The following is a 57,671-nucleotide window of genomic DNA, read 5'->3' as shown; positions in this document are numbered from 1 at the left end:
ATATTTTCTAAATCTATTTTTTCGCTTTGAAAAAATAATTGTTGCGCACTATTAGAAAGAGGATATACTTCATAATCAAGCGAATTAAAAACATTATCAAGTTTAGAACATTTTAAATGCCCGAAGATTCCTGTTGAATCTCTCAAGTCGGTAATAATTCCAATAAGGAATATTTTGCCGTTTTTTACATCAAACACACCACTTCCTGATAAACCACTTGACGTTTGATCTATAGCTTTACTAAATGTGATGTCTTTAATCTCATCTGACTTTATATAAAATGAATCATTATCATTCTCTTCAATTTGGCAATGAAAGGTTTTAGCTTGATTTTTTTCAGACAGCCATTTAGGATAACCTCTAAAAGCTAATTTTGAGCAATCAGATTCATTTAAAATACTAGAATAAACTATGCTATCTAAATCAATATCATCTATTTCGACGGATAATACACTAATATCTTCTTCTCCATCTTTAGAATAAACTACTTCAGAAATTTTCAATTCTTTTAAATAATCTCCATTTTGTTTTTTATACTCTATTTTAATATTAGAAATTCCAATGTTAGAAAGCCTTGCATCTTTCTTTCCGTAAATACAATGTTCTGCTGTTATTACGTAATAAACATTCTCTTTATTGCGGGTAATTATTCCACTACCTACAGTTTTGGTCTTCCCATCATCTACTGATATTCTAACAGTAATATTTTTTAAAAACTCAAAACTCATATAATAATTTGATTTTGTTCGGAATATTCAAATAATTTAATTTCATCGTCTTTAAATAACTTTCCTGTTTTTTCTTCAATTGTTTTAATTGGATAATTAAAATAAAATTTAACTTTTTCTTCTTTCATGTTTTTATGGCAAATAACCTTTGCTATTGTTTCTCTATCGGGATGCTTTGACCGTCCAGCTCCTCCATTTGTTGAAATGATATAATTGAAGCATATTATTTGATCTAAAAAAGCATTAGAAATATTATATTTACTTCCGTGATGAGATAATTTAATATAGTCAAAAACTACAGGTACATCATCAGGATAAAATTTAGTTAAACTCTCTGTAATAATGGATGAATGGGCATCTCCCATAAATAAACCATGAAAATTGTTTACTCTAATAGAAAAGGCTATTGATGATGCGTTAACAAAATCAGTTTTAATAGATTTTTCTTTATCCTTTTTTGATGCTAATTCATGAAAACTAACATCAAATTCTCTTGCTTTTATAATTTCTTCTATTGAAATTTGAGTATTACTTTCTTCCTTTTTAGGCCAATTTAAATATAGTTCTTTCAAAGCAATATTGTTTGGGGATAATATCTTAATATTAATACCTTCGGGAAGAAATTTATCTAAAATAGTTTCTGTAGTAACGTTTCCTATAACTTTTATTTCTGGTCGTTTTTCTTTTAATACTTTTTCAAATTTGAGACCTTCATTCATACTTATTTGAGTTCCTTCATTATTAACTGTTAATAAATTAGGTGCGTTTATTATTATTTTATCAAATTCATGCTTATCAGCAATAGAGCTACCAAGATACTCTAGTAAACCACCTATATGATCATGATCAATATGTGTAAGAATTATTAAATCTATTTTTTTATATTTATCTAAATCATGGACCAGTGATGTTCTAAAATTTTCTCTCGGCCCTCCATCAATAAGAATAATGTATGGTTCTCCATTTGTATTATTCAATTCAATTATACAACAATCCCCGTGATGAGCTTTTAATATATTTAATTGCTTTACTTTCATTAAATTTTAGCTATAAATGTAAGGATTTCTATATTTATTTTTTACGAGAATTCGTAATTAATCAAAAAATAAATACCATGTTCATAAACACTGCTACTTCGCTCCTATCGTCGTTTCGGGTAAAGCGTATTCCATTACATTTATAAAGAAAATTTGAATAGAAAAATGAAATAATTATTAAGGTAAAAACTTCGCGTTTTACCAAAGCAAAGTGTACATAACGTAGAACATTATAGAGCAATGTTATAAAATAAGAATAAAACAGCGAATATTGTATATTTTAAATATTTGTGACTTACTTCTTTTTAGGCTTCTTCTTCATAGAAACTTTAAAATCATCCACTGTACCGTGTAATTTTAAGTTTAAGTATTTTACTTTTTTATTAGGATCAACTTCTACAATTTCATCCTCTTCTTCTTTAGTTCCACTATTTTTTTTGTTCTTAAATAGTTTATACCAAACAGCTTTTTTAACGGTTTTCCATGGAATTCTTATGTAATATTCAATATTATTATTCAAATCTTGTGTTCCAGACAATTCCATGTGTCCTAATGTGGATTCAATCGTCATATTGGGAATAGTTATACGACCGTTTTTTATATCAATATGATTTTGAATCGTATCAAATTTGATCTTATTTAAATTTTTGTCTCCCATGTAACTCGATAACATTTTCATAGGTTCATAATTCAATAATTTACCGTTAAGAACCTTTACATCCATATGAACTTCAGATTGATCTAAATCTGGTACTAAATCAGGATATACTCTAATTTTTCCATCTATTGTAGTAGAAACATGTCCTTTTAAATTGTCTGAAACCAAATGATCTTGTCCGAAATTTTCAAACTTGAATAAGAACTTATCCATATCAATATTAGTAGCTTCTATATTGGGTTTCATATAAATTTTCTTCGGATTGCTACCGTTAAAGTAACCAGACATTTTTAAATTTCCACCAGCGGCATTCATATGTAAAGTATCTACATAAATGTAATGATTTTGAGTTGTACGCAAACTTGCTTTTATATCTTCTAAATGAATTCTTTGATACATAAAATAATCTACATCAACATCAAATTTCATATCTGTAAATGGTAGTTCATACAAATTAAAAGCATCTGCATGTGCTGCAACATCTGCTGTTTTTGACTTTATAGTTATGGTCGCTTTTTCTGATGTTTCATCAGGAGGAAATAGCTGGTCATAGTCAACATAATTTGCCTTGAAACTAAGGTAATTGTCTCTTTTTCTAATTTCTTCATTATCTCCTAAATAATAGTTTAAGCCAATATTAAAAGAAGTTCTTCCAATTTTGCCTATAAAATCTTTCACTACAAGATGATCATCTTCATAATGGAAATCACCTGTAAAGCGTTCAAATCGTAATGGATGTACATGCATTTTGGTATTTAGCTTGTCCAATTCTAAATCTATGGAATGCAATTTAGATGCTTTATAATGCATACTAGAATTTACATGTAATGCTAATTTTTCAAATTCTTCATGCCTATATTCTTCAGGAACATAATTTTCACCTTGATAAGAGAAAATGTCTTCCAAACGCAACAAATCAGAAGTTAAAGTAATATCTAAATCCACATCCCCATTCAATTCTTTTTGCAACCAAAAACCATAGTTGTGTGCAAGTCCGTTAAAATGAAAATCAGAATCATCAATAAAACCTGTAAAATCTTTGATTTTAAGATCTTCATCATCGATTAATACATCTACATGAAAATCGTGTAATTTATGTGGATAATGCTTTAATTGTGCATTTAAACTATCTACAAAAAACTCTCCTTTAGGTAAATATTTACTTTCAGTAAAAGCTTTTGCTGAGGATTTAAATGAAAATCCAGCAGTTAAGTCTTTAATTTGTTCATCGATACCTCTTTTTATACTATCAGTAGCAGAAAACTGTGTCAATTCAGCAATATCTAACAGCTTCGATTGAATATCCAAATGAGTAACAACTAGTGTATCTGTATGATGAACAATAGCAGGAAGATCTGATACATATCCAGTTACTGAAATATCTGATTTTCCTAAAAGCATATCAAACTGGTTTATTGTCGCTTTTTTTCCATTCATTACAATATGCGCATTCAGCTTTTTTAGAGGTGCAGGAAGATCTTCGGAAGATAAACTTAGGCTATCAATTTTTAACTCACTATAATACGCTTGATTCAACTTACTTAGTGCTTGTTCTGGGTTATCAAGGTCTACAATATCATGAAAATTCATTTTTAATGAAACCTTTCCTGATGTAATATCTGCTTGATTTAAATTCAAGAAATCCGTTACAAATTTAAGATTAAAGTCTGCATTTAATCGCATATCTATTTCTGGTTCATCAAAATTATTGATCACAACATTTCCTAAAAATTTTCCTTTCCCTAATTTCGCCGTCATATCTTCTAATGAAAATGTTGTTGTGCGAGAACTTCGTTCATTTCCATTCGTAAAATGCCCTTTAAACCCAATGTTTTTAACTCGCTTACCTTTGTTAGGATTTTCTAAAAAAGCTTCACTTACACCGAAATTTACATCAAAAAAAGGTACTTGCTGATTCAATGTAGGTCCTTGAACTATTGCGTTAAAATAGATTTTCCCTGCATTTTTATAACGTTCTAAAACAGGTATCAAATCCTCTGGAGCAAAAGCAATAAGCATATCAAAATTAGGCTTGGCTCCTTTTATTTTAAGATCAAGATCAAAATCGTTTTTTGTGTCTACTATTCCTTCTAACTCAAAATCACCATGTTCCATAGTAACTCCAGAAGGTTCAATGGTAAGCAATCCTGTATTTTTATCAAGACTAATATCTGTATGAAGATCAAAGTGTTTGTGTTTTACATACGTAGTATCTCCATTACTAATTAAATTCATTTCAAACTTCGTATCAATATGTCCTGAAATAACTTCATTATCAATATTGAAACCACCATCAGCATCATAAATAAATGTTTCTAAATCTGTATTTTGACCTTCATCTTTTTTGTGGATATCTAAATTGTGTAATTTGACTTTTTGAAGTTTAAAATCTATTGGTTCTTCGTTTTCTGTTTCATCAAAAGATTGTAATGCGTTTAAAAGATTTAGACTTTTATCTTCATGAATTACAATATCAAAAAAACCATCTTCTACAACTAATGATTTAATGGTATAATCCCCTTGTAAAATATCCCACAAATTAAACCCTACGTAGATATCTTTAACATCCAAAATAACCGGAGAGTTATCCTCTTTTGTTTCATTTATTTTTAGATCGTCTACTTTAAAAGAAATATTTGGAAAATTACTAAACAGTGATAAGTGTGTGTCTCCTATAGCTATAAAGCCTTTATGAGTTTTATTAAGGTCAGCGATATGATCTTTAATAATACTGTTGTGTTTTGTGTTAATATATAATACCGTAGCACTCAGCAATAATACAGGTAAAAGTATTACACAAGCAATAAATCGCAACCAAAATTTTCTTTTTTTAAAGACTTCAAATTTCATAATACTTATGGTTATTATAGTAGTACAAGCTTGTTAATAAATATCTGTTGTCATTTGTAGTAAAATTATATCAATTCGAGTGATTTTTCGAAATAAAATGGATAAAAATTGTATCGAGAATAAGAATTTTAGTTCTGAATTAGTTTTCGATACGCTTTTTCGTATCTCAAAAGCAATCGAATTGACATTTTAGCTTTGTTTGAGTTTCTACACCCAAAGGATTGATAAATATTTAAACTAAAAATTTATGTATTTATTTTTTAAATATTCTTTGTGAATTATATCTGATATTATAACGTTATTCCGAATTTATTTCGGAATCTCATAATATTAATAAACAAGGAATTGCGATGAGAACCTGAAACAAGTTCAGATTGACGTTTGTTTATTATTGTATACTACAGATACGCGTAATAGACTTAAAGATATTGAAAAATTTTAGGGTGAAAACTTCTTAAAGACAGTTAAGTATAATAGTTATAAAATATGGATTATTCTTCCCTCCTACGTTGATCTGTATTGTTAAACAACATATATTCTTACTCTTTTCTTTTTTAAACGAGAATTATTTAATTTTTCAGCTAAGTCTTGAGCAATAGTTAAAGGAACAGAAATAAAAGCACAGTCTTGTTTTAATTCTATAACACCTAATTGATCTTTATTTAAATTTCCTTGTTTAAAGAAAAGTCCAGCAATATCTCCTTTTGATATTTTATCTTTTCGTCCACCTGAAATAAATAAAGTTGTCCAAAATTGAGGTTTCCATACAGCTTTTTTAGAAATATCTATCCCTTCTGTTTTCTTTATGAATTCTGGTAAAAATTCTTTTTCCGATTGTAATACATAAGCTACGCCTTCAGCATTTACTCTAGCTGTTCTACCATTTCTATGTGTAAATTCTTCTATTGCTCTTGGAAGTTCGTAATGAATAATAAACTTCAGTTCAGGAATATCAATACCTCTGGCGGCCAAATCAGTAGCAACTAGTAATTGAGAAGTTCCGTTTCTAAATTTAATTAAAGAGCGCTCACGATCTCTTTGTTCCATTCCCCCAGAAAAACAAGTATGACTAATCTTATTTTTCTTTAAAATATCACTAACCTTTGCAATACTATCTTTGAAATTACAGAAAATGATTCCTGGTTTATTTCCTATGTGAAATAGTAAATCAACCAAGGTTTGTGTTTTGTCTTCTTTAGGAGAAACAACTGTTTTTATTTCTAATTTTGAAGCTTTCTTTTGCTGCAAGTAATTAATGATTTCAGGTTTATCTAAACCTACAAAATCAGGAATTTCAACACCTTGAGTAGCAGAAGTTAGTATTCGTTTATTAAGATTAGGAATTTGATTTATAATTCCTCTCATTTCATACTCAAACCCAACCTCTAAAGATTTATCAAATTCATCTAAAACAATGGTTTTTATACTATCCTTATCAAAACGTTCACTACTAAAATGATCAGCAACTCTTCCAGGTGTTCCTATTAAAATAGCCGGTGAATGTTTTAATTCTGCTTTATCTTTAGCTATTGGTCTACCTCCATAAACGGCGTTTATTTTGAATCCAGATCCCATATTTCTAGCCACTTGTTCTATTTGTATGGCTAATTCGCGTGAAGGAACTAAAACTAAAGCTTGTATATTTGAATTATTAGGATCTAATGTTTTTAATAACGGTAATAAAAAAGCCAATGTTTTTCCTGTTCCTGTTGGAGAAAGTAGAATCGTATTGGTTGCTTTTTCGATAACAGTTACAGCTTCTTTTTGCATCGGATTTAACTCATTGATATTCAATTTAGCTAAAATATCCTGCTGATTTTTAATGCTACTTGCCATAACTATTTTTTATTTTTTTGAGCATCTTGCTTCAATTTATCCTTGTTCACTTCTGCTAGATGATGTGCTAAAATCTTTTCCACTAGTTCATCTTTAGTTAAATGATGAAACACTGTTCTTACTTTTTCTTTAAATTCTTCTGAAACAGTTCTATTCGGTTTCGTTTTGAATATTTTTTTAGCCCATAACAACGTATTGTTTTCTTCTATACTTTGTGCATCTGCTTTTTTAAACTGACGAAAAGTAATCCCTAATTCTTCTTCAAAATCAGGAATTTCTTCAATTTCTTCTTCTTGTATAACACTTAACGAAAGGCCCTTTGCTCCTGCTCTCGCTGTTCGTCCGCTTCTATGCACGTAAGCTTCATAAGTATCTGGTAAATGATAGTTTACAACGTAAGAAACATCTTTTACATCAATACCACGAGCAGCTAAATCAGTGGCTACTAAAATATCAATATGACCAGCTCTAAATTGTTCCATTATTCGATCACGAATTCCTTGTGTTAAACTTCCATGAATTGCACCTGAAGAGAATTTATTAATAGCTAATTTTTTCGCTAATTTATTTACAGCAGCTTTAGTTTTACAAAAAATAATACCTCTTTCTCCTTCTTTAGAAGCTAGAAAATGTAGTAATACTTCTAGTTTTTCTATTGGTTTTACTACTACATATTGATGTTTTATTCCTTGATGACCAACAGTTTTCATGTCTGCTTCAATGTGAACTACATCTTTAGACATATAATTGTTCACTAACTGTTTTATAGCACCAGATAATGTTGCAGTAAATAGTAAAGTTCTTCTTTTTTTAGGAATCTCTTTAATAATACTATCTAAACCATCTTTTAAAGCACTTACCATTTCATCGGCTTCATCTAAGATAAAATAAGAGATATTTTTGATGTCAATTGCTTCGCGTTTAACTAAATCCGCTAAACGTCCAGGTGTGGCAACAACGATATGTGTTTCAGTTTTTAAACGCTCAATTTGTGGTTTTATAGGAATTCCTCCACAAATAGCAGCTATAGATATTGAAGGATTATGAGATGAAAAAGCTGTTAAATTTGCATGAATTTGTTGCCCTAATTCTCGTGTTGGAGCCAAAATTACTGCTTGAATATTAGGATTATTCGTATCTATTAACTGTAATAATGGCAATCCAAAAGCAGCGGTTTTACCTGTTCCTGTTTTTGCTAACGCAACTACATCTTGATTTTTATTCAAGATAATAGGAATCGTTTTTTCTTGTATATCTGTTGGTACAGAAATTTTTAAGTTGGTTAAACTTTGTTGAAATTCAGGATGTATTCCTAAGTCGGTAAAACTTTTTGACATGAAAGTATTTTTTGCAAAGGTAAGCAGTGTGATCTTAGCAATAGGAGTTTATTAGCGAATAACTTGAAACTAATATGAAGGCTAGAAATTTATATCCACTAAGTTTTTAAAATGAGTAATAAATGAAGTTTACTCCGATGTAAAAAAAATAGTAGTACAATCTAAAATCTAGCACTTCATATTATTTGTTAATTATTTAAATTACTAGTTTTGATGAGCTTATGTAATTTCGTTAAAAGAATTAACTCTGATTTATTTTTACCATGATCTGCATTACAAATTTTATGACATGCTTCTAATAATTCTTGTTTAACATCTTTGCTGAATAATTCTTTATTAGCTATAAAAAATACTTTGAATTTTTCAAAAGCTTGATCTGCATTTTGTTTTTCTTTAATTAAGCTTCTCATAGTTTCATAAATAAGTTCTTCGCTATCAAAACCATATTCATTTGTTGCCCACTCTTGTTTAACAGCCCAAACTATTTCTTTTTTTTCTTGTACAGACATTGTTTTATCTATCATTGAAAATGAATAAAATAAATTAGAAATGGCTCTATAAAAATCTTTGGTAAAGGATACACTTTTCATTATACTTCTGGTAAAATTAATAATGGAATATGACTTGTAAACGTAATTTTCTTTATCACATTTTCATCTAACAGTTGATTGAAAAAGTTATAATGATGATTGATAAACGCTAGTAATTGTCCGTTAGATTCTTCAACATACTTTTGAATCGTATACGTTTCAGATTCTTCCCAATCTAATTTTTTAAAAGAGGTATTAACATCTTGCAATAATTCTCTCAATTTGACTTTATGTGTTCTTTGTTTATTTGTTAGTGCTTCTTCAACAGAAAGGTTTACTATTTCTATATCACACTGTCTCATTTTACTGAATTTCAATAAAGCATGAAGTTCTACTTTGTTAAAATTTCTTTTATAGTTTGTAGAAAATATAATCCTATCAATTTTTTTGTATTTGTAATTTGTAGGAACTACTAATATTGGTGTATGATCTACTGCATTAATTATTTTAATTGTATTGGTACCAATAAAAGTTTGTGCTAAACTTTTAGCTCCTTTAGTTCCACATATGATAAGATCAATTTTTTCTTCTACTATAGTTTCTTTAACTGCATTAGTAAGTGAGTTTGTATCTATAATGGAATGGTATGTAAATCCTTTATTTTCTCTATTAAGAATATCAACTAAATACTTTAATTCATTTTCAATCTCATCATCCATTTGATTAAACCACTTTTCGTTGTGTTCTTTACTTAATAGATAAGATCTTTCACCTATGTAAACATCTAGTAAAAAAAAATTTATAAGCTCACCTTCAAAAAACTTCTTTGTATAGTTAAGTGCATTAAGAGCTGCTTCAGAAAAATCATAAGGAATTAAAATGTTTTTCATAATTATTGATTTTATTTGGATTCTTATTTTGTTAAAAGAGCTCGTTAAAGAGCCTATATGAATATCTCATCAGGCTCCTTAAACGTTTTAAACTCTATAAAATAACCATTTGGATCTTGTACAAAGAATGAATTTTGTTCTCCGTTTTTGTCTTCAAAAAAAGTCTTCTTTACAATGGTATCCATAGACCATCTATTAATTTTATCATGAAGCATTTCCCATTCATCACTATCTAAAATAACTCCAAAATGAAAAGATGGTAATTTTTCATTTTCTAATTGATAATGAGGATATTCAAAATTGAAATTATCTACACTAACAAAAGTTAATTGACATCCATATAAGTTAAAATCTACCCATTCTCTGTTACTTCTACCCTCTTCTATTCCTAAATCTTGAGTATAAAACTTTATAGTTTCTTTTAAGTTTTTACAAGGTAATGATATGTGAAAATTACTATTCATTTATAAAATTTTTAATTTGTTAAGCTTTAGAATTACAAAATCTTCATCATCTAAATCATCAATAATTTCTAAATATTCAATTTGGAACTTTTTTCCAATATGAATTTTAGATTTTAAGTCATATAAATTTAAGATATTATTATTAATCTGTTCAAATTTGATGAGCTCACCATTATTTAGTTGAAACGATAGATACCCATTCTCATAACTTTTGAAAATTCCTTCTTCAAAAATTAATTCTTCTGTACTGTAATACTTCATGATATCTCAAAGTTTTCTTCCACGAAATTGTCACTATCATAATTAAAATCATCATCAGAATAATCTTCCATTTTTTTCTCTAATTGTGAACTAATTTTAACTAAATATGTGGTATCATTAGCAATAACTTCAACAGCTTTTACAGTTTCTCCTTTTGCATTTTTAAAAGAGATAATATCGTCAAAATCGTATCCGTAAGGATATTTTTCTACTAATAAATCTAAAATATTAGTAGTCAATTTTTCATAAGTAACAATAACTCGTTTCATAACATTACATTTTAAGTAAATAGGCAAAAATTAAAGGTGCAACAATTGTTGCATCACTTTCTATAATAAATTTAGGTGTATCTATATCTAATTTTCCCCAAGTAATTTTTTCATTAGGAACTGCACCAGAATATGATCCGTAACTTGTTGTTGAGTCTGAAATTTGACAGAAATAACTCCAAAAAGGAGTGTTTTCACGTTCTAAATCTTGATACAACATTGGAACAACGCATATAGGGAAGTCTCCTGCAATACCACCTCCTATTTGAAAAAAACCAATTCCATTATCAGAATTATTTGTATACCAATCTGCTAAAAACGTCATATATTCAATTCCCGATTTCATAGTTGAAGCTTTTAATTCTCCTTTTAAAACATAAGAAGCGAATATATTTCCCATAGTAGAATCTTCCCATCCAGGTACAACCATTGGAAGGTTTTTCTCTGCAGCAGCATACATCCAAGAATTTTTAATATCTATTTCATAATGCTCTTCTAAAACTCCAGATAATAAAAGTTTATACATAAATTCATGTGGAAAAAAGCGTTCGTTGTTTTCTTCAGCATCTTTCCAAATTTTGAAAATATGTTTTTGTAGTCTTCTGAAAGCTTCTTCTTCTGGAATACAGGTATCTGTAACTCGATTTAATCCTTTTAATAAAAGATCCCATTCATCTTGGGGAGTTAAATCTCTGTAGTTGGGCACTCTCTTGTAATGAGAATGTGCAACTAAATTCATAATATCTTCTTCTAAGTTGGCTCCAGTACATGAAATGATGTGTACTTTTTCTTGTCGAATCATTTCAGCGAAAATTTTTCCAATTTCTGCTGTACTCATAGCTCCGGCTAATGAAACTAACATTTTAGAACCATCTTCGATTTGTTTTTCGTAAGCTTTTGCAGCATCAACAAGAGATGCGGCGTTAAAATGTAGAAAGTACTTTTCTAAAAATTCTGATATTGGGTGTGTATTTGTATTCATTTTTATTGTAATCTTTTTAGCTTGTTTATTGTGTGTTTTTTTGTTTAAAAGAACATTTTAATCACTTCTAGTAGAATTAATATGATGATAATCCATTCTAACATACTACTGTATTGGTGGTTTAAAATATCTCTAAATAAATCTAGATTCTCTTTTATAACATTTAAACTATTTACTACTCCGTTGTGTCTTTTTACAACATCTAATTCATCTCTAAGTTTGTAATTTAATAAAGAAAGATTTTTATCATTCCAAGCAACTTCAGGAGCTTCAAAAACAAATAAATCTTCAGCTATGTTATTTTTTAAATTCATTGTTTTACCAATGAATTTCCTCATTTTTTTTCTTGATAAATTAAAATTTCCTTTATCCTCTAATTGCTTAGAATACACGAGAGTTTTTTCGTGTAAATCAGAAGCTTTATTAACATAATTCATTAGTGCTACAGATTGAGCCAAATTCAGACAAATGATATGTGCTACATCAGAGTTTATTTGTTGAACTTCAATTGTACCAAAATCAACATTATTTGTCTGAGATATAGATAAATTAAAACACTCATATGGTAATTTTTTAATGTTAATTTCGTTATCTAAAATTTTATGAATAACTCTAATGATATATAATTCGTTACAATTGAAAAACACAATACTTCCATAATCTTTAATGTATATGAAGACGTTATTTTCCTTCTCATATAATATAAAAGTATGCTCTCTCTTTTGTATTGAAAGTTTAGGGAAAAGACCTCTAATTGTAGAGAGGTCTAATCGTTTCTCTAAATGATATGCTATAACAGTTATGCTCATTTAAAATTCTTCATCATAATCTTCGTCTTCTCTTACCTTTTTAACTAAATGAAGTTCTTTTTCTTTATAATCTTCATCTATTTCTTCTTCAGAATTAAACTTATAGCTTAACATTTTGTAAAATAATTTTGCAGCTAAAAAATCTGATGATTTATCTATTTCATTCGGACAAAGTTCTACTAAATCAAATCCTACTACGTTTTTTTGTTCAAATACTAATTTTAAAAACTCTAAAGTTTCATACCATAACAAACCTCCAGGTTCTGGAGTACCAGTACTCGGCATAATTGAAGGATCTAAAGCATCTAAATCAAAAGAAATAAATACATTTTGAGTTAATTGATCTAACACATCATCCATCCAATAATCATTAACAGCCATGTCGTGAGCGAAAAATACTTTATCAAGATTCATGGCGTTTTTCTCTGATTTATCCATGCTTCTAATTCCAACTTGTACGAGATTGGTATTTAAACTAGCTTCATACATAGCACAAGCATGATTGTATGGTGAACCATCATATTCTTTACGTAAATCTGCATGCGCATCTATATGAAGTATAGTTAAATTGTTAAAGCATTCATCAAAAGCTCTAACTGTACCTATTGAAATTGAGTGTTCTCCTCCTATTACGGTAACAAACTTATTTTTATTAATGTACTTTTTAGTTACTTGATGTACCGCTTCAATCATTGCTCCAGGTGATCTATTTTCTTGAATTGCTTCAGCTAAATAAATACCTTCTTTATATACTTCACTATCAGTTTCTATATCGTATAACTCCATGTTCTCAGAAGCATCTAAAAAAGCTTCTGGACCTTTATCTGCACCTTTTTGCCAAGTACTGGTGTTATCATAAGGAACAGGTAGAATGACGATATTAGCATTTTCTAATTTTGCATATTGATCTGGAATTCCAGCATAATTTCTTTTTTCCATGGTATTATTTTTTAGTAGCCAAGAATTGACAAGAATTCTTCACTTTTTTGTTGTTCTTTAAATAGTTTTGTTGTTAAATCTCCGTTTTCGTTTTTACTTATTAAGATGTGTTTTGGGTTTGGAATCAAACAGTGTTGTAATCCTCCAAAACCTCCTATTGATTCTTGATAAGCACCTGTGTTAAAAAAGCCTATATATAATGTTTTCTTCTTGTCGTACTTTGGTAAATAGATCGCATTTATATGTTGTTCAGAATTATAATAATCATCGCTATCACATGTTAAACCACCTAATAAAACACGCTCATATTCTTCGTTCCATCTATTTACTGGAAGCATGATGAATCTTTTATTAATTGCCCAACTATCTGGCAATGTTGTTATAAAAGAAGAGTTTATCATGTTCCATTTTTCACGGTCGTTTTGCTTTTTTTGATATAAAACTTCATATATAGCACCACCTGCTTCTCCAACAGTATAACTTCCAAATTCTGTGAAAATATCGGGTGTATCAACTTCCGCTTCATCACAAGCAATTTTTATCTGAGAAATAATTTCTTCAATCATGTATTGATAATCATACTCAAAAGCCAGTGAATTTTTAATAGGAAATCCTCCTCCAATATTTAAGCTATTTAGTGTCGGACAAATTTTCTTTAACTCTATGTATACTTTCAAGCATTTGGTTAATTCATTCCAGTAATAAGCTGTGTCTTTTATTCCTGTATTTATGAAGAAATGAAGCATTTTTAAATCTACTTGAGGATTTTGAGCTATTTCTTTTTTATAAAAGTTTACAATGTTTTTATAACCAATACCAAGTCTACTTGTATAAAACTCAAACTTAGGTTCTTCTTCTGAAGCTATTCGAATACCAATATTGAATTTGCTACTTGTTTCATCTAAAATGAGATCTAATTCTTCGTAATTATCAATTATTGGAATACAGTTTTTATGACCTCCGTCTATTAAACTTACAATATTTGCTATGTATTGATCTCTTTTAAAACCATTACATAATACGTAAGCATTATCACTTAATTTACCAGACTTTTTTAATGATTTTACGATATCTATGTCAAAAGCAGAAGAAGTTTCAATATGGATATTGTTTTTTAAAGCTTCATCTAAAATGTATTTAAAGTGTGAGCTTTTAGTACAATAGCAATAATGATAATTTCCTTTGTAATTAACTTTTTTGATAGCGTTATTAAACCAGTCTTTGGCATTAATAATATTTTCAGATATTTTAGGTAAATATGTAAACTTTAATGGAGCTCCATACATTTTTACCAATTGCATTAAATCAATATCATGAAATTGTAGTTTGTTGTTTTTTACCTTAAATTCCTGTTGCGGAAAATTAAAAGTTTGATCTATTAAATCTATATATTTTATGTTCATTTTTTATTTGAAATTAGGGTGTTGAATTCTATTCCAAAAAAGTGGATAAACCGTTTTTTTGAATACAATCAAAAGAGTATCTCATCGCTATATTTCAGCGATTAAATAACTATGTCAATAAAAAAATGAATATTTAGACTCGTAAAGCCAAACAATCTCCGCTCTGTCTATAAAAGTTTAGCGGCAGTGAATTATTAAGTAAAAAGGAAGACACCTTAATTTTTTCGCTGCGTTTCCAAAACGCAAAGTAACTCTGAGTCTTCAAACAAAAGTTACTAACGAAATAAGTAAAACGTAACATTCGACTTATCCATAAGATGCGGTAAATATATTCTTTTTTTTAATATGAAAAACTTTTTTTAGTTTTTTTTGATCTTTTTAATAAGAGTTTAAAAATCAGTGCTTTAATTTTTGTTTTTTAATTCGATTTCATCGTAGCCACTAGTATACTTAGAGTTATAGTATGTTTTTTATTTCTTGGCTGATGATAAAATGTAATAATATATTTGATTTCTATTGTTAAGCTTAAAATATGACTAATAATACAATCTAAAATCTAGCATTTTACATAACTTATAATGCTTTTGGTGTAGTTTTTCTACAACCTCAAACATATTGTCATCTTCTTTAAATAAATTAAAAAATACTTTATCTAAATTGGAACTAGCAATTCCATTAAACTCGTATCCATAACCGGAAATAGCTTTTGCTCCTGTAATATCTAAGAAATATTGAGCTTCATCTTCTTCTAAATCTAAAACTTTTGAGTTAGCAAAATGTAATATTTTGTCATTCAATCGTCCTTCAAATATTTCTGCAATTTCTTGTAAATTATATAAATAACCATTTAAACAAATACTATTCGATTCGCCAGTCATGACTAGATAAATAATTTCATAGTTTTTAAAATTATGATCATCTAAAACCAAAGCATTTAAACTTTCTTCCAATCCTTCAATAGTATCACAAGTTTGATAAATACTAGTAATACCAAAATCTATCGTTAACTCTTCTAATTTCTGTTGCGTTGGAGTAACTTTAGTTATTTCTATATCCTGTACTGCTTCTAAACAAAATATAAAGTAATCTGGTTCTGTTATTTGGAATTGAGGTAATTGTTGTCTTTTTTGTAACAAGTTTCTATATTTATGTGTACATCACAAAAATAATATTTTACAATTTTAGATGGACAAAAATTCATCTATCAAATCATAGATTTTTGTTTTTTAAAGTGAGTCTATTTTAATATCATTTGTCACTTTTTAAGGTGATTAAATTTAATTTTTTCCTTTAAGTTCAATTCCTTTATACAGCATTACTATGTTAGGTATGGTAATGTGTCTTTTAGTTTCAGGAATGTAAAGAAGTACATAAAAACCTGTAATATCTTTTATTTCACCAGTCAAATCGTATTCTTTATCTAAGATTTTAACTGTATTTCCTATTCGCATCGGATGATAAAAAAACAGTATCACACTAGCTGTTAAATTTGATAACATTGACCATTGTGCAAAAAAGCCTACTCCTAATACTGCTAATATTGAGGAAGCAAAAACTCCAAACTGCTTAAATTCTATTCCTAGTATTAATAGAAGAACAAAGAACGCAGATAAAAAATAAACTAAATAAAAAAGATTCAAGATTAGCTTTCTTCTATGTGGTTCTATAGCATTTTTAGTAATGTAGGTTTTTGTTAATCTTTTTGTGATATTAATCGCTATAATTAATAATACTACTAGAAATGATATTTTTATAATTATTGTATGCATCCTAATCTTTTAAGCTTTGTAATTAATTGTCTTTTAAAAATATTATTAAAAGTTCAAAGATACCTTAATAGACATCTATTTTAAATAGATTATTACATATAAAATTGAAGAACAATGTTTGGTTAAAAGTATTTTGTAAATGGTAAGAATTTTAACAATGTAATGATTAGAAAATAAAATGCCTTTTGTTTGTTGACAAAAGGCATTTTAGGTTTAAGTAAAATTGCGGGGGAATCAATTCTAATTATAATAAATATAATCTTTTCGTTTATAATCAATTGTAATATAGGTATTTAATATGAATTATAAATAATATAAATTATTAAAAAAGTTTATTGTTATAATATAGCTAATTAATGATTAAATAAGAGCGGAAAAGCCTACGATATAATTTCGTAGGCTTTTTGATCAAATAATCATTATTTCCCCCAACGATCATTGATCTGATATATAGTTAAAATTGTTTAATCTTAATGGGTTTTTTGTTAAACAAACATAATAAATTTAATTAATGTTATCCATATAATATATTGATATACCGTGTTTTTCCTGTTTTTAAAGTATTGAAAAATATGGTTTTATTTCAAAAATAAATAATTCCTAATAAATTTCAAAGATCAAATTAACTACTTCAACAAAAACTTCATTAATTCAAAATTATTCATAGAAGAACATGTTTTTTGCTTTTTTAATTTGATTGTCAAAAGAATTATTCTTTTTATTTTTATGCTTTTTGAAAAATATCAATCAAATATCTTTTTTAAACATGAATTTTAGGATTATTATTTTATTAATCTCTTTTCCAATATTGATAATGGCACAAGAAGCTAATCAATATTTTTCTTCAATGAAATATAGAAATATTGGACCTTTTAGAGGTGGACGTTCTGTGAGTGCTACTGGTGTTGTAAATAACCCACTTACGTATTATATGGGAACTACAGGAGGTGGACTTTGGAAAACAGAAGACGCAGGACAACATTGGAAGAATATAAGTGATGTTTTTTTTAAAACAGGTTCTGTCGGAGCTGTTGCTGCATCAGAAAGTAATCCAAATATTATTTATGTTGGAATGGGAGAACATGCTATTCGTGGAGTTATGACTTCTTACGGTGATGGTGTTTATAAATCAACAGATGCTGGTAAAACTTGGAAACATATTGGATTAACCAAAACAGAACAAATTTCAAGAATTGTAATACATCCAACCAATCCTGATATTGTTTATGTAGCCGCACAAGGAAAATACTCTTCTCCTACTTCAGAAAGAGGTGTTTATAAATCTATTGATGGAGGTAAAACTTGGAAAAAAACTTTATTTGTAAATGATTTTTCTGGAGCTTCAGAACTATCAATAGATGTTAATAATCCACAAATTTTATATGCAGCCTTATGGCATCACCAAAGAACGCCATGGAAAATGATAAGTGGTGGCGAAGGAAGTGGAATTTATAAGTCTGACGACGCAGGTGAAACATGGAAAAAAATTCATAAAGGATTACCAAAAGAACTTGGAAAACTAGCTGTTGCTGTTTCTAGAAGTAATAGCAATAAAGTATATGCTTTAGTAGAAAGTGATACACAAAAAGACAATAGTGGATTATATGTTTCTAACAACGCAGGAAAAAGTTGGTCTTTAGTAAGCGGAGATAATAGATTAACACAACGTGCATGGTATTATACTGAAGTTTTTATTGATCCTAATGATGATGAAACTATATATGTGTTAAGTGCTCCTGCATTACGCTCTAAAAATGGTGGAAAAAGTTGGGAAAGAATTACCGGAACTCACGGAGATTATCATGATTTATGGATTAATCCAAACAATTCAAAAAATATGGTGATTGCAAATGACGGTGGTGCTGCAATCTCTTTTAACTTCGGAAAAAGTTGGTCTACTCAAAACATTATGCCAACATCTCAGTTTTATAGAATTAATGTAGATAATTTATTTCCATATAACATTTATGCTGGTCAACAAGACAATTCTTCTATCAGAATCGCCAGTATGAATATGACTGGTTATAGTATTTCTGAACGTAATTGGACAAGATCTGCAGGTGGAGAAAGTGCTTTTTTGGCTTTTGATAAAAACAATCCAAAAATTGTTGTTGGAGGTAGTTATTTAGGAACTATTGAAGTTTTGGATATGGAAAATATGATTAGTACTAATATTATGGCAGCTCCGCTTCAATATTTAGGAAAAGCTGCTAGAGATATGAAATATTTGTACAATTGGAATGCTCCAATTATTTGGTCTCAACATGAACCAAACACAATTTTTCATGGAGCTCAATTAGTGTTAAAATCAACAGATTTAGGTAAAAACTGGACACATTTTTCTCCTGATTTAACCAGAAATATTGATAAAAAACAAGGAAAAGGTGGTGGACCTTATACTAATGAAGCCGTTGGAGCAGAAAATTATGGTACTATTAGTTATTTAATAGAATCACCACATGAAAAAGGAGTTTTTTATTCAGGAAGTGACGATGGTCTGGTCCATATTACTAAAGATAATGGAAAAACTTGGCAAAATATTACACCTAAAAATCTTGGAGAAACGTTGGTAAACGCAATTGAAGTATCTCCACACAATCCTGCAGTTGTTTACATTGCAACAACTAAATATAAATTGGGTGATTATACTCCTGCCCTATTTAAGAGTTCAAATTATGGAAAAACATGGAAATCTATCAATACAGGAATTCCTTACGGTGCGCACACAAGAGTTATTAGAGAAGATAAAACTAAAAAAGGTTTATTATATGCTGGTACTGAATTAGGTGTTTATATCTCATTTAATGATGGAGCAAATTGGGAATCATTTCAAAGAAACCTTCCCGTAACTCCAATTTTAGATTTAAAAGTGCATCAGAATGATTTAATTGTAGGTACTTCTGGTAGAGCTTTCTGGATTTTAGATAATTTGTCATTATTATCTCAGTATAAAAAGAAAAATAAATCAGTAAAAGTATATACTCCTGAACCTATTTACTATGGAAATTGGGGAAGTAGAATGAGTGGTAATATTTCTAGTTTTAATGGTATGCAAAACTTTGTAGGTGTAAATCCTGCAAATGGAATTGAATTGTATTACGATTTACCTTCAATTGATAAATCTAAACCTGTAACCCTTACTGTTCTTGATGATAAAGGTAAAACTATAAATACCTATACTTCAGAAAGTGATAAAAACTATATTCCTCACAATGGAGGTGGTGCACCTAGAGCTCCAAGATTATCAAAGAAAAAAGGATTAAATCGTTTTGTATGGAATATGCAGCATAAAATTGTTCCAGGTATTCCTAAAGTTTATATTGAAGCTAATTTCAGAGGTCATAGAGTTGCTCCTGGCACTTATACTATGAAATTATCTTATGATGGAAAAACATACACAACAACTGCTATTATAAAAGAAAATCCAAATTATAATATTACTAAGGCTGAATTTGAAGAATATGATCAAATTATGAGTCAGATGGAAGCTAATGTTACAGATATGCATACTAAGGTAAATTTATTGAGTAACATCTCTAAAGACATCAAGAAGTCTATTCAACAAATGAAAAAGGGAAATAACAATGAATCTTTAATTGCAGAAGGAAAAAAGCTTTTGAAAGAAATAAAAGCTTGGGATGAATTGATGGTTCAACGTAGATCTCAAGCTTATGATGATGTTGAAAATTTTGAAAATAAATTTTCTGCTGAGTATTTGTTCCTTATGAATCAAACTAGTGGAAGCTTACCAAAAGTTACTCAGGCTTCAATTGACACTAAAGCAGAATTAGATAAACAATGGAGTACTTTAAAAAAGACAGCGGAAGATTTAATTAATAATACAATTCCTGCATTTAATGAAAAATTATGGAAAGCAGGTATTGGAGCTATTAAAATGAAATAAAAATAACTGATATTATAAATAAAAAGTCTCTTGATTTTAACTTCAAGAGACTTTTTAGGTTAAAAAACCTTGGGGGACTTAAAATAAGGCTATTACCTTATCAATTTATTATTTAAATTTAATAATTATTAATGTAAAAACAAAATAAATTAATCATTAAATACTCTTTTAAGTAAATCCTGTAAACTATTCCAAGATTTTTTATCAGCTTCTGCATTATACGCCAAAGGTAAATTGAATTTTTTACCATTTTCATCAGCAGTTTTAGAAGTAAAACTATGTTTAGCACCAGGATAAGAAAAATACTGATACTTTGCTCCTATTGAATCTAAAGCAGATTTAAAAGTTGTTACAGATTCAGGACTTACAAAAGGATCATCTGCTCCATTACAAACTAAAACTTGAGCTTTTAAATCTTTATTTGGCATTACTGGTAATGCAACTCCACTATGAAAAGCAGCAACAGCATCTAAATCAAATCCGCTGTTAGCCATAGTTAATGCTACACTTCCTCCAAAGCAATATCCGATAGCAGCAATTTTTTCTCCATTTACTGATTCATGATTTTTTAATAATTCTACAGCAGCATTAAAACGCTTTTTTGCTACAGGTAAGTTTTTCATTACATTTCCAGCAAATTTACCTGCATCACTTGGGTGATTTGCTTGTTTTCCATCTCCGTACATATCAACAGCAATGGCAGTATATCCTAATTCTGCTAACATATCTGCACGTTCTCTTACGTAATTGTTATGTCCCCACCATTCGTGAACAATAAGTATACCTGGACGTTTCCCTTTGTTATTTTCATCAAAAGCAATGTAACCTTTCAAATTTGTAGAATCAGAAACATAAGTAACTTCTTCTCCTTTAATTTTTATTGTCTTTTCTGCTACAGGAGTTTCAGCCTTAGGTTTAGCCTCAGTCTTTTCCTTACAAGAGATTACAAAAGATAAGGTAATTAATACTAGAATAGAGTTTAGTGATTTCATTAGTGATCGTATTTTATTTGGTGTTATAAATATAGTCATTGTTCTTTAAAAGAGAATTTTATCAGAAGGTCATGTTACTCTAATGCTTTCTTTATCTTTTAAAAACATTATATCAAACAATAACTTTAACTTTGTCTAACAATTAAACCAATAATTACATTAATTTTTATTTCATGATTAAAAAGTTATTTCTTGTTGTACTACTAGTAGTTTCTGGCTATGTTGGTTTTGCTCAAGATAAAATTCAATCGGGACCAATGGTAGGATATTCAACGATGCGTGAAGTTTTATTATGGGTCCAAACCACTAAAGCTTCTGAAGTTCATTTTGAATATTTTGATCAATTAAATCCTAAAGAACGCTTTAAAACAGATATGTATACAACCAATAAAAAAGATGGTTTTGTAGCTCAATTAGTGGCGGATAAAGTACTACCAGGAAAAAAATATACATATGAGGTGTATGTAAATGGTAAAAAAGTAAAAAGAAATTACCCAATGGAATTTCAATCGCAAACACTTTGGCAGTGGAGAACAGATCCTCCTGAAATTAATTTCGCGATAGGGAGTTGTGCTTATGTTAATGAAACTCGTTTTGATAGACCAGGAAAACCTTATGGTAGTAGTTATGAAATTTTTACAACCATTCACTCTAAAAGACCAGATTTTATGCTTTGGTTAGGTGACAATACATATTTAAGAGAAGCCGATTGGAGTTCTCGTACTGGTTTTTTACATAGATATACGCATACAAGATCTTTAAAAGAATTACAACCTTTATTGGCTTCTACACATAATTATGCAATTTGGGATGATCATGATTTTGGTCCGAATGATTCTGATGGAAGTTTTCCTTTAAAAAATACTGCTGTAGAAATGTTCAAACTTTTCTGGGGAAATCCTAATTATGATGCTTTAGGAACTGGCGGAATTACAGGTTCTTTTCAATGGGGAGATTTAGACTTCTTCATGTTAGATAACCGTTATTACAGAACGGCAAATAGGAATTTCACAGGTGAACGTCAAATGTTAGGTGAAGAACAAATCGATTGGTTAATTAATGCATTATCATCTAGTAGAGCTCCTTTTAAATTTATTGCTATCGGAGGTCAAGTATTAAGTTCTGAAGCCATGCATGAAAACTATGCTATTTTTCCAAAGGAAAGAGCTTATTTAATTCGTAAAATTAGAGAAGCAAAAATTGAAGGTGTTATTTTTTTAGATGGAGATCGTCATCACACAGCATTAAGTGTAATGAAAGAAAGTAGTAGTGTTTACCCTTTATATGATTTAACTTGTTCTCCTTTAACTTCTGGAGCGCATGCAAGTAAAGAAGAATTCAATAATTATAAACTGGAAGAAACCTTAGTAGGTGAACATAATTTTGGGTTACTAAAAGTTAGTGGTCCTCGTACTGATCGAGTTTTAACTATTCAAATTTTGAATAAAGATGGAAAAGAAATGTGGACTAAAAACATTAAAGCTAGAGATTTAAAATACAAATCTAGAAGAAGATAATTGTAAACTAGAAAAGCTATCCTAAACAATAAATGATAACGTCATTTCGAATTTATTTTGGAATCTCATCATACAGATTTCCAATTTGATGAGAAACTGAAACAAGTTCAGTTTGACGTTAACTATTGCTTTTAGGGTAGCTTTTACTTTATATCAATTTGTATTTAAAAGCTTTAATCTTTGTATCCTCTTCCAGGAGTATATGGTGCTCCTAAATTGATTAACTTCTTTTCTAAAGCTTTTAAATCTTCATTATATACTTTTTCAGCTATCCTTTTTACTGCAGTGATTTGCTCTTTAGCAATAGCATAACTTTCTCTATGTGTATTTGTTGGCGTTGCTGTAGAATACTTTTGTTCGTATCCGATAGAGCCTAAACGACTAGCAGGCGATAATGGTTGATCGATATCTAATCTACGTTTGATAGGATCTCCATATAATTCTAATTGCACTTTCTCTAATTGTTCTTCTATCGCTTTTACTTCAGCTAATAAACTTCCTAATGGTTGTTCAGCTTGTTTAATAGCTACTTTTATGTAACGTATTTTATTTCTTGAATCAGATAATAGATTACGAGTAATTCCCATATCTGCCTGTAATTTTGCCAATTGCTTTTGGAAAGCTACTTTTTCTAAACGATCCTTAGCTGGCATTTCAACATTATTCAACGCTTTTACAACAAAAGATACTGGAGTAGTTAATATTTCTAAAACTCCATCTTTTAATAAAGCCATTTCTACAGTATAATTTCCTGGAGAAACTAATGTTCCTTCTCTACTCCCGCTAAATGGATTATAAAAACCAGGTCTACTTAAATTTACAGGATCTTGAGGTGTATATCTTAAATTCCAGTGGAAACGTTGAACTCCTTTACGAACTGATTTAAATTCTTTTTTAACTACACTTCCGCTATTATCTTTAATAATGAAAACTAATTCTTCTTTAGCTTGATCAGATTCAGCTTTTAAATCATCATAACTTGGATAAGGAGTATCTGAACCAGATTTGATTAATTTTTTCTCCTTTTTTTGTCTTTCACTTTTTAAAGATTTATAACTTGAATCGTAATAATATGTGATCAGCGCTTCAGGTCCTAAGTTTTTAGCAGTATAATGATTATCTCCTTGAAAAGCTTTGCCTGGTAATCCTAAAGGACTACTTTTTTCCCACATCAAAGCTGTACGAATTGGATAAATTTTAGCTTTTTCAGTAGGTTTTGCATTTTCAATAGTTCTTAACACAGAATAATCATCTAAAACATAAAAACCACGTCCGAATGTTCCTAAAACTAAATCATTTTCACGTTCTTGAATTGCTATATCTCTTACAGCAATTGTAGGTAATCCGCTTTTTAATTGCTTCCAATTTTGTCCCTGATTTGGTGTAAAGAAAGCTCCGAATTCAGTTCCTACAAACAACAGGTTTTTATCTACATGATCTTCTTCGATTGCATAAACACTACCTCTTTCAGGTAGATTAGAAGCAATAGAAGTCCAGCTTGCTCCTTTATTTGTTGATTTAAAAATATACGGCTTAAAATCTCCATATTTATGATGATTGAAAGCTACATAAATTACATTTTCATTGTGTCTCGATAAATATACACTATTCACATACGATTGATTTGGGGCTCCTGGAACGTTTGAAATCTTACGCCAAGATTGTCCACCATTTTCAGAAATATGAATTAAACCATCATCTGTACCAGCAGCTAAAAGATTCTTATTTATTGGAGATTCTGAAAAAGCAACAACACTTCCATAAAGTGAAGTAGAACCGTTTTTCATTACCGCATCAATACTCACTACTCTATCGTAAACTTTTAATGTATTACGATCTATTTGCTGTGATAAATCATCACTTATCACTTCCCAAGTATTTCCGTAATCATTAGATCTAAATACTTTATTTGCTGCAAAATATAATCTTCCAGGCGCATGCTTACTTACAACTAAAGGAGCATCCCAATTAAAACGATATGCATTTTCACCTTTTCTAGCTTTTGGTTTAATTCCTACTTTTTCTCCACTCTTTTTATCGAAACGAACTAAACCTCCATATTGAGATTGCGCATACACAATATTCGGATTATTAGGATCGATTTGAGATTCGAAACCGTCTCCTCCATTTGTGATAAACCATTCTGAATTACGAATTCCATGGTTTGTTAATACTCTTGAAGGTCCTCCTAAACTAAAATTATCTTGAGTTCCTCCATAAATATTATAAAAAGGATAATCGTTATCTAATGCAACTTTATAAAACTGTGTAACAGGTAAATTCTCTTTGAAGTCCCAAGTTTTTGCAGCATCGAAAGTTTCGTAAATACCACCGTCACAACCTACAACCCAATGTTTGTTGTTGTTTGGATTAATCCACATACAATGATTATCTACGTGTTTTGTGTTTTCTCCTACTAACTTAAAAGATTTTCCTCCGTTATGAGTTACAGACATCCAAGTATCCATTGAATACACAGTATTTTCATCTACAGGATCAGCAATAATTTCTTGATAGTAATTTCCACTCGTTACATGAGAACTTTGTTTTTTCCAGCTTGCTCCTCTATTTGTTGATACATAAAAACCACCTTTTCTATTCGCAGCTTCTACAATTGCATATATTTTTTCTGGATTTGCAGGGGAGATAGCTAAACCAATACGACCTAATTCAACATTTGGTAAACCTTTGTTGATCTTTGTCCAAGTTTCACCTCCGTCAGTACTTTTGTGCATTGCAGAACCTGGTCCGCCTCCAACATAAGTATACACATGACGTCTTCTTTGTAAAGTTGATGCATATAAAACATTTGGATCTTTTGGGTCCATAACTACATCATTAACACCAGTATGTTCATCAACTTTAATTACAGATTTCCAAGTTTTTCCACCATCTTCAGTTTTATATAAACCTCTATCTCCACCTTTACTCCATAAAGGTCCGATAGCGGCTACATAAACAATATCAGAATTTTCAGGGTGAACTATAATCTTTCCAATATGTTCAGAGTTTTTTAACCCCATGTGTTGCCAAGATTTTCCTCCGTCTAAAGATTTATATATTCCATCTCCATAAGAAACTGAACGCTGATTATTATTTTCTCCTGTTCCAACCCAAATTACATTTGAATTGTTTGGATCCATAGTAATACAACCAATAGAATATGAGCCTTGTGAATCGAAAATTGGTTCGTAAGTAACACCTGAATTTACAGTTTTCCAAACTCCACCTGCTGCGGTGGCTACATAATATTCATATGGATTTTTAGGATTGAAAGCAAAGTCTGAAATTCTACCAGAAGTTAATGCTGGACCTACGTTTCTCCACTTAAGGCCAGAAATACTGATGGATGCTAAAGGTGCTTTCGAAGAGGATTTCCTTTTTTTTCTCTTTTGTGCATCACAAACTTGGCTAAAACTAAGTAATACCCCAAGTGCTATGACTAGTGATTTTTTCATTTATTATAAATTTCTTGATTGATATTTGTCCAAATTACAAAAGATAAATCGTAAGTAAATTAATTATTAAAATTTCAAACAAATTATTTGTTTTTGTAGTTAGAAGTCTTCTTTTAAACAAAAAAAAGTGACTGTATTATTACAGTCACTTTTTAGTTTTATGTATGGTTAAGACTAATTTCCAATTAACCCTTGACCTTCTATCCAAGGAGCTCCAGCTTGTTTAAGACGTTGCTCAATTCCTGGCATTGTTGTATTTAGCGCAGTGCTTAATTTAGTTTTTACTTTTTGTAGTTGACTCTTAACTCTTCTTAAAAAACCTTTATGAGTTCCAGTTGGTCCGTATGTACTGGTAAAAGCCCTCCACGAAATACTAGTTCCTTCACCCGCATTTGGGTTTGATTTTTCTCCGATTAAATCTTTTACAGGATCGCCTCCTAATTCTTTTTGAATCGCCAGTAAGTCTAATCTAACCTTATTTATATCTTTTAATAAAGCATCATTTGGAGCTGTTGTTTTATGTGCAGCACGTTTCATTGCTGCGACTTTTTGTAATAACTTCCTCATTTCAATGTTAGTAGCTGTTAAATCTTGTCTGAAAGCAAATACTTCCTCTCTAAACGTATTCATTTCATCATATGATTTTCTAGGTAAAGCTCCATCATACATAGGAACTACTTTAAATTCTTTTGGCGCTTCAAGTACAGTAGTTACACCATCAACACGTTTAACAAGTGTCACTGTATATGTGCCAGGAGTTACTAAAGGTCCTCCACCTAAAAATCGATTACCACCTCGTACGTTTAGTCGTTCTCCGTTTTTACTTGGATAATTCAATCTCCAGTTCACTCGGTTAAATCCTTTTTTATTTGTTCCTTTAACTGTATTTACCAACTTACCTGAAGTATCTTTAATTAACAATTCTATACTTGGTTTTTCTTGATTTGTTTCTTTTTCAATAGCTCCCCATCCAGGGAAATCAGTATTATTTTTCTCTCTGGCTTTACGTTCATCTTTTAAAGACTTTACTTTATCTGACATGTAGTATGTAAAACGAGCTCCGTAAGCTGGGTTTGGCGCTTTATATTCAGCATCACCTTGGCTTCCAACTCTACTTGCTTGTACATACCAATATGCATCTTTTATAGGAAATAATGTTGCTTCTTTTGATAGCATAGATTTGTTGAAGTTACGTAATGGTGTAATATCATCTAACACGAAAAATCCTCTACCGAAAGATGCTCCAACTAAATCATTTTCTCTACGTTGAATTGTAATATCTCTAAAAGAAATTGTTGGAACTCCTCCTTTTAATTGTATCCAATTAGTTCCGCCGTTGTACGTAAAGTAAATACCATATTCGGTAGCTGCAAAAATTAAATCTTTATTTACATGATCTTGTACTAACCTCCAAACTAATAATCGTTCTGGTAAATCTCCACTGATGATCGACCAACTTTTTCCTTTATTTGTACTCTTAAGAATATAAGGTTTATAATCTCCATATTTATGATTGTCAACAGCTGCATATACTACATTTGCATCAAATAAATCTGCGCGAACATCATTAACAAAAGGAACAAAACCTAATCCTTTTACAGTGTTTAATGAGAATTTTCTCCAAGTATTTCCACCATTTTCAGTAGTTTGGATGATTCCGTCATCTGTTCCAGCATATAATAAACCTTCTTGTTTAGGAGACTCAGCTAAAGATGTAATCGTATTATAGTTAGACATTGCATAAACATCCCAAGCGTTATCCCAACTTTGTTGTTTTCCGTAATATGGTAATGTAATACGTTCTTGATTTAAAGTTAAATCTTTAGAAATTGGAGTCCAATCATCTCCTCTATTTTCTGAACGCCAAACACGTTGAGAAGCAAAGTATAAACGTTTTGGATTATGTGGACTTACTAAAATTGGTGCATCCCAATTAAAACGTTCGAAAGGGTCACCTTCTAAAGCTTGTGGTTGAATAAAAACAGTTTCCTTTGTTGTTTGATCAATTCTCCAAAGTGCTCCTTGTTGAAATTCACCATAAGTGATATTCGGGTTACCTGGCTCAATAGCAGATTGATGTCCGTCAGCTCCTAAAGTTTTCCACCAATCACCATTTGTAATTCCATCTGAATAAATGGTTTGTGACGGTCCACCATGTGATCCATTATCTTGAGTTCCACCATAAATTTTATAAAATGGCTTAGAATCATCAACAGCTAATTTAAAGTATTGAGTAATTGGTAAATTTCTAATGAATTTCCAGCTTTTAGTTAAATCAAAACTTTCATATAAACCTCCGTCAGTTCCAAATAAAACATAATTAGGGTCTGAAGCTTTAAAGGCCATAGCATGACTATCTACGTGCTTATTACGCTCATTCATAGTATAAAAAGTCTTACCATGATCATCTGAAATTTGCACATAATTATTCATTAAAAACAATTTTCCTTCATGATGAGGAGACGCATACAATTCTTGATAATAATGTGGACCAGTACCACCAGAAACTGCGTTAGATTGTTTTTTCCAAGATTCACCTCTGTTTGTAGACATAAAAAGTCCTCCTTTTCTTCTATCTAACTCAATTGCAGCATAAATAATATCTGGATTAAAAGGAGAAATAGCTAAACCAATTTTCCCTAAGTTAGAACCAGGAATTCCTTTTTTTAATTTTGTCCAAGTTTCACCTCCGTCAGTACTTTTGTGAATTCCAGAACCTGGTCCTCCACCTAAATATCCTGCAACAATACGCTGGCGTTGCCAAGTAGCTGCATATAAAACATCAGCATTTCTAGGATCCATAACTAAATCGGTAGCTCCAACCCATTTGTTATCTCCTAAAGTTCTTTTCCATGTTTTTCCTCCATCTATTGATTTATAAACTCCACGCTCACCACCTGAAGTCCATAACGGACCTTGAGAAACAGCCCAAATAATATTAGAATCTTCTGGATGAACTACTATTTTTGATAGATGTTCTGAGTTTTTTAATCCCATATTTTTCCAGCTCGCTCCATCATCATGACTTACATAAATACCATCTCCGAAAGCCACATGGCGACCACCAACATTTTCTCCAGTTCCAACCCAAATTGTATGTGGATTATTTGGATCGATAGTTATAGCACCAATTGAATATGATTTTTGCTGATCAAAAATTGGTTTCCAAGTAGTTCCTGAGTTTGTAGTTTTCCAAACACCACCAGAACCAACAGCTACATACCAAACGTTTTCATTCTTAGGATGAATGGCAATATCTGCAATTCTTCCAGAAGTAAAGGCAGGTCCGATATTTCTAAGCGGCAAACCACTAAAGGTTTTACTACTTATTTTTTGGGCTTGTAATGGAATTATTAAAAGCATAAGCCCGAATGCAATTAATAATTTTGAAATTGAATTCATTGTTTTAGATTTATATGATTAGGCTGGTTTAATTTTCTTTAACTATGTATTTTCTATTTCGCTGCAAACAATCTCTTTTTCTTAGTCTATTTTTATTTGAAAGTTTCAGAAGATAATTCCTGAACTAGTTTTTCTATCATTTCAATTCCTTTTTCTAATTGTTCTTTTGCTATAAATTCATTAGCTCTATGTGCTTGTGCTATAGATCCTGGTCCACAGATTACAGATTGAAAACCTTCGTTTGCAAACTGACCAGCTTCCGAAGCATAAGCCACAGTATTTAATTTAGATTTACCACATATATTTTTAATTAAATTAACAACATCTGCATCATCTTTTGTGTCTAAATGTGGAACAGACGGATGATTTTCAATAGTTTTTATAGAAAAATCTGGAAATACTTTTTTCAATTCTGATTCTCTTTCTCTACAATATGCTTCAAATTCAGCAACAATTTCATATACATCATCCATAGGAACAGTACGTAAATCCCAATAAAAATGTGCTTTATCTGCAATAATATTCGGTGCAATTCCACCACTTACTTGACCAATATGAATTGTAGAATGTGGAGGATGAAAACGATCATCAAATTGTTTATCAGCAATTAATTGATTCATTTTATTCTCTAACCAAAGAATTAAACGCATCGATTCGTGAATCGCGCTAACTTCTTGTTTTATTCGACTGCTGTGACCTTCTGAACCACTAACGTATGTCTCTAGAATATAAATTCCTTTTTGACCAACAATAGGTTCCATTAAAGAAGGTTCGCCAATGATTGCGTATTTTGGAGTTTCTTTATAAAAGTTTTTTATTGTATTCGCCAATTCAGTTCCCGCTAAACAACCAATTTCTTCATCATAAGAAAAAGCAAAATAGATTGGTTTTTTTAAGTCAGCTTTAATCATTTCAGGTAATACAGCTAAACAACAAGCTACAAAACCTTTCATATCACAAGATCCTCTACCGTAAAGTTTACCATCTCCTTTATCTATTAATGTAAAAGGATCTGTTTCCCATTTTTGACCAGCTACAGGAACAACATCAGTATGACCAGATAGAATTACGCCACCATCAACAGCAGGACCAATTCTACAATGTAAAGAAGCTTTATTTCCTTCTTCATTAGGTACCAAATGTGTATCTACTCCAAAAGACTCGATATATTCTTTAATCCAATGAATAATATTTAAATTACTTTCACCTCCAAGTACTGGAAATGATACTAGTTTTGCTAGAATTTTTTCTATGGTCATATTAGCTATAATTTATTGCTACTGCTATAATTAATGTTAAAAAGGCGATTGCTATTAAACTGATTAATACTGGAAATATAAAACGAATCCATCGATCTATAGGAACTCTACACATACTCAACATTGCTATGAGTCCGCCTAAAGTCGGATTAATTAAATTTGATAATCCGTCTCCTATTTGAAATGCCAAAATTGTTACTTGTCGTGTTAAACCTAATGATTCTCCAAGAGGAAGCATAACCTGTAAAGTCGCTAATGCTTGTCCGCTTCCTGAAGGAATAAAAAAGTTAATAACTGATTGTGAAATTGCCATACAAACAGCTGATAAGTGTAATGGTAAACCTTCTAGAATTGTAGAAAGTTGATAAGATATGGTGTCACCAATATTTCCCATTTCCATTAATACTTTTATAGAAGTTGCAAAACCTACCATAAAAGCACCTGGTGCAGCAATACTTACTGATTTTAAAACCGTTTCACTCATTTTTGTTGCATTCATTTTTGAGACTAAACCGCTTAAAAGTGCAATCATTAGAAATACAGCCGAGAGTTCGTTGATATACCAATTCAAGTTAAAAACTCCATATAAAATAATGGATAAACCGATAAAAAAGACAGAAATGACTAACCAATTATTAGTCGTTAACTTGTATTGATTTATTGGTTTGGATAAAGATAGTTCATTTGTATCAAGATCTTTTCCAAGGCTTTTATTTGGATCTGAAGTAATCTTTTTAAAATATCGAACATTATAATACGCCATTATTGATAATGCTGTAAAACAAAGCATACTTCGTAATAAAGCTCCAGAAAACATTGGTAATTCAGCAATTTTATGTCCAGTTCCTACAGTATAAGCGTTGATTGGCGATAAACCGAAACCTACAGTCATTGCACCAACTGAAATACCTGCAGCTAGAATTAAATCGCCACCTAAAGCTAAGCTTAGCACAGCTGCAATAGGCACCATTGCAATATTATTCTCGTAACCTATGGCAATACCAAGTAAGCCATAGATAAATGTCATAATTACAATAATTAAATATTTATTTTTTAAACCTAATTTTTTCACTAAAGTTCCTACAACATTTTCTACAGCTTTAGTTTTATCCATAAAACCAAACATAATTCCACCTGCAAGCACAATGAAAATAATTTCTACAGCAGCTTTAAACCCTAGAGGAATTGCTTTAAACATATCTAAAATTCCAATTGGTGTAGATGTAATCGTTTTATAAGAATTAGGTACGACTGTACTTCTTCCATCAACTATAACTCGTTCATACATTCCTGCTGGAAGCACATAAGTTAACAATGTAATAAAAACGATAATACCAAATAACATTGTTATCGCGTGAGGTATTCTACTAAATAAAGATGATCGGGATTTATTACTCATTGTTTGGTTTTAATACTAGGTCAATAAATTTAACACAAATCAGTAATTAGTTTTTCAATTTTATTAATTGAAGTTACCTAAAAATATCTAATCGAGCGGGGTTGAGAATTTTTATAATAAAAATTAATCTCTACTCCGCTCGAACTGATAACGTAAATTACGTTGATAACTATTTTAAATCAGTAAGTTATACTCATTTATTAAACTTTGTTTGATTGCTGACTTCTGTAATTTGAAATTGAACGACTACTAATTTAATTTTTTTGAAGTGAGTATAGAAACTAATGTTATGTTTAATATCCAGCTGCTTGTCCGTCTTTGCGACTTTCTGAAGCTCCGTGATAGACTTTGTTTATATTATCCCATAAAATTGCTTGATAACCTCCGTAAATACCTCTAGCAGTACCTATTCTGTGACCACGATCCATTAATCCTCGAATTGTGGTGTAAGGAATTCCTGATTCTGTTCTAATCGTTCCAGTATTAGTAGTGATTGCTCCCATTGGACTAGCACCACCGGTGTGATCAAATCTTGGAGCATCACCAGCTTCTTGAAGATTCATTCCGAAATCAATTAAATTCATCACAATTTGTGTATGTCCCATAGGTTGAAAATCTCCACCCATAACTCCAAAGCTTACAAAAGGTTTATTATCTTTCGTAATAAAAGCAGGAATAATTGTATGAAAAGGACGTTTACCTGGTTCATAAGTATTCGCTTGTCCTCTTTTTAAACTAAATAGCTCTCCTCTATCTTGTAACATAAATCCTAATTTTGGAGGAACCATTCCTGAACCCATACCACGATAATTACTCTGGATTAATGAAATCATTGTTCCGTTTTTATCAGCAACAGTCATATAAATTGTTTCTCCAGCAGAAATTTTACCGGCAGAATATTTCCCTGCTCGTTTTCCTATTTCTTTTCTTCTCTTATCCGCATAAGCGTCTGATAATAATTCTTCAACAGGAACTTTAAAAAAGTCCATGTCAGCATAATATTTTGCACGATCTTCAAAAGCTATTTTTTTTGCCTCAGTAAATAAATGCAAATGCTCTGCACTTCCAAATTCAATATTTGAAAAATCATAACCTTTTAAAATTTGAAGCATTTGTAAAGCCGCAATTCCTTGTCCGTTCGGAGGTAATTCCCAAACATCATAACCTCTGTAGTTTACAGAAACAGGTTGAACCCATTCTGATTTATGAGCTGCTAAATCTTTTTCAGACAGAAAACCACCTTGTTCTTTTATAAATTTTCCTATAGTTTTTGCAATATCACCTTTGTAAAAAGCATCTCTTCCTCCTTTTGCTATTTTTCTATACGTATTTGCTAAAAACGGATTTTTATAAATTTCTCCCTCATTTGGTAATTTCCCACCATTTTGGTTTATATACGTTTCTTTTAAATTCGGAAAGTTTTTTGACTGATAAAAAGGAATACTTCTATTTAGGTACCAAGCAATTAATTCTGTTAATGGAAATCCTTTTTCCGCATAATCAATTGCAGGAGCTAAAATTTCTGTCATTGGTTTAGAACCAAATTTTTTGTGCAATTCAAACCAACCATCTACAGCACCAGGAACACTTACTGGTAAAGCTCCATGAGATGGTATTTTTTTCATGCCTTGGTTTTCGAAATATTCAAGTGTAAGTTCTTTAGGTGAACGTCCGCTAGCATTTAAACCATAAACTTTCTTAGTTTTTCCATCCCAAACAATAGCGAAAAGGTCTCCTCCAATTCCACAACCAGTTGGTTCCATTAGTCCAAGTGCAGCATTAGCTGCAATAGCAGCATCAATTGCGTTACCGCCTTTCTTTAATATGTCTAAGCCGATTTGAGTAGCTAAAGGATGACTAGTTGCGACCATCCCATTCTGTCCTAATACTTCAGAACGTGTTGCAAAAGCTTCTCCTGTAATACGATCTTGGGCAGTTATATTGTAAGTTAGAAGTGTTAAGAACAATAAACAATAAATATTGTTTTTCATTGAGTTTAGATTTAGTGATTGATATCCCCTAAATTACATAAGATTACATAGATTCTTTAAAACTTATCAAAATATTAACAAACTCATTAAAATTGTTATATGTGTAACTGTAAAGACTTGAAATAAAAAAAGTCCCTCAGTGTGTTCGAGAGACTTTCTGATCTTACTTTAAGATCCGGGGGAAAGAAAGTTATGTAAATTTAATACAAATTAAAGAGTTAACTATCAGGAAAAACACTGTAAAAATTTATGAAATGGATTATCTTTAAATATATAGAGCCTTCTTAAAAAGAAGGCCCCCGTAAGGTTTTATCTAGCTGTAGAGATATTTCCCCCGAAACATCATAGTTAGTGTCTAAGCTGATTAAACCTACATAAATTAACGTTTGTTTTATTTTAATATTATCAAACCTATACAAATTAATAGGATAATTATTTAGGTAAAACACTATGTTTATTATGTGATAATAACTGTTTCACTATTAAAAAGTCATCTCGGGGGAAATGCGACTTGGATGCAAAATAGTAAAAAAATAGTCTAAATAAAGATTATTTTTTAATTAATTCTTCCATTGGCACAACTTATAAATGACTTAACTTTTCTGGAAATGGAATTTTTGTCATTTTCTTCTGGATAGCCAAGGTCACATAAAGTTTTGGTTACTAAATGGATATCTTCTTCATTAGTATAATTAAAGCTTACTGTTGAATTTTCTACATTAACTTCAACATCTGATATATTATTTAATAAGGATATTTTTTTTGTTATTGTATTAGAACAACCTCCACATTTTAAATTCTGTATTGTTACTGTATTTCTCATCCTATAAAAATACAACTTATTATTTTCAATAATCTTAGATAGTATGTAATTTTTTACCTGCTTTAATCAATGTTTCATCTGTTTTTGCAAAACAAAACCTTAATATTTTTTTATCAGTAGCATCTTTATAAAAAACCGAAACAGGTATACTGGCTATTCCGTGTTCTATGATCAATTCTTTTGCAAAATCTATATCATTTTTAGAACTAATTTCACTGTAATTTACAAGTTGAAAATATGTTCCTTCAGAGGGAAGAATTTTAAATCGAGTGTGCTCCAATTGTTGTTGAAATAAAGCTTTCTTTTTTTCATACATTTCTGCTACTTCTTTAAAATCTACAACATCTAAATATTCAGAAATTACATGTTGGGCTATACTATTTACACTGAAAACTAAAAATTGATGTATTTTCTTTATTTCTTTCATCAAATGCTCTGGAGCAATTAAGTACCCAACTTTCCAGCCTGTTACGTGTAATGATTTTCCAAATGATGAAGCGATGATAGATTTTTCAATCAATTTTGGTCTAGTATTTATAGAAATATGAGCATGCTTAAACGAAATATATTCATAAACTTCATCACTCAATACATAAATATCAGGATGTTTTTCTAAAATCAATTCTAAATCTTCAAAATCCTTTTCTTCCCAAATTTTCCCAGTTGGATTGTGAGGATTATTAATAATAATCAACTTAGTTTTTGTTGTAATTGAACTTGCAATTCGGTTAAAATTTGGAGAATAGTCGTCATTTAAAGAAACTCTAACTGGCTTCCCTCCTGCTACTAAAACTGAAGGCTCATAACTATCATAACTTGGATCTAAAATAATAACTTCATCTCCTTTATTAACTATAGCATTTATTGCTGTATAAATTCCTTGTGTAGCACCAGAAGTTACTAGCATTTCTGTTTTAATATCAACCTTTCTTTTGTAATTTGTTTTTGTTAATAAAGCTATTTTTTCAAGTAAAGTTGGAAGACCTGCCATAGGTGTATATTGATGAATATTAGCTGATAATAATTGTTCAGAAATTTTAAGTAGCTTTTCATCAACCGGAAAATTTGGAAAACCTTGTGATAAATTGATTGCTTGATATTTATTCGCTAATTGCGACATCACAGAAAATATACTAGCTGTTACATTTGGAAGTTTAGACATAAAAGTTGATCTATTTACACGAAAATACTACAATATATCAAATCACAACATTTATTTTGTTTAACTCTTATAAAATTAAAAAGAGCCTTCAAAAAGAAGGCTCTAATTTATGTTAAGGCTTATGTTATACTATTGATTATTTCCCCCAAAACAAGCAATAGTAGTATAATTTGGTTAAACCTTAGTAGCATATTAGAATGAAGTTTATGCTACTTATCTCACGATACAAACAAATTTAGTTAAAGATTTTTCAACTTTTAGTTAAACAAAACAGGAAAAACACTGTTTTTTAATTTCATTGAAACTGAAGGACAATATTTTAAATAAAAAAAGTCTCATAAAATGAGACTTTCTTCACTAGTGTTTGCTATACCTATCCCCCAATAGTAATCAAAACACATTAGTTTTGACAATAAAAATTTTAAAAAGTCACATTTAATTCAGCGATTATTTAATATTTAAAGAAGTTATTTCATTATCAGTTTTTTAATAATTTTCTTGCTTGTTTTGCTATTTTTCCGTTTTTATCCATAGCGATTACTTTTTCTAAAACTTGTCTTCCTTCCTTTTTAGAGCCTATTTTTAAATAATTTTCGCCTAAACCTTTTAACGCTATGATTGAATTTGGAAACAAATGTGTTACAAAGGAAAAAATTTGAACTGAAGCTTGAGGGTTATAATTAGAAACTTGATTTCCAGATTTTATTAGCTCTGATTCAAAATCAAAAAATGAATATTTCGGATCTTGTATCATTTTGGGAATTTCAGTAGCTAATTTTTCTAATTGATTTGTATCGTATAAACTTCTGATATAATCCATTGGCTTATGAATAAAGTTTTCTGCTTTAAAAGTTAATGCTGCTTGTAACACAGGATCTTGATTCGTAATATATTCTTTAAAACTCATTGTAACTGGAATTTGAGGAGCAATCCATTCTGCGTTTTCCCAAGCTGGCTTATCTTGCCACCAAGCAAACGATAAATACACAGGTATTTTACTGTTTGGAAGTACTTCTGGACGTGCATCTCCCCAAAAATTCACATTTTCAGCAGTTGGTTCACCTACAAAAATTACATTTGTATAATTATCCAATTCGTTCACTAAATTCTGACATGCAGAAAATGTTCTTCTACCAATAATTACATATAAATTTCCAACTTTATTAATTACGTTAGATCTTATAATTTCTTTAATAATTGGTTTGTTTAAATAGTTGTTCCCTCCCCCATTTAATCGTAAATCGATAACCAATTTTTCTACTTCATTATGTTCTATAAAATCAAAAACTCCTCTGTAAAAGTTTTCTGTATTTACAGATTTGTCGTCTCTAATTTTACTGTGCCTTACGTATACAGCTTTATGTTTTGGTAAGTATTCCTGAAAATAAACTTTATCTAATTGTTTTAAATATAAAGGTGTTGAATTTTGATCTCTTGCAGTTAACCAATCTTCATTTTGCTGTATGCGACTATATTTTTTAGGTACAGATTCTCCTTTTGGAAGTACATTAAACTCCATTTGGAATATTTTCTCATCTTTTTCTAAAGTAAGTTCTATAGTTTTTTGAAGTGTATTTGTAATTCTTTTTGCATGTAAAACTTCTGCTATTGTTAAATAGTTAATTCCGTAAGCTTTAAAATATTGACTATTCTCTGAATTTACAACAGTTTTGACCTTCTCTAAAGCTTCTGATATATCAATATTGTTGATTTTTAAAACTTTAGAACCCAATGCTTTTTCATACACTTTAGAAACTCCTTCAATAAAAATTCCGTCATTATATTCATACAGGTTGAAAGGAAAAGAATGAAATTTCATGGGATTTAATCCAAAATATATTCCTGTATGTCCGTATTCAAAAGAAGCGATAATTTCAGTCATCCTGACAATAATTTCATGCTCTTGTAGATTTGGAATATCTTGGTGTAATTTTTCAATCTTTGCATCAAAGTCTGTCTTCGTGGTTTTAACAAATAAAGAGGCATAATCTTTATGAATTTTATGTTGCAAAAATTTAAGATCATTTCTCCAATCTTCAGTAGTTAAAATCTTTTGAGCCGATAGTTGTACTACAATAAATAGTGAAAGTATATAGAATATTTTTTTCATGGTAATAATTTTTAAAGAGATAATTACACCACAAATATTCTCTAATTTTGAACTGTATAATATTAGTTTCTATTGAATTGTAGTTTTTTATACTTGAAATGTCACAGTTACATAAGATTCTAAAATAGATTCATAACTTTACATTGAAGAAATGTTTTCATTTATCAAACCAATATATCATGAATCTATCTACATTAAACTTAAAACAGCTAATAGCTGCAACTAGTGTCACACTAATTTTGTTTTCTTGTAAACAAGAACAAAAAGAAAAAGAAGTTGTAAAAAAAGATACCACTAAAACAGATTTAAAAGCCGCTCTAACTTTTTATAGTTCTTTTGATAATGGCATTGAGGCTGATTTTGCACTTGGAGACAAGAAAATGTACACTGTACCGAATAGAAAAGCTGTAGATTCTGCGAAAGTTGGGTTGCATAAACCTGATATAACAAGACAAGATGGAAAGGGGAAATATGGAGCCGGTTTAGTATTCACAGAACGTAGTTCTGGTAATATTTATTACCCGAGTGAAAAGAATATTAATTATAATACTGAAAATTGGAATGGAGCTGTTTCTTTTTGGTTAAGTTTAGATCCTGCTACTGATTTAAAACCAGGTTATTGTGATCCTATTCAAATTACTGATGTTAGTTATAATGATGCTGCTATTTGGGTTGATTTCACTAAGGAAAATCCGCGTGATTTTAGATTAGGAGTTATTGGTGATCGAGAGGTTTGGAATCCAAATCCTGAAGGACCAGATAACGAAAATCCTATTTTCAATAAAAGATTAACTGGAGTAAAAAATCCGCCTTTTGGAACTGGTAAATGGACTCATATTTTGATCAACTTTTCTGGTTTGAATACAAAAGAAGGAAAAGCTTCTCTATACATGAATGGTGAACTTAAAGGAACACGTGAACAAATTGATACTCCTTTTACTTGGGATTTATCTAAATCGAATATTTACTTAGGATTAGGTTATATCGGTCTTTTTGATGAACTATCTATTTTCAATAGAAATTTAACCGATAAAGAAATCAAAACGTTGTATAACTTAGAAAATGGAGTTCAAACCATTTTGAACTAAGTGAATTAAGAATTCATCCAAGATTTAAAATCACTTGTTTTTTGTCTGCTTACAATAAATTCCTGATCTCTAGGATTAGACAAAACCAATTTTACACGGTGATTGAAATAAGGATCTATCTTTTGAATTGAAAATTTTGAGACTATTTGTCCTCTATTTATCTTATAAAATTTAGTTTGATCTAAAGAGTTAAATAGTTGATCGATAGTCTCATCTATAATATATCGTTTTGTATTAGTTACACCAAACGTTATACTATCTTGCGAATACACATACAAAAGTTCTGATATTCTAATTTGTACAAAACTATTTCCTTCTTTGACTAAAATTCCGGCTCTTTCCTGCGGAGTTTGCAGGCTTCCTAATAACTCTTTCAAAACATCAGAAGATAAATTATTAGAGTTTGTATTAGACTTTTGGAATTTGTTTAATGCCGTTTCTAAATCTTCTTGTTGTACTGGTTTCAAAAGATAATCTACACTATTTACTTTAAATGCTTGAATAGCATACTGATCGAAAGCTGTTGTGAAAATTATAGGAGCTTCAATTTCTATTTTCTGAAAAATTTCAAAACTCAAACCATCGGCCAATTGAATATCCATAAATACTAAATCTGGATCTGAGTTTTCTTTAAACCAAATTACGGTATCTTCAACAGTATCAATAACATCTAACAATTCGTAATTGAAAGATGTTTTGTGTAATAAATTCTCCAATTGTCTTGCAGCACGTGGTTCGTCTTCAATAATTAATATTTTCATAGCTTTATTTTTGATCTTGTATTTTTAATAAAGGAAGAATTACGGTAAAAAATTCTCCATCATTATTAATCTCTATAGCTTTATCAGATACTAAACTGTAACGTCTTGTGATATTCTTTAATCCGATTTTGGTTGAAGGTAATTGTGTAGATTTTTTTTGAATTTTATTACTCACAATTAACTGATTTCCTTCAGTTTTTACAGAAACGATTAAAGGTTTAGCTTTTGAAACTACATTGTGTTTTATTGCATTTTCAATTAAAAGCTGCAAACTCATAGGAATAATCATAGTAGATAATTTATCTTCTGAAATGTCCCAATCTATAAGAAAGTTGTCTCCAAATCGTTCTTTCTGAATATGAATGTAAGACTTTACAAACTTGAGTTCTTCATGAAGTTGTAATAAATTAGAATTCCCTGACTCTAAAATAAAACGGTATACATCAGAAAGTTTATCAACAAATACTTTTGCATCTTCTTTGTCTTCAACATCAATTATATCTCGTAATGTATTCAAACTATTGAACAAAAAATGCGGTTTAGCTTGATTTGTTAAAGTATCTAACTGTGCTTGAATCATTACTTGTTTTGTTTGTTCTTCTTCACGTATCGATTTTTTTAAACGTACGTAATAATATATAGCTTCATAAATTGCCATATCCATAACAACTATAATTATAATTGGTAAAAGAACTTTAAAATTCATGGAATAAGTTGAAACCATTCCGAAAAGACTAAAGAAAAAAGTTAAAAAGTTTCCTCCTGAAAAATCTACAAGTAAAATTACAGCAATTATAGCTATAAAGAGTGCTGTAATTCGTTTAGTATCATCTTTGAAATCAGGAAATTGTCGTCTTAAAAATATTAAGATTGCTCTAATGATTAGCCAATCTAAAATTGTAAAAAACAAGGATGAACTCCATCGTATAAATAGGATGATAAATGGATTATCCATCGACATATCATTGAAAAGAAAGCTGGTAACAAAACTAATTACAATAATACCGATTGTACTGAACCAAAAGTCATTAAAACCTAAATACTGTATACGTTTTTCTTTATCGAACAATTTCATAATTTATAATCGTATAAATGGTAATCCTTGTTTTGCTTGATAAAATGTAAAAGCAATCCACAAAGCATATAACAATCCGAAAACAGTAACAACAATAATTTTATTACGATCTGTTGTTTTCCATTTTTTAGAAAGCAAGAATGCGAATAAAGGAATTATTTGTAAGCCATGCAAACCAAAAAAATGTGCTACTCTTAAATCTCCAGCAATTGTACTCCAATTTACTAATGGTAAACCTTCTCCTCCATCTGCTACTCCAACATTATGTGCTAATTGACTAATCATTTGTCCACCAACCCAACTTCCAGCAACAATAATAATCCATCCCATTAAAATTGCCCATTGAACTGATTTTTCTACTTTAAGTTTCAATCTAATCGTTTCAAAAATAAAAAGTATCATAATTAAAACATTAATAGCAACTAAAATTCCCATTGCAGCAAATAGTAAACCATCTAACAAAGAAGACTGATTATAATGTGATTTAACACCTCTAATTCCTTGCGTTACAATAATTCCAGTTTCAATTAGTAAAGTCCACGAAACGATATTATTAATTATATTTTTCTTTGTTTTAGAAAAAGGATATAAGGTCATGAAATATCCAAGAGTTAGAATGTAAATTGCTCCAGAAATCAGGAACTTTAAAGGTTTTATCCAAACATTTACTCCCGTTAAAACTCTGTCATCAACAAAAACTCCAATAATGGCAACAATAGCGAAGATTAAATGTGCTAAAACAATACTATAAAGTATAGGACTTTCTTTTTTTACTTTACTGAATACGTGTGTGATATACTTTTTCATGACTATGCTTTTTTTATTGATTTGATGATCATGAATAAAAGAAAACCAATTGGTCCGAACATAAATGTTCCAAATAAACATGGAGCCATTACTACAGGATGAATTTTAAGTTCTTTGTTTTGATCTAACATCCACATTCCAACAATAAGATCGAAAGCTAAATAATGAACCCAACCAGCCAATACTGCATTTTCTACAGTAAATAATTGCATTACAGAAGCTAAACTTCCAAAATCCATCATTCCTACTTGTTGTATTGAAATAAAAATATAAATCGCATAGATTATTGATAACAATAAAGGAATGATTTTAAAATCGATTAAAAATCGAGTTATCTTCCATTTTGGTAAAAAGATCATTAAAATCCACATCGGCATAGCTAGCATACCAGCAATAGAAAAAACTTGAGATGGTGTCATATTGAATTGTTTTTTTAATTATGCTCAAATATCTCATCTTAATATAAGAAACAGAACTTCAATATTTTGAAATGTCGTCTTTTAAAGTTGAATTGTCACCCAAAAGAAAAAATATCAAAAATGTTACATCTGAGTATTTACATATTCAGGATGAGGCTTAGGAATTTCATTTTTATCATCACCAATCATTTCTCTAATATCAATTTCAATTCCTCTAGAAATAGTAGTTATAGGAACATCATTAGCAATTCCTTCAAAAGGATTTTCTGAAACATCTCCAATACGTTCCATTGTGAAAAATATCCAAGAAATAATAATACTAAATGGAATAGTCAACCAAATGAAATTATCTGCCATAAAACTAAATAATAATCCAGTACTTTCTGTTTTTAGTAACGTCTGCCCTATTTTTTCAAACTCAGTCATTAAACCAAATGGTAGTAATGTTACGAAAATCCATGCAAAAAATAAATTTAATGTAGCAAATTGTCTTGGATAAGGAAAGTTCTTAATTCGCTCAGCTTTACCTTGTAAAGTAAACAACTCACCAATCATATCTTTAAATTCCATATGACGAAAATTATCAATTAAACCTTGGAATTTTAATTCTTTTATATGTTTTGATTGAAGATTTAATACAGAAGTTTGTTTGTTCGTCATACTCAAAACAATTTGTTTTTCTTCTTCAGATAAGTATCCTTGTAATTCATCTTCCAACGAGTAAGCATACTCTTGAATATGCATCTTTTTCATAACTTCTTTATCTGACCTATTACTTGAAGTTGTTTCCCAAGCTTTTTTTACTCTCAAAGCGTGTCTTAGAGCAGTCATCCAAGCGACATGACGTAAAATCAATTCTTTTTTAATTTTAAAAAACTCTTCATCTGTTTTGTCTTTTACAGCATACTCATTTGTGATAAAATCATTAACCATAGTAGCAAAAAGTCGAGAAGCATTTACAATACCACCATAAATTTTTCTAGCTTCCCAAAGACGTCCATAAGAAGCATTGTTTTTAAAACCAATTATAAATGCTAAAGCAGTACCAATTAAGCCAATTGGTAACCATGGCAAATGCAACCATTTCCAATTTAATACTTCATATAAAATAACAGGAATAGTTGCTAACAAGGCGAAAATATAAATGTAACGCCTAGTCCAACTTAACATTCTTCTTATAGAATAATTCTTTTTAGTATACATAATGTTTTAAATTAAAGTAAGTAGATTTTATATTAAGCTTTTTCTTTTAAAGATAGAAAGATTTATACGTGAATAAAATTGAAAAAGAGACAAGTAAGATTTCTTCTTTTTTGCCTCTTTAACTAATAATTAGGGATATTTTTTCTTAGTTAATTTCTTGAATATCCATTAACATACCTTCCCAATTTTTCTGATTGTTGTGATCAAATTGTGCTCCGTTTTCATCAGCTACAGTAAAACGTTTAATTGCAGGAGTTTTACTAGTTGCTTGATATAATTGATAAGCTTCTTCTTGTAAAGCATCTGCAATTGGTAAATCGATAGAAGCATATACAGCTCTTTTACAAGCTTCAATAGATTCTGCTGGGAATTTAGAGATACGCTCTGCTAAAGCATCAACATACGGTCCGATTTCATCTGCATTTAAAGCTTTATTAATTGTTCCAAATTTTTCAGCTTCATCTGCATCCCAATCTCTAGCACCTAAAATAATTTCTAAAGCTTTACCTAAACCAGCTTGTCTAGCCATACGTGAAGCTCCACCGCCACAAGGTAAAATTCCCATACCAACTTCCATTTGCATGAATTTAGCTTTTCCTCTGGCTGCAAAACGCATATCTAATGCTAAAGCCATTTCATGTCCACCACCACGAGCAAAACCTTCTATTTTAGCAATTGTTGCTTGAGGTACATTGCTCAGCCTTTCTAAAACAGCTTGAAGATCTAATAATTTTACTTCGTTTCTTGGAACAGCTTCTTCAGACATGTCTCTTAATAAGTTTGTATCGTAGTGACAAACCCAATATCCATCGTTTGAAGATTGAAAAACTACTACTTTAACACTTCTGTCTCTTTCTAATCGAAGACATAAGCTGCTTAAATCTGCTAACATTTCCTGACCTTGAACATTAACTGGTCCGAAATTGATTGTTACATAAAGGATTCCTCCTTTTTGTTCTGCTGTAAACGTTTGAAAATTTTTGTATTCCATGATTTATTATTTAATTGTTAATTGATGATTCCTGCGAAAGTGTGTTGCTTAATTTTTCCGTTTTCAGTGATATAAGTATCTGTGGCTAATTGAACCGCGATATGTTCATTCTTACCGTGCCAAACGAAATACACAATGTTATCGTGAACTTCTTGCTTTAGGGTTATAAAATCGAAGTCTTTAAAATTTGGAAGAAACTCTTGATAAAATTGAAAGATTTCATCTTTTCCTTTATATGTTTTATCTGGAGTAATAAATATTGCATCAGAAGTATAATCCTGTATAACTAGCTCTGGATTTAATGTTGCAACTGCATCCATATGACTATCAAATACTGTTTGAGGATTGTTCATAATTAGCTTTGTTTATGAGTTACAATGTAAAATTATGATGGTGACAGTCTTTAGTTTTGGTAAGAAAAAGTGAGCTTTTAGTAAAAAAAAAGGAAGTAATGTAAATAGAAGTTATCTAGCTATTATTCTTCTTGAATGTATTGGCAGTAACTCCTTTAATATTTAAAAATGTTTTATCTAAATGACTACTATCTGTAAAACCTAATTCTTGGGCAATCTCAGTAATTGTTAAGTTCGTGTACTTTAATCTAGTCTCTGCCAACTTTATTTTATAAGTAATCATATATTTTTTTAATCCAATATTCATTTTGTTTTTAAAGTATTCACTGATATAATTTTCAGAAATATTAAATTGAGTTGCCAAATGCCTTTTGCTTAGTTTTTCTGGATTATGGATATGAAAATGGATATAATTGAGAATATCTTGGATTTTCGACTTTTTGTTTTTTGCTTTTACAACAATTACATTTCTAGAAATAATATGAAGAATTGCATGAAGTACAGATTCTAGAACAATTTCACTCTTTAAATTATCGTTAGTATACTCATTGCAAAGCACAGTAAAAAGTGCTAGTAAACTTGTTTCTTCTACCTTTGAATTTAGTTGTATTTGTGAAGTTCTATTGGCGCCTTGGAAAATAACTTCAATTTTCTTAAACCATTCATTTACTTTAATTTGATCTTCTTTAGATGAATAGTCACTAAAAAAACTATTTAAAAATTTAATTGCTGAAACTGTTGTAGGTTTTTCAATTTCTAAATTGTACTTATCATCAGGAATTAATATGAAAATTTGTTTATCAGAATAGCTTACTTTATGATCATTAATAATGATATTACCTTCTCCTTTTTCGATAAAAAGGATTTCAAAAAAACGAATAGATGTGTATTTACAAAACTCTAAAGAATTTACACTTTCAAACTTTTGTATTACAATATTTTCAAAAATGGCTCTAGGCATAAGAAACGATTTATCTACATAAAATTAGATATCGTATTTATAAAAAGCAATAACGGTCTAAAATGATAGTACAGTATGATATTATGTTTTTATCTTTCTTAAGTCATATATATTAACTATTTTGGTAAATTGAAATCATATATTATCGCTAAATTAGAGTTTTCCCCGATGAATAATTGGTTAGTGCGCCAGATACATTTCAAATATGCTTATCTAGCTATAATAGCTTTACTTTATTTTAATTGCACTGGTGGATACGCTCAGTTGGACAATTCTAATGGAATTGATTTAACAAATATTTCTTTTGAGAATACTAATGAAGTAAATTTAAATTCTGGTTGGGAATTTTACTGGAAACAACTAATTACACCAAATAATTTTGCTGAATACACACCTCAGAAAATAGATCAATTACACAGTTGGACTAACTTCAAAGGAAAAAATGGAGAAAAATTACCTTCTTTTGGTTATGCTACTTATAGATTGAATTTATCTATTTCTACTAAAAACACATCTAATCTTTCGTTATATTTTCCTGCTGCTTATGCTTCATCTAAACTATGGATAAATGGTAAATTTATTTCTGAGATTGGTAAAGTAGGTAAAACTAAAAAAGAAGTTTTACATAGGAGATTCAACCAAATAATTCCTTTAAATACTCACGAAACCAATTTTGAAATTATAATCCAAGTTGCAAATTTCTACCATAGTAAAGCTGGTTTAGACAAAACTCTAAAAATAGGAACCAGTCAACATTTTAATACTGTAAAATCAAAGCGTATTGTAGCAGATATGATATTTATTGGCTGCTTAGGTTTTATAGGTACTTTTTTTATTGTTTTCTTTCTACTCTATTGGAATAAAGATAAAGCTATTCTGTATTTAGGAATTGCTTGTATTGGATTAGCATATATGGCTTTGAGTGATCGTTATGCTCCTTTTGCCCAAATTTTAGATAAGTTAAGTTGGGTATTATTAACTAAAATAGAATACTCTTCTTTGTTTTTAGCAGGAACTTGTGCAAGTTTGTTCTTTTCGGTAATTTTTGAACGTTATGTGCATAAATTTTATGAATATATATTAAAATATAGCTGTTTACTTTTATCTATTCTAGTAATAATCTTACCATCACCATATTTTACAAAGCTTATTGTACCTTTTTTAATCTTAATGATTATCAACTTAATTTATGTAACATATGTGATTATTAGAGCTATGATAACTGGTAAACTACACGATTCTATTTTAATGTTAGCGAGCACATTGTTAGGTTCGATAGTTTTTTATATCCATATTTTTATTTTCTTAGGGAAAAACGATAACGCTATTGTGTACGTAAATTTTGGGTATGTTTCTGTATTCTTACTCTTATCTATGTTATTAATGGTTAGATTTTCATCTTCTTTTAAACAGTTAGAAACATCTACAAAGTTAGCAGTAAAGCAAAAGAATGAAATTACTGAAAAGTCAAATCAACTAACAGAAATTAATCAAGAACTAAAAGAAAATCTTAGACAGTTAGAGAGTTTTAATGCTGAGTTAGATAGTTTTAATCATATTGTTTCTCATGATTTAAAAGCTCCACTTGTTGCAATGCACTCTTTGGTAACTTTTATTGAAGAAGACTTAGAATCTGATTTAGATGATAATGCTAAAAATTATTTTGATCTACTAAAAGGTCGTATTTCAAAAATGAATGCGCTAATTAATGGTTTACTTGAATACTCTAAAGTAGCTAGAGGTAGTAAAGAGAAAGAAATTTTTAGTTTTAATGAATTATTACAGGAGATTATAGCAATTGTAAATTACAAAAGCGATAGTATAATCAATATTCCTGATGAGGATACAACTATTCATTGTAGTCGAATAGAACTAGAGCATGTTATACAAAATTTAGTTAGTAATTCAATAAAATATAACGATAAACAAAAAGCGATAATAGATATCACTGTTGCAAAATACCAAGACGAGTATTTGTTTTCAGTTTCAGATAATGGTCCAGGAATTGCTCCGCAGTATCACCAAAAAATATTTGAAATTTTTAGTAAACTAGATACAAATGATGAAATAGAAAGTACAGGTGTAGGTTTATCTATTGTAAAGAAATTAGTATCCGAAAATCATGGTACAATTACTGTAGAATCTGACCTTGGAAAAGGAACTAAAATTAATTTTACTTGGAAAAGAGAAGATTAATCTGACTATATAGTAGTAGATAATCTAGTCAAGATTAATCTTCAATTTTTTACTACTATTTTTTATAAAGTTTAAATTTTAAAATTGAATTTATAAAATTATAGTTAATACTTTCCTTTGATTTTATTTTCGCAGGAAGCACTATAATACGTTTAAACGCTTGTAAACAGCCATCTATTTCTTGTGCATCATTTTTTTTGTCTTTATCTCCACAAATAACAAGCATATTGTCTTCCCAATATACTCTAAATCTCCACTTACATGCACCAGAAAGTTTCAATCTAATATCATAGAATTCTTCTCTTTCATCGATAGTTAATGGAGATAAATAATCATTATTTCTCAAAAAATAATGGTTAAATTTTACAAAGTCGTTGGTGACCCAGGGGGTTAAATCTTGGTTAAACTTAGTAGTATACATAAATTAAAAAGTGTTTTTTAATTTAATAATTTAGAAGCGAAGCTAATATATATATCTACTTTGTAATAATTTGTAATTGTTAGATGAATGTACTGTTTCGATCGTTAATTGGTTATTAATAAATGAAAAAGCTTTACTTTTTAAGTGTAACTCCAACTGAATTCTTTAAAAAGAGTTCTCCAGTTTTTTGGTAAACTTGACTTTAAGTATAATTTCTCTTCTGTAAACGGATGAACAAATTCTAAAGAAATTGCATGTAGAAATAAATTACTCCAATCAAAATTATTTTCAAACATTGCATTATGATTTTTGTCGCCATATTTTCCGTCTCCTAAAAGTGGATGACTAATTTTATTCATATGAATTCTTAATTGGTGTAATCGCCCGGTTTTAGGTGACAATTCTACTAAGCTATACCTTGAAGTATCGTAAGGTTTTACAGGAATATTTAAAGTTATATTCTGTAGTGTTTTTAAATGAGTTTCTGCTTCTTTATGCACGTTACTATCTTTTCCTTTTACAGGAGAATCAATAACTCTTGTTTCAGGAGCAAAACCTCTAACTACACCTAAATACTTTTTCTGAATTTGATTATCTGTAAATAACTGCTGAAACTTGGCAACATACTGTGTTTCTTTTGTGAGAATTATAATTCCTGAAGTTCGTCTATCTAATCTATGAACTGGATAAAATTTTTGTTGAAATTGTTGATCTAATAATTGTAATAAAGAATCTTCTTCTCTCACATTTCTTGAATGATATGCATGATGAACAACTACATCATTAGGTTTTGTGACTACCAAACAAAAATCATCTTCATAAATTATTTCTACAGACATAATTAGGTTTTAAAATAAAAGTTGACAAATTTACAATATTCGGAAAACAAAAACCGCCTAAATAAAAATTTAGACGGTTGTATACTATTTGAAAGTTTTATTCTATTTAAAAGTCTTGGAAAATAGCGTGCATCATACGCTTTTTATCGTTAATGCTTTCTTCTAAAGAAATCATTGTTTCCGTTCTATTTACACCATGAATTTCATCAATCTTATAGATAATGTCTTTAGCGTCATTAGTGTCTTTAGCTCTAACTTTACAGAAAATATTATACTTTCCTGCAGTAACATAGGCTACAGTTACATTTGGTATTAAACGTAAATTATCAATAACATGCTGAGTCATTGAAGTTTTTTCTAAGAAAATACCAACGTGAGCTATAAATGCATAACCCATTTTCTCGTAATCTAATGTTAAAGTAGACCCTTGTATAATTCCTTCATCTTCCATTTTCTTAACACGCACGTGAATAGTACCTGCAGATACTAATAATTTCTTAGCGATATCAGTAAATGGAGTTCTAGCATTTTCGATTAAAATATCTAATATTTGATGATCGATTTCGTCTAATACAAATTTCTTCATTTTTTAATTTTATTCATAGTATTGGGCAAAAATATGAATTATTTTTAATAAACAACAACAGTTATGCTTGAAAAATTAAACATTTAATAAAAAATTAATACTCGAAAACGATTTCGTTGTGTCCAATATGCCCTTTTAAATTTCCTTCTTGATGTTTTTTTAACGTAGAAACGAATTGGTTATCTATTATCTTATCTTCATACTGATATGCTATATCTTCTTTATCATTATATCGATGAATTACATCAAAAAATTGTTTGTTATTATTTGGAATCTCGAAATAAGCTTCATATTCAGAAAAGTCTTCCGTTGAAGAAATATAATATAATCCTTCTAGCAAAGCATAAAAGTTAAATTTTCGTACTTCTTCCCTATTGTAATCATCTTTGTAATGACCTGCTTCAATAAGGATAGTGTTATGACCTAATTTTTGGAAATTATCACCAGTTGCAGTTGGATAAAATTCGTCTGTATATCTTCCTATTTGATTTGGAATAATGGTTTGTAATAATTCATTCATTGCTATGATTACGTTCATAGTCTCTTTTCTACCCGTAGTAATTTTTCTTGTTTCTTCTTCAGAAGGTGCTAAAAAAGAAATTGTAGCAGGTTGATTTTTACCTTCTACTCCGAATATGGTTCTTTGGTCGTGTAAATTGAAGCAAAATTTAGGGTTGAATTCATCTAATGTGTTTCTTAACAATATACTTTCACAGGCTTCTAAATCTACTGCATCACGATTTAAATCAACTTCTTTAGCGTTAACTCTTGTATAGGCTAAAGATCCATCTGGATTTAACATCGGTATAATTGTTAGTGTACAATTACTTAATATTGTTCTTGTAATATGATGATCTGGGTAGGTTTCGAAAAATTTAAATAAATCAAAAAGTGCTTTTGTACCAGTACTTTCATTACCATGCATTTGACTCCAAATCATGATTTTTTTAGTTCCTGTTCCTAATTTTAATTTATAAATGTTTCTTTTCTCTTCAGATTCACCTAACAATTCAACTTGAAATATATCTTTATTAAGTAATTGTATTAATGGTTCTACATCTGAAAGAGTTATCCACTTTCCAAATAACTTATCTTCTTTAATTTTTGGATATAGTTCTTGTAAAAAAGATGTTGTAATGTTTGTGTTCATATTTAAATTGAAAACCAATTTTTAACTAATTCTTTCTCTATCGGAGTAACAGAATTGTGTACATAATCATTTTTAATTGGATCGTAAGTGTAGTCATTAGACCAATCTTCAATATTATTTGCTAATTCTTCTAATGAATTACAGATAAATTCTAATTCTTCTGTTGTAATTGTAGGATGAATAGACAAACGTATCCAACCTGGCTTTTCGATATTACAACCTTCTAAAATCTGATTCTCTATAGATTTAGAAGTTTCTCGATCTACATTTAACAAGAAATGACCATAGGTTCCAGCACAAGAACACCCACCTCTTGTTTGAATTCCAAAGCGATCATTTAATAATTTTACAACGAGATTAAAGTGGTATCTTTCAAAATAAAAAGAAAAAATGCTTAACCGGTCTTTATGATTAGGCGCTAAAATATGCACACCATCTAAAGATTCTAAACAAGAAAATAGAATTTCATTAATTTCATTTTCTCTAGCTTTTATATTAGCAGTTCCCATTTGATCTTTCAATTGAATAGATAAAGCTATACGAATAGTTTGTAAAAAAGCAGGAGTACCTCCATCTTCCCTAGTTTCAACATCATCTATATAGTCATGTTCTCCCCAAGGGTTTGTATAAGTTACAGTTCCTCCTCCTGGATTATCAGGAATAACGTTCTTGTATAATTTTTTATTAAATATTAATACTCCAGAGCTTCCTGGACCTCCTAAAAATTTATGTGGTGAAAAGAAAATTGCATCTAAATATTCATTTTCATTTTCAGGATGCATATTAATATCAACATAAGGAGCACAACAAGCAAAGTCTACAAAACATAATCCGTTATATTTATGAATTAAAGCGGCTACTTTATGATAATCTGTTTTTATACCAGTAACGTTTGAACCTCCAATAATTGAAGCAATTTTAATAGGTCTGTCTTTATACTTCTGAATGACTTTTTCAAACATTTCTAAGCAAACTAAGCCTTCATTATTACAAGGTACAACTTCAACATCTGCTATAGTCTCAATCCATGATGTTTGATTTGAGTGATGTTCCATATGACTTACAAAAACTATTGGTCTCTTTTCATCTGGAATTGTGGTATGTTCTTTTAGGTTTTCTGAAACTTTTAAGCCTAAAATTCTTTGAAACTTATTTACAACTCCTGTCATACCGGAACCTTCAGTAATTAAAACGTCTTCTGATGAAGCATTTACGTGACGTTTTATAATATTACGAGCTTCATGATAAGCCAATGTCATAGCCGCACCAGTAGTCGATGTTTCTGTATGTGTATTAGCTACGAAGGGACCAAAATCGTTGATCAACTTATCTTCAATAGGTCGATATAAACGTCCACTAGCAGTCCAATCGGTATACAATAGTTTTTTTTCACCATAAGGTGTTGTAAACTTTTGATCTATACCTATAATATTATCTCTAAATTTTTGAAAATACTGCTCTAAAGTCAAAGTTTCATTACTCTTCATATTACGAATTTCTATAAAAAATTTCGATTCTTAAATTTCTTATTGAATATTTAACAATCCTACTAAATTTGTATGGTAATAAAAAATCCCGCGTTTATGCAGGATTCAGATTAAATTATTTCTTTTATTTCTTTTATAAATCGTTCAGCTAAATTGTCTGCTTTTTCTTGAGACATAGCCTCTGTATAAATCCTAATTATTGGCTCTGTATTTGATTTTCTTAAATGTATCCATTCTTTAGGAAAATCAATTTTTACACCATCGATAGTATTCACATCTTCATTTTTATATTTCTCAGCCATAGCCGCTAAGATTTTATCAACATCAATTTCTGGAGTTAACTGAATTTTGTTTTTACTCATGAAATAACTCGGGTAACTGTCACGTAAAGCTCTACAAGAAGTTTTCTTGTGTGCTAAATGAGATAAAAATAAAGCTACACCAACTAAAGAATCTCTACCATAATGAGAATCAGGATATATAATTCCACCATTTCCTTCACCTCCAATAACTGTATTGGTATCTTTCATCATTTGAACAACATTAACTTCACCTACTGCACTTGCTGTGTAAGTTCCACCATGAATTTCAGTAACATCTCTTAAAGCTCTTGATGATGATAAATTAGAAACAGTGTTTCCTCCTTTATTTTTACTTAAAACATAGTCTGCACAAGCTACTAAAGTATATTCTTCTCCAAACATAGAACCATCTTCACAAATTAAAGCTAAACGATCTACATCTGGATCAACAACAATACCTAAATCTGCTTTCTTTTTTACCACCAATTCAGAAATATCTGTTAGATGTTCTTTTAAAGGTTCTGGATTATGTGGAAATTGCCCATTAGGTTCACAATATAATTCGACACATTTAACTCCTAATTCTTTTAATAAAGCAGGAATAGCTATACCTCCAGTAGAGTTTACACCATCAACAACAACTTTGAATTTAGCTTTTTTAATAGCCTTTTTATCAACTAAAGGAAGTTTTAGAACTTCTTTAATATGTTTTTTAATGTAATTTTTCTTTTTCTTGTAAACACCTAAATCGTCTACTTCAGCAAAATCAAAATCATCATTATCTGCTATTTCTAATATTTGTTTACCATCTTCACTATTAAGGAATTCTCCTTTCTCGTTTAATAATTTTAAAGCATTCCACTGTTTTGGGTTATGTGAAGCCGTTAAAATAATTCCTCCATCAGCTTTTTCAATAGGTACAGCAACTTCTACAGTTGGTGTAGTAGATAAACCTAAATCGATTACATCTATTCCTAATCCAATTAAAGTATCCGATACCAAACCACTGATCATTTTACCAGAAATTCTAGCATCTCTACCTATTATAATTTTTATATCTTTTTTATTCTTGTTTTTCTTCTTTATAAATGTTCCATAAGCAGCAGCAAATTTTACTGCATCAATTGGAGTTAAGTTATCTCCTGTATTACCTCCTATGGTTCCTCTAATTCCTGAAATGGATTTGATTAAAGTCATATTTTGTTTTCCAGTTTTCAACAAATATAAACATCTAAATTCTAAGCAAAAAAAAACACTGTAAATACAGTGTTTTTTATTTCTTTTTTGACTTTATGTTTATAAGTTAAACATTAAGCCTGCATTTAAGAATCCTCCAGAATCAACTCCTGAATAAGAAGCTCTGAAAGACATATTACTATTAATTTTGTATTCAAAAATCGGTCTAAAATAAAAACCGTTACCAGCATTATTTATTCCGATAGCATATCCCATATCTAATCCTAAATCGATTTTATTTGTTGCTTTGAATCTACCAGCACCAGCTAAAGGAAGAATTATCGAATTTCCAGTAGTAACAACAGCTATACCTGTAGCAGCACCAACTTCAAATTTACTATCAACATTAAATAAATAGTCTACATCTCCTCCAATAACAAAAGAAGAATTTCCACTACCTGTAGTAAAACCAACATTAGCACCTAACCTTAATTTACCGTCTTGAGCTAATCCATTAAAAGCAAAAGCTACAAATGCCACGATACATAAAATTTTTTTCATTTTTTAGATTTTTTAATTTGATACTCTTAACGACAAATATAATGCCTAAGTATAAAATAACTAGTTATTATTATGAAAATTATAGTGATTACTACTCTGCTAGAAATAAAAAAACCACTACAAAAAGTAGTGGTTTATATTATATTAAATGAGTTTTAGGAATTATTTTCCTTCCATTTTTCTCTTTAATTCTGCTAATCCTCCGATATCACCTAAAGTAGTTTTTTCAGATTCTTGAGCTTTCTTAGCTGCTGCTTTTACATTTCTTTGCTCTTCTTCTCTGAAGATAGAAGTGTGAGAAACAACAATCTTACGGTATTCTTTACTAAATTCAGTTACCATAAACTCTACAGTATCTCCTTTAGCTAATTTACCACCGTCTTCTTTTTCTAAGAAACGAGATGGAGCAAATGCCTCAACACCGTCATCAAAAGTTACCGTAGCTCCTTTATCATTCTTATTTGTGATAGTTCCTTCGAATTTAGATCCAATCTTATACTTAGCTTCGTGAGCATCCCAAGGGTTATCTTGAGTTTGCTTGTGACCTAAGTTTAATTTACGATTTTCAACATCTAATTCTAATACTTGAACAGCTAATTTGTCTCCTACAGAAGCAAATTCTGATGGATGCTTAACTTTCTTAGTCCAAGATAAATCAGAAATATATACTAAACCATCGATACCTTCTTCTAACTCAACAAATACACCAAAGTTCGTGTAGTTACGGATAGTACCTTCGTGTTGAGAACCAACAGGATATTTAGTAGTAATATCTGTCCAAGGATCTGGGTGTAATTGCTTCATACCTAAAGACATTTTACGCTCTTCTCTATCTAAAGTTAAGATTTGCGCTTCAACTTCGTCACCAACTTGTACGAAATCTTGTGCAGAACGTAAATGTGTAGACCAAGACATTTCAGATACGTGGATTAATCCTTCTACTCCGTCTTCAACTTCAACAAACGCACCGTAATCAGCTAATACAACTACTTTACCTTTTACTTTATCACCTACTTTTAATTCACCATCTAAAGCATCCCATGGATGAGCTGATAATTGCTTTAATCCTAATTGAATTCTTGACTTGTTATCATCAAAGTCTAAGATTACAACATTTAATTTTTGATCTAATTCAACAACTTCACTTGGGTGGTTGATACGAGACCAAGATAAGTCTGTAATGTGAATTAATCCGTCAACACCTCCTAAGTCAACAAATACACCATAAGAAGTTACATTCTTAACAACTCCTTCTAATACTTGTCCTTTTTCTAATTGACCAATGATTTCACGTTTTTGATCTTCTAAATCAGCTTCGATTAATGCTTTATGAGAAACTACTACGTTTTTAAATTCGTGGTTGATTTTTACAACTTTGAATTCCATAGTTTTTTCTACATACTGATCGTAATCACGGATAGGCTTCACATCAATTTGAGAACCTGGTAAGAAAGCTTCAATACCAAATACGTCAACGATCATACCACCACGAGTTCTACACTTAACAAAACCATTAACGATTTCTCCAGTTTCGTGTGCGTTATTAACTCTATCCCATGCTTTGATTACACGAGCTTTTTTGTGAGATAATACTAATTGACCAGAAGAATCTTCTCTTTTGTCAACTAATACTTCTACTTTATCACCAACAGCTAAATTTGGATTGTAACGGAATTCGTTTAAAGAAATAACTCCTTCAGATTTAGAGTTAATATCGATGATAGCATCACGATCTGTTACACGTACAACTTCACCTTCAATTACATCACGCTCATTTACGAAACCTACAGTTCCTTCTAACGCTTGTTCGAATTCTTTTAATTTTGACTCATCAACTTCATCAATACCTTCTTCGTATTTATGCCAGTTAAAAGTTGCTAAAAATTGTGCTGGATTTACAGTTGCATCAACTGTTTTTTTTGTTTCTTCAGACATGTCTGAAATAAATTTGTATCTTTTTGTTATTCAGAAATTTAACGACAATAACACAAAGAGAGATTAAACTTATAAATATTAATTTTCACCTTTTTAATCATCTGTTGTCGTAAAAAGGCGTGCAAATGTACGGATTATTAATTAGTTATCCTAAAAACTAAAAGAAATATTAAACTAGATTTATATTGATAGTTTTTTTAAATAGATTTTCGTTTTTCAAGTCCAGAAATTAAGCTAAAAATACCTGACAAAATTATTGTCACTAGAAAAATTATATGTCTAACAGAACTTAATCCTCCTAATAATAAAAAAGCTACTCCAATAATTATTAATAAAATTCCAACAGTTATATTGTTTTGAGACTTTAACTTCACTTTTTGCTGGATGATTCTTATCTCATCATCATTCATAGCATATTTTCTTTTCAAATGTTCTTTCGTGAATCTATTTGAAGAGTTTTCTAATAAACCATCAATATAACTTTCTTGCTGTAATGATTTTTCTAAAGTTCTAGATACTAAATCTACTCCTCTACTTTTTAAATCATCTACAATACTTTCCATTAATTCTCCTGAAGCTAA

The 57,671-nt window shown here is 29.8% G+C and carries 46 protein-coding genes (2 of these 46 cut by a window edge); 4 read left to right on the top strand and 42 right to left on the bottom strand.

All coding sequences use genetic code 11. From position 1 onward, the window contains the following. The 16 genes from AQ1685_RS10195 to AQ1685_RS10120 form a co-directional block, all read right to left on the bottom strand. On the bottom strand, positions 1 to 728 hold the 5' portion of the coding sequence (locus tag AQ1685_RS10195) for a hypothetical protein (protein ID WP_095071837.1). Its footprint begins 421 nt before the window's first position; 728 of the gene's 1,149 nt are visible here — the first part of the coding sequence; the start codon lies at positions 726 to 728; the stop codon falls past the left edge of the window. Beyond that, positions 725 to 1,765 carry a ComEC/Rec2 family competence protein gene (locus AQ1685_RS10190; protein WP_095071835.1) on the bottom strand — a complete coding sequence of 347 codons (1,041 nt, stop codon included), beginning with the start codon at positions 1,763 to 1,765 and terminating at the stop codon, positions 725 to 727. The genes AQ1685_RS10195 and AQ1685_RS10190 overlap by 4 nt, the downstream gene beginning before the upstream one ends. Positions 1,766 to 2,060: 295 nt before the next feature. Beyond that, positions 2,061 to 5,273 carry an AsmA-like C-terminal region-containing protein gene (locus tag AQ1685_RS10185; protein WP_095071833.1) on the bottom strand — a complete coding sequence of 1,071 codons (3,213 nt, stop codon included), beginning with the start codon at positions 5,271 to 5,273 and terminating at the stop codon, positions 2,061 to 2,063. 522 nt (positions 5,274 to 5,795) lie between these two features. Further along, a complete protein-coding gene (locus tag AQ1685_RS10180; protein WP_095071830.1) occupies positions 5,796 to 7,109 on the bottom strand; it encodes a DEAD/DEAH box helicase in 1,314 nt (437 codons plus the stop codon). A gap of 2 nt (positions 7,110 to 7,111) precedes the next feature. Continuing rightward, positions 7,112 to 8,446 (bottom strand): DEAD/DEAH box helicase, encoded by a 1,335-nt coding sequence (locus AQ1685_RS10175; RefSeq protein WP_095071828.1) that lies wholly within the window; start codon positions 8,444 to 8,446, stop codon positions 7,112 to 7,114. Between the two features lie 188 nt (positions 8,447 to 8,634). After that, positions 8,635 to 9,036 (bottom strand): hypothetical protein, encoded by a 402-nt coding sequence (locus tag AQ1685_RS10170; RefSeq protein ID WP_095071826.1) that lies wholly within the window; start codon positions 9,034 to 9,036, stop codon positions 8,635 to 8,637. Then, positions 9,036 to 9,866, bottom strand: coding sequence for a universal stress protein (locus AQ1685_RS10165; RefSeq protein ID WP_095071824.1), 831 nt, complete (start codon positions 9,864 to 9,866; stop codon positions 9,036 to 9,038). Before AQ1685_RS10165 ends, AQ1685_RS10170 begins: the two co-directional genes overlap by 1 nt. Positions 9,867 to 9,919: 53 nt before the next feature. Then, positions 9,920 to 10,330 carry a VOC family protein gene (locus AQ1685_RS10160; RefSeq protein WP_095071822.1) on the bottom strand — a complete coding sequence of 137 codons (411 nt, stop codon included), beginning with the start codon at positions 10,328 to 10,330 and terminating at the stop codon, positions 9,920 to 9,922. Then, positions 10,331 to 10,591, bottom strand: a complete 261-nt coding sequence (locus AQ1685_RS10155; RefSeq protein WP_095071820.1) for a hypothetical protein — start codon at positions 10,589 to 10,591, stop codon at positions 10,331 to 10,333. Beyond that, the gene (locus tag AQ1685_RS10150; protein ID WP_095071818.1) at positions 10,588 to 10,860 is read right to left on the bottom strand and encodes a hypothetical protein; all 273 of its coding nucleotides are present in this window, start codon (positions 10,858 to 10,860) and stop codon (positions 10,588 to 10,590) included. Before AQ1685_RS10150 ends, AQ1685_RS10155 begins: the two co-directional genes overlap by 4 nt. A gap of 4 nt (positions 10,861 to 10,864) precedes the next feature. Further along, a complete protein-coding gene (locus AQ1685_RS10145; RefSeq protein ID WP_095071816.1) occupies positions 10,865 to 11,842 on the bottom strand; it encodes a deoxyhypusine synthase family protein in 978 nt (325 codons plus the stop codon). Between the two features lie 44 nt (positions 11,843 to 11,886). Then, on the bottom strand, positions 11,887 to 12,651 hold the full coding sequence (locus tag AQ1685_RS10140; protein ID WP_095071814.1) for an RMD1 family protein: 765 nt from the start codon (positions 12,649 to 12,651) through the stop codon (positions 11,887 to 11,889). Beyond that, positions 12,652 to 13,590 carry an agmatinase gene (gene speB, locus AQ1685_RS10135; protein WP_095071812.1) on the bottom strand — a complete coding sequence of 313 codons (939 nt, stop codon included), beginning with the start codon at positions 13,588 to 13,590 and terminating at the stop codon, positions 12,652 to 12,654. It lies immediately after the preceding gene. Positions 13,591 to 13,601: 11 nt separating this feature from the next. Beyond that, on the bottom strand, positions 13,602 to 14,993 hold the full coding sequence (locus tag AQ1685_RS10130) for an arginine decarboxylase (RefSeq protein WP_095071810.1): 1,392 nt from the start codon (positions 14,991 to 14,993) through the stop codon (positions 13,602 to 13,604). A gap of 536 nt (positions 14,994 to 15,529) precedes the next feature. Then, positions 15,530 to 16,129: a DUF6642 family protein gene (locus AQ1685_RS10125; protein ID WP_095071808.1), complete on the bottom strand. Its 600-nt coding sequence runs from the start codon at positions 16,127 to 16,129 to the stop codon at positions 15,530 to 15,532. Positions 16,130 to 16,270: 141 nt separating this feature from the next. Then, complete coding sequence (locus AQ1685_RS10120; protein ID WP_095071806.1) at positions 16,271 to 16,762, bottom strand: mechanosensitive ion channel domain-containing protein; 492 nt, start codon at positions 16,760 to 16,762, stop codon at positions 16,271 to 16,273. Positions 16,763 to 17,528: 766 nt separating this feature from the next. Between AQ1685_RS10120 and AQ1685_RS10115 the strand changes: the two genes are divergently transcribed. Continuing rightward, positions 17,529 to 20,666, top strand: coding sequence for a VPS10 domain-containing protein (locus AQ1685_RS10115; protein ID WP_095071804.1), 3,138 nt, complete (start codon positions 17,529 to 17,531; stop codon positions 20,664 to 20,666). Between the two features lie 149 nt (positions 20,667 to 20,815). Here the strand turns inward: AQ1685_RS10115 and AQ1685_RS10110 are convergent, their stop codons facing one another. Next, the gene (locus AQ1685_RS10110; protein ID WP_095071802.1) at positions 20,816 to 21,658 is read right to left on the bottom strand and encodes a dienelactone hydrolase family protein; all 843 of its coding nucleotides are present in this window, start codon (positions 21,656 to 21,658) and stop codon (positions 20,816 to 20,818) included. Positions 21,659 to 21,831: 173 nt separating this feature from the next. Here AQ1685_RS10110 and AQ1685_RS10105 point away from each other — a divergent pair, with 173 nt between their 5' ends. Continuing rightward, complete coding sequence (locus AQ1685_RS10105; RefSeq protein ID WP_095071798.1) at positions 21,832 to 23,175, top strand: alkaline phosphatase D family protein; 1,344 nt, start codon at positions 21,832 to 21,834, stop codon at positions 23,173 to 23,175. 173 nt (positions 23,176 to 23,348) lie between these two features. Here AQ1685_RS10105 and AQ1685_RS10100 read toward each other — a convergent pair whose 3' ends face one another. The 8 genes from AQ1685_RS10100 to AQ1685_RS10065 form a co-directional block, all read right to left on the bottom strand. After that, positions 23,349 to 26,633, bottom strand: coding sequence for a WD40/YVTN/BNR-like repeat-containing protein (locus AQ1685_RS10100; protein ID WP_095071796.1), 3,285 nt, complete (start codon positions 26,631 to 26,633; stop codon positions 23,349 to 23,351). Positions 26,634 to 26,807: 174 nt separating this feature from the next. After that, entirely contained in the window at positions 26,808 to 30,035 is a 3,228-nt protein-coding gene (locus AQ1685_RS10095; RefSeq protein WP_095071794.1) for a WD40/YVTN/BNR-like repeat-containing protein, read from the bottom strand. A gap of 92 nt (positions 30,036 to 30,127) precedes the next feature. Continuing rightward, entirely contained in the window at positions 30,128 to 31,294 is a 1,167-nt protein-coding gene (gene argE / locus AQ1685_RS10090) for an acetylornithine deacetylase (protein ID WP_095071792.1), read from the bottom strand. A 1-nt stretch (position 31,295) separates the two neighbouring features. After that, on the bottom strand, positions 31,296 to 32,693 hold the full coding sequence (locus AQ1685_RS10085; RefSeq protein WP_095071788.1) for a YfcC family protein: 1,398 nt from the start codon (positions 32,691 to 32,693) through the stop codon (positions 31,296 to 31,298). Positions 32,694 to 32,986: 293 nt separating this feature from the next. After that, positions 32,987 to 34,684: a gamma-glutamyltransferase gene (ggt, locus tag AQ1685_RS10080; RefSeq protein ID WP_095071787.1), complete on the bottom strand. Its 1,698-nt coding sequence runs from the start codon at positions 34,682 to 34,684 to the stop codon at positions 32,987 to 32,989. 556 nt (positions 34,685 to 35,240) lie between these two features. Beyond that, positions 35,241 to 35,507: a heavy-metal-associated domain-containing protein gene (locus AQ1685_RS10075; RefSeq protein WP_095071785.1), complete on the bottom strand. Its 267-nt coding sequence runs from the start codon at positions 35,505 to 35,507 to the stop codon at positions 35,241 to 35,243. A gap of 34 nt (positions 35,508 to 35,541) precedes the next feature. Next, positions 35,542 to 36,669, bottom strand: a complete 1,128-nt coding sequence (locus AQ1685_RS10070) for a methionine aminotransferase (RefSeq protein ID WP_095071783.1) — start codon at positions 36,667 to 36,669, stop codon at positions 35,542 to 35,544. A gap of 478 nt (positions 36,670 to 37,147) precedes the next feature. Further along, positions 37,148 to 38,779: a S41 family peptidase gene (locus tag AQ1685_RS10065; protein WP_231970357.1), complete on the bottom strand. Its 1,632-nt coding sequence runs from the start codon at positions 38,777 to 38,779 to the stop codon at positions 37,148 to 37,150. A 179-nt stretch (positions 38,780 to 38,958) separates the two neighbouring features. On the opposite strand from AQ1685_RS10065, the gene AQ1685_RS10060 reads away from it, so the two are divergent. Next, positions 38,959 to 39,867, top strand: coding sequence for a LamG-like jellyroll fold domain-containing protein (locus AQ1685_RS10060; protein ID WP_095071781.1), 909 nt, complete (start codon positions 38,959 to 38,961; stop codon positions 39,865 to 39,867). A 5-nt stretch (positions 39,868 to 39,872) separates the two neighbouring features. Here AQ1685_RS10060 and AQ1685_RS10055 read toward each other — a convergent pair whose 3' ends face one another. The 8 genes from AQ1685_RS10055 to AQ1685_RS10020 form a co-directional block, all read right to left on the bottom strand. Then, positions 39,873 to 40,628, bottom strand: a complete 756-nt coding sequence (locus AQ1685_RS10055; RefSeq protein ID WP_095071779.1) for a LytR/AlgR family response regulator transcription factor — start codon at positions 40,626 to 40,628, stop codon at positions 39,873 to 39,875. 4 nt (positions 40,629 to 40,632) lie between these two features. After that, positions 40,633 to 41,703, bottom strand: coding sequence for a sensor histidine kinase (locus AQ1685_RS10050; RefSeq protein ID WP_095071777.1), 1,071 nt, complete (start codon positions 41,701 to 41,703; stop codon positions 40,633 to 40,635). 3 nt (positions 41,704 to 41,706) lie between these two features. Beyond that, a complete protein-coding gene (locus tag AQ1685_RS10045) occupies positions 41,707 to 42,510 on the bottom strand; it encodes a hypothetical protein (RefSeq protein WP_095071775.1) in 804 nt (267 codons plus the stop codon). Between the two features lie 2 nt (positions 42,511 to 42,512). Then, positions 42,513 to 42,929: an ABA4-like family protein gene (locus tag AQ1685_RS10040; protein ID WP_095071773.1), complete on the bottom strand. Its 417-nt coding sequence runs from the start codon at positions 42,927 to 42,929 to the stop codon at positions 42,513 to 42,515. A 123-nt stretch (positions 42,930 to 43,052) separates the two neighbouring features. Then, positions 43,053 to 44,132 (bottom strand): bestrophin family protein, encoded by a 1,080-nt coding sequence (locus AQ1685_RS10035; protein WP_095071771.1) that lies wholly within the window; start codon positions 44,130 to 44,132, stop codon positions 43,053 to 43,055. 145 nt (positions 44,133 to 44,277) lie between these two features. Further along, complete coding sequence (locus AQ1685_RS10030; RefSeq protein ID WP_095071769.1) at positions 44,278 to 45,123, bottom strand: enoyl-CoA hydratase/isomerase family protein; 846 nt, start codon at positions 45,121 to 45,123, stop codon at positions 44,278 to 44,280. A 17-nt stretch (positions 45,124 to 45,140) separates the two neighbouring features. After that, complete coding sequence (locus AQ1685_RS10025; RefSeq protein ID WP_095071767.1) at positions 45,141 to 45,476, bottom strand: nuclear transport factor 2 family protein; 336 nt, start codon at positions 45,474 to 45,476, stop codon at positions 45,141 to 45,143. 115 nt (positions 45,477 to 45,591) lie between these two features. Then, positions 45,592 to 46,437 (bottom strand): AraC family transcriptional regulator, encoded by an 846-nt coding sequence (locus AQ1685_RS10020; protein ID WP_095071765.1) that lies wholly within the window; start codon positions 46,435 to 46,437, stop codon positions 45,592 to 45,594. Between the two features lie 168 nt (positions 46,438 to 46,605). Between AQ1685_RS10020 and AQ1685_RS10015 the strand changes: the two genes are divergently transcribed. After that, a complete protein-coding gene (locus AQ1685_RS10015) occupies positions 46,606 to 48,633 on the top strand; it encodes a sensor histidine kinase (RefSeq protein ID WP_095071763.1) in 2,028 nt (675 codons plus the stop codon). A gap of 55 nt (positions 48,634 to 48,688) precedes the next feature. Here the strand turns inward: AQ1685_RS10015 and AQ1685_RS10010 are convergent, their stop codons facing one another. From AQ1685_RS10010 to AQ1685_RS09970, 9 genes are all read right to left on the bottom strand, one after another. Continuing rightward, positions 48,689 to 48,979, bottom strand: coding sequence for an Hsp20/alpha crystallin family protein (locus AQ1685_RS10010; RefSeq protein ID WP_157730175.1), 291 nt, complete (start codon positions 48,977 to 48,979; stop codon positions 48,689 to 48,691). 215 nt (positions 48,980 to 49,194) lie between these two features. Beyond that, positions 49,195 to 49,893: a pseudouridine synthase gene (locus AQ1685_RS10005; RefSeq protein WP_095071760.1), complete on the bottom strand. Its 699-nt coding sequence runs from the start codon at positions 49,891 to 49,893 to the stop codon at positions 49,195 to 49,197. A 106-nt stretch (positions 49,894 to 49,999) separates the two neighbouring features. Beyond that, on the bottom strand, positions 50,000 to 50,479 hold the full coding sequence (locus AQ1685_RS10000; protein WP_075340951.1) for an Lrp/AsnC family transcriptional regulator: 480 nt from the start codon (positions 50,477 to 50,479) through the stop codon (positions 50,000 to 50,002). Between the two features lie 94 nt (positions 50,480 to 50,573). After that, a complete protein-coding gene (locus tag AQ1685_RS09995; RefSeq protein ID WP_095071758.1) occupies positions 50,574 to 51,629 on the bottom strand; it encodes a M14 family zinc carboxypeptidase in 1,056 nt (351 codons plus the stop codon). Between the two features lie 2 nt (positions 51,630 to 51,631). Continuing rightward, the gene (locus tag AQ1685_RS09990) at positions 51,632 to 53,116 is read right to left on the bottom strand and encodes an aminotransferase class V-fold PLP-dependent enzyme (RefSeq protein WP_095071756.1); all 1,485 of its coding nucleotides are present in this window, start codon (positions 53,114 to 53,116) and stop codon (positions 51,632 to 51,634) included. Between the two features lie 110 nt (positions 53,117 to 53,226). After that, a complete protein-coding gene (gene glmM / locus AQ1685_RS09985; protein WP_095075052.1) occupies positions 53,227 to 54,615 on the bottom strand; it encodes a phosphoglucosamine mutase in 1,389 nt (462 codons plus the stop codon). A gap of 99 nt (positions 54,616 to 54,714) precedes the next feature. Next, positions 54,715 to 55,155, bottom strand: coding sequence for a hypothetical protein (locus AQ1685_RS09980; protein ID WP_095071754.1), 441 nt, complete (start codon positions 55,153 to 55,155; stop codon positions 54,715 to 54,717). A gap of 162 nt (positions 55,156 to 55,317) precedes the next feature. Then, a complete protein-coding gene (gene rpsA / locus AQ1685_RS09975; RefSeq protein ID WP_095071753.1) occupies positions 55,318 to 57,090 on the bottom strand; it encodes a 30S ribosomal protein S1 in 1,773 nt (590 codons plus the stop codon). A 197-nt stretch (positions 57,091 to 57,287) separates the two neighbouring features. After that, on the bottom strand, positions 57,288 to 57,671 hold the 3' portion of the coding sequence (locus AQ1685_RS09970) for a DUF308 domain-containing protein (protein ID WP_095071751.1). The gene runs 240 nt beyond the window's last position; 384 of the gene's 624 nt are visible here — the last part of the coding sequence; its start codon lies off the right edge, out of view — the gene reads right to left on this strand; it ends in the stop codon at positions 57,288 to 57,290.

This window comes from Tenacibaculum jejuense, from assembly GCF_900198195.1.
In the GTDB taxonomy this organism is placed as follows: domain Bacteria; phylum Bacteroidota; class Bacteroidia; order Flavobacteriales; family Flavobacteriaceae; genus Polaribacter; species Polaribacter jejuensis.
This window is presented reverse-complemented; position numbering and strand designations above follow the sequence as displayed.

Bases quoted from the DNA above. Each gene is read 5' to 3' on its own strand.
- AQ1685_RS10025 (WP_095071767.1), bottom strand. From the start codon at position 45,476: ATGAACAATCCTCAAACAGTATTTGATAGTCATATGGATGCAGTTGCA.
- speB (WP_095071812.1), bottom strand. From the start codon at position 13,590: ATGGAAAAAAGAAATTATGCTGGAATTCCAGATCAATATGCAAAATTA.
- AQ1685_RS10000 (WP_075340951.1), bottom strand. From the start codon at position 50,479: ATGAAGAAATTTGTATTAGACGAAATCGATCATCAAATATTAGATATT.
- AQ1685_RS10020 (WP_095071765.1), bottom strand. From the start codon at position 46,437: ATGCCTAGAGCCATTTTTGAAAATATTGTAATACAAAAGTTTGAAAGT.
- AQ1685_RS10175 (WP_095071828.1), bottom strand. From the start codon at position 8,446: ATGTCAAAAAGTTTTACCGACTTAGGAATACATCCTGAATTTCAACAA.
- AQ1685_RS10145 (WP_095071816.1), bottom strand. From the start codon at position 11,842: ATGAATACAAATACACACCCAATATCAGAATTTTTAGAAAAGTACTTT.
- AQ1685_RS10140 (WP_095071814.1), bottom strand. From the start codon at position 12,651: ATGAGCATAACTGTTATAGCATATCATTTAGAGAAACGATTAGACCTC.
- argE (WP_095071792.1), bottom strand. From the start codon at position 31,294: ATGACCATAGAAAAAATTCTAGCAAAACTAGTATCATTTCCAGTACTT.
- AQ1685_RS10100 (WP_095071796.1), bottom strand. From the start codon at position 26,633: ATGAAAAAATCACTAGTCATAGCACTTGGGGTATTACTTAGTTTTAGC.
- AQ1685_RS10115 (WP_095071804.1), top strand. From the start codon at position 17,529: ATGAATTTTAGGATTATTATTTTATTAATCTCTTTTCCAATATTGATA.
- AQ1685_RS10050 (WP_095071777.1), bottom strand. From the start codon at position 41,703: ATGAAATTGTTCGATAAAGAAAAACGTATACAGTATTTAGGTTTTAAT.
- AQ1685_RS10005 (WP_095071760.1), bottom strand. From the start codon at position 49,893: ATGTCTGTAGAAATAATTTATGAAGATGATTTTTGTTTGGTAGTCACA.
- AQ1685_RS10160 (WP_095071822.1), bottom strand. From the start codon at position 10,330: ATGAATAGTAATTTTCACATATCATTACCTTGTAAAAACTTAAAAGAA.
- AQ1685_RS09980 (WP_095071754.1), bottom strand. From the start codon at position 55,155: ATGAAAAAAATTTTATGTATCGTGGCATTTGTAGCTTTTGCTTTTAAT.
- AQ1685_RS10060 (WP_095071781.1), top strand. From the start codon at position 38,959: ATGAATCTATCTACATTAAACTTAAAACAGCTAATAGCTGCAACTAGT.
- AQ1685_RS10055 (WP_095071779.1), bottom strand. From the start codon at position 40,628: ATGAAAATATTAATTATTGAAGACGAACCACGTGCTGCAAGACAATTG.
- AQ1685_RS10075 (WP_095071785.1), bottom strand. From the start codon at position 35,507: ATGAGAAATACAGTAACAATACAGAATTTAAAATGTGGAGGTTGTTCT.
- AQ1685_RS10190 (WP_095071835.1), bottom strand. From the start codon at position 1,765: ATGAAAGTAAAGCAATTAAATATATTAAAAGCTCATCACGGGGATTGT.
- AQ1685_RS10120 (WP_095071806.1), bottom strand. From the start codon at position 16,762: ATGCATACAATAATTATAAAAATATCATTTCTAGTAGTATTATTAATT.
- AQ1685_RS10085 (WP_095071788.1), bottom strand. From the start codon at position 32,693: ATGAGTAATAAATCCCGATCATCTTTATTTAGTAGAATACCTCACGCG.
- AQ1685_RS10155 (WP_095071820.1), bottom strand. From the start codon at position 10,591: ATGAAGTATTACAGTACAGAAGAATTAATTTTTGAAGAAGGAATTTTC.
- AQ1685_RS10070 (WP_095071783.1), bottom strand. From the start codon at position 36,669: ATGTCTAAACTTCCAAATGTAACAGCTAGTATATTTTCTGTGATGTCG.
- AQ1685_RS10035 (WP_095071771.1), bottom strand. From the start codon at position 44,132: ATGTATACTAAAAAGAATTATTCTATAAGAAGAATGTTAAGTTGGACT.
- AQ1685_RS10030 (WP_095071769.1), bottom strand. From the start codon at position 45,123: ATGGAATACAAAAATTTTCAAACGTTTACAGCAGAACAAAAAGGAGGA.
- AQ1685_RS10170 (WP_095071826.1), bottom strand. From the start codon at position 9,036: ATGAAAAGTGTATCCTTTACCAAAGATTTTTATAGAGCCATTTCTAAT.
- AQ1685_RS10150 (WP_095071818.1), bottom strand. From the start codon at position 10,860: ATGAAACGAGTTATTGTTACTTATGAAAAATTGACTACTAATATTTTA.
- ggt (WP_095071787.1), bottom strand. From the start codon at position 34,684: ATGAAAAACAATATTTATTGTTTATTGTTCTTAACACTTCTAACTTAC.
- AQ1685_RS10165 (WP_095071824.1), bottom strand. From the start codon at position 9,866: ATGAAAAACATTTTAATTCCTTATGATTTTTCTGAAGCAGCTCTTAAT.
- AQ1685_RS10095 (WP_095071794.1), bottom strand. From the start codon at position 30,035: ATGAATTCAATTTCAAAATTATTAATTGCATTCGGGCTTATGCTTTTA.
- AQ1685_RS09995 (WP_095071758.1), bottom strand. From the start codon at position 51,629: ATGAACACAAACATTACAACATCTTTTTTACAAGAACTATATCCAAAA.
- AQ1685_RS10065 (WP_231970357.1), bottom strand. From the start codon at position 38,779: ATGAAAAAAATATTCTATATACTTTCACTATTTATTGTAGTACAACTA.
- AQ1685_RS10015 (WP_095071763.1), top strand. From the start codon at position 46,606: ATGAATAATTGGTTAGTGCGCCAGATACATTTCAAATATGCTTATCTA.
- AQ1685_RS10185 (WP_095071833.1), bottom strand. From the start codon at position 5,273: ATGAAATTTGAAGTCTTTAAAAAAAGAAAATTTTGGTTGCGATTTATT.
- AQ1685_RS10180 (WP_095071830.1), bottom strand. From the start codon at position 7,109: ATGGCAAGTAGCATTAAAAATCAGCAGGATATTTTAGCTAAATTGAAT.
- AQ1685_RS10045 (WP_095071775.1), bottom strand. From the start codon at position 42,510: ATGAAAAAGTATATCACACACGTATTCAGTAAAGTAAAAAAAGAAAGT.
- AQ1685_RS10040 (WP_095071773.1), bottom strand. From the start codon at position 42,929: ATGACACCATCTCAAGTTTTTTCTATTGCTGGTATGCTAGCTATGCCG.
- AQ1685_RS10105 (WP_095071798.1), top strand. From the start codon at position 21,832: ATGATTAAAAAGTTATTTCTTGTTGTACTACTAGTAGTTTCTGGCTAT.
- glmM (WP_095075052.1), bottom strand. From the start codon at position 54,615: ATGACTTTAATCAAATCCATTTCAGGAATTAGAGGAACCATAGGAGGT.
- AQ1685_RS09990 (WP_095071756.1), bottom strand. From the start codon at position 53,116: ATGAAGAGTAATGAAACTTTGACTTTAGAGCAGTATTTTCAAAAATTT.
- AQ1685_RS10130 (WP_095071810.1), bottom strand. From the start codon at position 14,993: ATGAACATAAAATATATAGATTTAATAGATCAAACTTTTAATTTTCCG.
- rpsA (WP_095071753.1), bottom strand. From the start codon at position 57,090: ATGTCTGAAGAAACAAAAAAAACAGTTGATGCAACTGTAAATCCAGCA.
- AQ1685_RS10110 (WP_095071802.1), bottom strand. From the start codon at position 21,658: ATGAAATCACTAAACTCTATTCTAGTATTAATTACCTTATCTTTTGTA.